The organism is Xanthobacter autotrophicus ATCC 700552 (assembly GCF_043194565.1).
GTDB lineage: Bacteria > Pseudomonadota > Alphaproteobacteria > Rhizobiales > Xanthobacteraceae > Xanthobacter > Xanthobacter autotrophicus_F.
In genome coordinates this window covers 1-57,194 of the sequence record NZ_JBAFVS010000025.1, presented here as the reverse complement: position 1 = coordinate 57,194, position 57,194 = coordinate 1, and the positions used below count along the sequence as shown (strand labels likewise).

Genomic DNA, 57,194 nt, shown 5'->3' with positions numbered 1-57,194 from the left:
ATCTGCAGCCAGAGCCCCTCGATCATCTGGAACAGGGTGGGCAGGTGGGCGGCGCGATAGAGGGCGAAGTGCAGGTCCTTGTTGTGGCGCATGGCGGCGGCGCCGTCCGGCTCCGGCTTGTCCCGCTCGGCGGCGAACAGGCGCTCGAAGCGCTCCACTTCCACGATCTCGGCTTCGCTCGCCTCGCGGACGGCGGTCTCGGTGGCGAGGCCTTCGAGGCTGCAGCGAATGAGGCGCAATTCCTTGAAGCGGGCGCGCGGCATCAGCGGCACGCGCACCGCCCGGTTGGGCAGCACTTCCAGAGCATTCTCGGCGACGAGGCGCGACACCGCCTCGCGCACCGGCATGGCGCTGGTGCCGATGGCACTCGCGAGGCCGCGCAAGGTGAAGCGCTCGCCCGGGGCGGCGCGGCCGGCCAGCAGGATCTCCTTGAGGTCGCCATAGACCTGGTCCGCCAGCGTGTGGCGCACGATGCGGCCCACGCGGGCGTCGAGGCCGGGGGGCGGTCCCTCCGTCCCGGTTTCCATATCCTCGTCCGCAGATGCCGTCTTGTGTTCCATGTTTCTCGTCTGCTATGTGTGATCACAGATAACAGATAGCCGAGCCTATCGGCAATCACCCGGTGCGGGTTGGACAGGGAAAATCCCGCCTCCGCAACACGCCGGTTCAAAAGGGAGGAGACCCACGCCGTGAAAGACACGTTACATCCCGCCTCTATTGCGTCCGTCCCGGTTGCCCGCCGCACCCTGCTGAAGGGCGTCGGCGCGGCTGCGCTGCTCGGCGGCGTCGGCATGCCCGCCATCGTGCGGGCGCAGGCCGACACCATCACGTTCGGCCATCTCACTCCGCTCACCGGCTTCCTCGGCCCGCTCGGCGCCTATGGGCAGATGGGCGTGCAACTCGCGGTGGAGGAGCTGAACGCCGCCGGTGGCATCAACGGCCGCAAGATCAACCTGGTGATGGAAGACAGCGTGAACCCGGCCACCGCCTCCTCCAAGGCGGAGCGCTACATCGAGCGCGACAAGGTTCCGGTGATCATCGGCGAGATTTCCTCCGCCTCGGCGCTGGCCATCTCCCAGGTGGCGGCGCGCAACAAGGTGGTATTCGTGAACACTGGCGGCAATTCGGACGCCCTGCGCGGCAAGGATTGCAACCGCTTCATGTTCCATGTGGAAGGCGCTAACACCCAATATGTGAAGGCGGTGGGCGCGGCCATGGTCCGCGACGGGCTGGTGAAGGGCAAGAAGCTGTTCTTCCTCACCGCCGACTACGCCTTCGGCCATGATCTTTCGCGCGTGGCCAAGCGCTACATCGCGGCCAATGGCGGCGAGGTGGTGGCCGACGAACTGGTGCCCACCGATGCCACCGATTTCTCGCCCTATCTGCTGAAGGTGCGGCAGGTGCGCCCGGACGTGGTGATCTCCAACCTCGCCGGAAACCAGATCACCAACTTCATCAAGCAGTATTCGGAATTTGGCCTCAAGTATCCGTTCGGCGGATTCGGCTTCGACACGGCGGTGGCCTGGGGCGCCGGCAAGGGCACCTTCGGCGGCCTCTGGCCCATGATCTGGCACCATGACGTCCCCACGCCCCAGTCCAAGGCCTTCGTCGCCGCCTTCGTGAAGAAGTTCGGCAAGCCGCCGGAGAACCAGGCCTGGGGCGATTATGTCGCCACCAAGTGCGTGGCCCGCGCCATGATCGAGACCAAGAGCACCACGGCGGCCGACCTCATCGGCTTCTTCGAGAAGGAGCCGGAGCTGGACATCCTGAAGGGGCGCAAGGGCTATTTCCGCGCCTGGGACCACCAGCTCATCCAGGAGATGTACACCGTCACCGCCCGGCCCGTGGCCGAGGTGAAGGACCAGTGGGACCTCATGATCCTCGGCCCGGCCGTGCCCGGCCCCGAGACCGCGCTCTCGGCCATCGCCCCGACCCCGGAAGAGAACGCCTGCACCTTCCCCGCCTGAGGGAAGCTGTCCCCTCCGCGGTGCCCGTCAGTTCCCTCCTCTCCCGTCCGAGGCCGGATGTTTCCGGCCTCGGTTCGTGGGAACCGAACTCGGTAACAGCCGAGTTCGCGCGGCCGGATGTTTCCGGCCTCGGTTCGTGGGAACCGAACTCGGTAACAGCCGAGTTCGCGCGGCCGGATATTTCCGGCCTCGGTTCGTGGGAACCGAACTCGGCAACAGCCGAGTTCGCGCGGCCGGATGTTTCCGGCCTCGGTTCGTGGGAACCGAACTCGGCAACAGCCGAGTTCAGGCGGGGGAGGGCCGGGGTGGGGGCCGCGTGCAGCGCGGACTGGCGCCGCCGCCATTCCGAACGTCGCGCGAGGCCATACGCCGCCCCCTCCCAACCCTCCCCCGCACGCGGGAGAGGGCCGTCTCCGGTCGTTGAAAATGCACCGTCCGCCTTAGGTGGAGTAAAGGCCCCATGCCCCTCGAACTCGTCTTCCTGATCGAGCAATTGCTCAACGGGCTGCTGGTGGGCGTCGCCTACCTGCTGATCGCCCTCGGCCTCTCGCTCATCTTCTCGCTGGGCGGCATCGTGAACCTCGCCCATGGCGGCTTCTATGCCATCGGCGCCTATATCGGCGTGGAGATCGGCAACCGCTTTGGCTTTCCCGCCGCCTTCGTGGCGGCGCCGCTGTCGGTGGCGGTCATCGGCATGGTCATCGAGCGCCTGCTGTTCTCGCGCTTCTACCGGGCCGATCCGATCCTGTCGCTGCTGCTCACCTTCGGCCTCGCCATGGTGATCGAGCAGGCATTGCGCATGACCTTCGGGGCGACGCCCATCCCCTTCGCCATCCCGGACTTCCTGAAGGGCCAGATCTTCGTCGGCGATTTCATCTATTCGCGCTATCGCCTCGCCATCCTCGCCGTCGCCGCCGCCGCCGTGCTGGGCCTGTGGCTGCTGCTCCAGCGCACCGCCTTCGGACGCGTGGTGCGGGCCGGCGTGCAGAACCCGGACATGGTGGGCGCGCTCGGCATCTCGCTGCGGCCCTATCTGACTGCCGTGGCGGCCATCGGCATCGGCCTTGCGGGGCTCGCCGGCATCATGCTGGCGCCCATCTCCGGCGTGCATCCGGCCATGGGTGCGGAAATCCTCACCGCCGCCTTCGTGGTGGTGGTCATCGGCGGGCTCGGCTCGTTCTGGGGCGTGGTGCTGGCGGGGCTGCTGGTGGGGCTGGTGCGCGGGCTCACCGTTTATTTCGTGCCACCGGCGGCCGAGGCCTCCATGTATCTGCTGATGCTGATGGTGCTGCTGCTGAGGCCGCGCGGCCTCTTCGGCGAGCGCATCCTGCGGTTCGAGTGAGGCGGCCATGCTCCAGCCCCCCACCTCCACCCTTCGCCCCGATCTGTCCGCCCATACGGGCAAAGGAGGCGCCATGCTCGCGCGCAACGCCAATCTGCTCGTCGCCGCGGCAAGCCTCATCGCGCTGCCGTCGGTACTGTCCGCCCTGGGCCTGACGCTGACCTCCGCCAGCGACGTGGTGCTCCTCGCCATGGCCTGCATGGCGCTGAACCTGCTCGTCGGCTACACCGGCCTCGTGTCCTTCGGCCATGGCGCGTGGTTCGGCCTCGGCGCCTATGCGGCGGCCCTGCTCCAGCATCACCTTCTGCCGGGATGGGGCGTGGTACTGGCACTGCCGGCGGCGCTGCTGGTGGCGCTGGCCGCCATTCCCATCGGCTTCGTGGTGCTGCGGCGGCGCGGCGTCTATTTCTCGCTGCTGACGCTGGCCTTCACCGCGCTATTGTTTTCCATCGCCTTCCGCTGGACCGACGTGACCGGCGGTGAGAACGGCATCGGCGGGGTGCGGCGGGGCACGCTGTTCGGCTTCGACCTGGAGACGGGGCCGGCCTTCTACGTGGTCGTCGCGGTGGTGATGTTCGTCGTGGTGTTCAAGCTGCAGCGCTTCGTGCGCTCGCCCATGGGCTCGGTGCTGGTGGCGATCCGCGAGAACGAACAGCGCGCGCGCTTCATCGGCTACGACACGCGGGCCTACAAGATCGCCTGCTTCACCCTCTCGGCGGCAGTCGCGGCGCTGGCCGGCGCGCTCATGACCTTCAACCATCGCTTCGCCTCGGCGGACCCCATCGCGGTGGCATTCTCCGGCGAGCTTCTGGCCATGGTGGTCATCGGCGGCATGCGCAGCTTCCTTGGGCCGGCGCTCGGGGCGCTGTTCTTCGTGCTGTTCCGCGAATTCCTCTCCATGTGGACGCCCAACTGGCTGTTTTACTTCGGCCTGCTGTTCATGGCCTTCATCGTGTTCTCGCCCACTGGCCTCGTGGGGGTGGCGGGTCGCCTGGTCGCGCCCCTGCGCCGGAAGCGCGTGGAGGACGCCGCCATGGGCCAGCGCACAGGGGCGCAGGTGCGCGCCCTGCCGGCCGGCCTCACCGCCCGCCCGCGCTGGGACCGGCCGGAGCCGGTGCTGGAGGCCAAGGGCCTCGTGCGCAGCTTCGGCGGCATCAAGGCGGTGCGCGAGGGCGCGGTGGCGGTGAAGGACCGCACGCTCCACGCCCTCATCGGGCCGAACGGCGCGGGCAAGACCACGGCCTTCAATCTCATCTCCGGCATGTTCGCCCCGCAGGCGGGGGAGATCCGCCTCGCCGGCGAGCGCATCGACGGGCTGCCGCCCAACGCCGTGTGCATGAAGGGCCTGTCGCGCTCGTTCCAGATCACCAATCTCTTCCCCACGCTGAGTGTGGAGGAAAACCTGCGCCTCGGCGTGCAGGCCACCCACAAGAGCCGGCTCGATCCCTGGCGGGATGCCGCCGCCATTCCCGAGATTGCCGCCGAGACCCGGGAGATGATGGACTTTCTCGGCGTCGCCGGCATGGAGAAGGCGGAGGCCGGCGCGCTCTCCTATGGCGGACAGCGGCTGCTCGACATGGGGCTCGCCCTCACCTCCCGCCCGCGGGTTCTGCTGCTGGACGAGCCTTTGGCCGGCCTTGCCGCCGCCGAACGCACGCGGGTGTCCAACCTCATCAAGCAGATCTCCGCGCAAGTGCCGGTGCTGCTGGTGGAGCACGACATCGACCGGGTGTTCGAGCTGGCCGATGCCGTCACCGTCATGGCCGATGGCGCCGTGCTGGTGGACGGCACGGTGGAGGACGCCCGGTCCAACAAAAAGGTGCAGGAGGTCTATATCGGCTCGGGCTCGGCGGCGCTGGCGGCGCGGGACCTGCAGTCGGCGGCCACCGACACCCCCATGCTGACGCTCTCCAAGGTGGATGCCTTCTACGGCAAGAGCCGCATCCTCACCGACGTGTCGCTGGAGGCCAAGGAGGGCGAGATCCTGGCCCTGCTCGGCCGCAACGGCGCCGGCAAGTCCACCTTGCTGAAGACCATCACCGGCATCGTGAAGCCGGCCTCGGGCTCCATCGTTCTGGCGGGGGATGAGTTGGCCGGGCTGTCCTCGGCCACCATCGCGCGGCGCGGCGTCGGCTACGTGCCGCAGGGCCGCGCCCTGTTCCACGGCATGAGCGTGCGCCACAATCTGGAACTCGGCCGGCTGAAGCGCATCACCGGGGCGGGCAAGCACTTTTCCGAAGACGAGGTGCTGGAGCTTTTCCCCCGCCTCAAGGTGCGCCTCGATACGGCGGCGGACCTGCTCTCCGGCGGCGAGCAGCAGATGGTGGCGGTGGCCCGCGCCCTCATGGGCGACACCCGTGTGCTGCTGCTGGACGAGCCGTTCGAGGGCCTGTCACCGGCGGTGACGGAAGAACTGTTCGACGCCTTCGACCGGCTGCGCCAATCGCTGACCCTCGTCATCGTGGACCACCATCTCGACGTGGTGCTGAACCTCGCCGACCGGGCGGTGGTGCTGGAGCGCGGGCAGGTGATGCACGAAGGCCCCGCCCGTCCGCTGGCCCGCGACCTCGATTTGAGGCGGCAGGTGCTGTGGCTGTGAGGGGCGGGCATATCGTGCACCGGCCGACTGCAGCGTCAGCGGAAGGAGAGCCGGGGCCCAGCGCAGGACTCCGCCGGAGGCGGCTCCTGCGCAAACGGCGGCAGATCACGCCGGCTTCGCCTTCCTTTTCCCCTGGGTCCCGGATCGGCGCTCCACCTGCGGTGTCGCTGGTCCGGGGCACGGGCTCTTTCGACCTGAAGAGGCTTCCATGACCAAGATCGCCATCATCGGCTCCGGCTTCATCGGCCGCGCCTGGGCCATCACCTTTGCCCGCGCCGGGTTCGACGTGGCGCTGGCCGACCACGCGCAGGGCGCGCCCGAGGCGGCCCTCGCCTATATCGAGGGCGTGCTGCCGGACCTTGCCGACAACGACCTGCTCAACGGCGCATCCCCGCAGGCCGTGCGCGCGCGGCTGTCGGCCGCCGCGTCCTACGCGCAGGCGCTGGATGGCGCCGCCCATGCGCAGGAGAACGCGCCGGAAGACCTCGCCATCAAGAAGTACCTCTATGAGGAACTCGATGCCCTCGCCGGCCCCGAAACGGTGCTTGCCTCCTCAACCTCGGCGCTCCTGCCGTCTTTGTTCTCGAAGCACCTGAAGGGCCGGGAGCGGGTGTGCGTGTGCCATCCCATCAACCCGCCCTATCTCATCCCCGCGGTGGAGGTGGTGCCGGCCCCCTGGACCAGCGCCGACACCATGACCCGCGCGGCGGACCTCATGCGTGCGGCGGGCCAGTCGCCCATCGTGATGAGACAAGAACTGGACGGCTTCGTCATGAACCGCATGCAGGGCGCGCTGCTGGAGGAGGCCTTCCGCCTCGTCGCGGACGGCTATGCCAGCGTGGAGGACGTGGACATCGGCATCCGCGAGGGCCTGGCGCTGCGCTGGTCCTTCATGGGGCCGTTCGAGACCATCGACCTCAATGCGCCGGGCGGCGTCGCCGACTATGTGGCGCGCTACCAGCAGATCTACGAGCGCATCTCACCGGACCAGTGGCGCCGCGTGGACTGGGCCGGGCCGGTGCTGGAAACCGTGCTCGCCGAGCGCCGCGCCCGCCTTCCCGAAGATGGGCTCGCCGAGCGCCAGGTGTGGCGCGACCGGCGGCTGATGGCGCTCGCCGCCCACAAGCGCAAGGCCGCCAAGGACATCGGCGCCTGACCGGCGCTCCCCTTTTCCCTATTTCCACAGAGGCTTGAACACCATGGCCGAGACCACGCCCGCCCCCAAGGCCCCCTCCACCGCGTCCCGCAAGGTGGTGATCACCTGCGCCATCACGGGGGCGATCCACACCCCCACCATGTCGCCCCATCTGCCCATCACCCCGGACGAGATCGTGACCGAGGCCCTTGCGGCGGCGGAGGCCGGCGCGGCCATCCTGCACCTGCACGCCCGCAACCCGGAGACCGGCCAGCCGGACCAGACGCCGGAAGGCTTCGCCCGCTTCCTGCCGCGCATCAAGCAGGCGACCAGCGCGGTCATCAACATCACGTCCGGCGGCAGCCCCTACATGAAGGTGGAAGAGCGCGTTCTGCCCGCCGCCACCTTCAAGCCGGAGGTGGCCTCCCTCAACATGGGCTCCATGAATTTCGGCCTGTTCCACCTCGCCGACAAGTACAAGGAGTTCAAGCACCCGTGGGAGAAGGCGCATCTGGAGAACACGCGCGACCTCGTCTTCCGCAACACCTTCAAGGATATCGAATACATCCTCTCCACCTGCTACGATAACGGCACCCGCTTTGAATTCGAATGCTACGACATCGGGCACCTCTACAATCTCGCCCATTTCCTCGACCGTGGGCTGGTGAAGCCGCCTCTGTTCGTGCAGTCGGTGTTCGGCCTTCTGGGCGGCATCGGCCCCCATCCGGAGGATGTGATGCACATGAAGCGCACCTGCGACCGGCTGTTCGGCGACAAGTATCGCTGGTCCGTGCTGGGGGCGGGGCGTAACCAGCTGCCCATCGCCGCCATGGCCGCTTCCATGGGCGGCAACATCCGCGTGGGGCTGGAAGATTCCCTGTGGGCCGGACGCGGCAAGCTGGCCACCTCCAACGCCGACCAGGTGAGACTGGCGGTGAAGATCATCGAGGGCCTGGGGCTTCAGGTCGCCTCCCCCGACGAGGCGCGGCAGATTCTGGAGCTGAAGGGCGCCGACAAGACCAGCATCTGACCTATACCAACGGCCCCGGTCTTTAACCGGTGCCGAGAGGGTTATCGCTCAGCGCCGCGCGGGCTTCTCCCTACGACCCATGAGCCAAGCTTATGGGTCGTAGGTGTTACCCCGGTGCCGGTCTCGACCGGCACCGGGCCGGCAGGCCGTGCCCGGCCGTCAAAGGCGCCGGATGGGACGCGGAACGCGAGCTTGGCCTCTTGATTGAAGGCCCATTTCCTGCCTCAATCCGGCCGCCCGCCGACCACCAGCCCGTCTCCAGCCCGTCTCCATGCCATCTCCGCGCGGCGGCGCCGCGCGCCAACATCGGGAACACCTCGATGAACGTCGCCACGGCCCCGATTCCGCTTGCCGTCGTCACCCAGCGCATCTGGCTGGAATGCAAGCGGGCGCCGGACAGCTCGGCTTATTTCGTGCCGTTCGTCTATCGCCTGAACCCCGATGTGGACCCCGACCGGCTGGAGCAGGCGCTGCGCGCGACCATCGCCGCGCATCCCGCCCTGCGCTCGGTGATCCGCGAGGTGGACGGCAAGCCCTATCAGGTGGTGCTGGACACTCCGGCGCGGGTGCTGGAGCGCTCCGACAGCTGGGACTGGGCCATCACCAGGCCGTTCGACGTGGAGAACGGGCCGCTGTTCCGGTTCGTGCTGTGCGGCGACATCTTCGTCCTCAACGGCAGCCACATGGTGCTCGACGGCGGCTCCATCATGCTGCTGATGGAGGAAGTCGGCGCCCGCTATCACGGCCAGGAGGTGCTTGAACCCGGCCCCGGCCCCGCGGCCTGGGACGCCCACGAGCGCGCCTATCTGGACAGCCCCGACCACGCGGCGGACCGGGCCTATTGGGTAGAGGCGCTGGCCCAGTCCGATTTCCACGCCGGCCTGCCGACGCGGCGCGAGAGCTATCAGGGCGAGAAGGACGGCAACCTTTATTTCTCGCTGCGCCTGCCGCAGATGAATGTGAGCCCGTTCATCACCACGCTGGCGCTGATCCAGGCGCTGATCCACCGCTACACCGAGCAGGAAATGGTGGCGGTGCTCTATCCCACGGACCTGCGCGGCAAGCCGTTCGCGCGCTCCATGGGCTCCTTCGTCAACACGCTGATCGCCACCGCGAGCTTCACGCCGGAGCTGACCTTCGCCCAATTGGTGCAACAGGTGCAGGAGCAGCGCCGCGCCACCCGCGAGCACGACCGCCTGTCGTTCCAGGAGGTCATCGCCGGCCTGCGCAAGGCGCGCCCGTCCGACGGCATCCAGTTGCCCAACGTCTCCGTCTCCTGGGCCAAGCCCCTGTGGCCGTTCGCGCTGGGCACGCCGCTGCCGCTGGAAACGGTGGATTGCCAGAACGACCTCCTGTTCCTCGCCTTCGCCGAGGGCGAGCGGCTGGACGTGCGGCTGCAATACCAGGCCGCCCAGTTCACCCGCCGCTTCGCCGAGGAACTGGCCGCCCACCTCTCGCTGCTGGCCGATGCGGTGAGCGCCCAGCCGGACGCGCCTTTGTCCAAGCTCAAGCTCGCCACCGAGGCGGAGGTGCAGCGGATCGAGACCGAGTGGACGCCGCCGCCCGCGCCCCGCACCGACCTGCAATTGCTGCACGACGCCTTCTCCGACTGGGCCGAGCGCCAGCCCGAGGCTCCCGCGCTGCTGATGCGCGAGCGGGTGGTGACCTATGGCGAGATGGAGCGCCTGACCAACCGCATCGCCCACGGGCTGCGCCGGCGGGGGGTGAAGCCCAACACCCTGGTGGCGGTGATGATGGAGAAGGGCTGGGAGCAGGCGGTGGCCTGCATGGCCATCCTGAAGGCCGGTGCCGGCTATCTGCCCATCAATGCCGCCTGGCCGCCCGAGCGCATGGACGCCGTGAACGCCCAGGGCGAGGTGGAGATCGTGCTGAGCCAGCAGCGGGTGCTGGACCGCCTCGGCCGCCCCGGCCTCGCGGTGGATGACGACGCCCTGTGGGCGGACGAGCCGGACAGCCGGCCGGCTTCCGTCAACGATATCGGCGACATCTGCTACGTGCTGTTCACCTCCGGCTCTACCGGCAAGCCGAAGGGCGTGACGCTGACCCATTTCAGCGTCATGAACAGCCTGCGCAACGCCAATGCGGAGCACGGCGTCGGGCCGGGCGACCGGTCGCTGCAGCTTTCGGACTTCAGCTTCGACCTCTCGGTCTACGACATCTTCGGCATGCTCTCGGCCGGCGCCGGCGTGGTGATCCCGGACGAGGACCGGCATCTGGAGCCGCCGCACTGGGTGGAGCTGGTGCGCCAGCATGAGGCCACCATCTGGCTCAGCGTGCCCATGTATGTGGACATGTGGGTGCAGTCGGGCGAGGCGCTGGCGTCCATCCGCGTGTTCATGATGGGCGGCGACAAGATCCCCACCGACCTGCCGGACCGCATGCGCCCGCTGGCCCCCGACGCGGTGATCTGGAGCATCGGCGGCCCCACCGAGACCTCCATCTTCTCCAACTGGTATCGCATCGGCGCGGTGGACCCGATCTGGACCACCATCCCCTACGGCCGGGCCATGCCCAACCAGAAGATGCTGGTGCTCGATCCCGGGCTCAACCCTTGCCCGCCCTTCATGCCGGGGCGGATCTTCATGGGCGGCGTCTGCCTCGCGCGCGGCTACTGGCACGACGGAGAGAAGACCGACGCGGCCTTCATCACCTATCCCGCCACCGGCGAGCGCATCTATTACACCGGCGACCTCGGTCGCTGGCTCCCCGACGGGCAGGTGGAGTTTCTGGGCCGGGCCGACTTCCAGGTGAAGGTCAACGGCTTCCGGGTGGAGCTGGGCGAGATCGAGGGCGCCATCGAGGCCCTGCCCGGCGTGAAGGCCGCCATCGTGGACGGGCAGGACCAGCCCAACCGCAAGGGCAAGTTCCTGGTGGCCTATGTGGTCTCGGAAGGCGCGCTGGATGCCGCCGAAATGCGGGCCGCCCTGCAGGACAAGCTGCCCTATTACATGATCCCGCGGGTGTTCGTGCCGCTGGAGCGCATCCCGCTCTCGGCCAACGGCAAGGTGGACCGCAAGGCGCTGCCCCGCCCCGACGTGGCGCAGATGCCGGGCGAATTACCCTATGTGCCGCCGCGCACCGAGACCGAGGCGGCGCTGGTGGATATCTGGCAGGCGGTGCTGAAGCACGAGCCCATCGGCATCCACGACAATTTCTACGCGCTGGGCGGCGATTCGCTGCTGGCGGTGCAACTGGGGATCAAGGCGCGGGAGGTGGGGCTGCCGCTCGATCCCACCGCGCTCCAGCGTACCCCCACCATCGCCGAACTGGTGCAGGGCCTTGCGCCGGTGCGGGCGGTGGAGGCGGGCGAGGCCACCGGCGACGAGCCGCTGTCGCCCATGCAGCGCTATTATTTCACCTGGGCGACGGAGCGGCCGCAGCAGTTCAACGTCTCCGCCGTGTTCCGCTGCGCGCTGGAGCCGGAGCGGCTGCGCGATGCCCTCAAGAAGCTGGTGGCCCACCACGACGCGCTGCGCCTCAGGTTCCATGACGGACGCCAATATTACGTGGAGACCGGCATCGAGGTGCCGCTGGAGTGCGCCGACATCCCGCTGGCCGATGTGGCCGCGCGGGCCGCGCAGATGCAGGAGACCATCGATATCGCGCAGGGCCCGATCATGCGCGCCGGCCTGTTCAGCACCGAAGAGGGCCAGCGCCTGGTGCTGATCTGCCACCATCTGGTCACCGACGGCCTCTCCTGGGGCGCGGTGGTGACGGACCTGCAGCGGGCCTATCTGGGCCAGCCGCTGGCACCGTCGGGCGGCACCTACAAGGCGTGGGTGGAAGGCCTCATAAGCTATGCCGCCACCCCCGAGGCCGAGGCGCAGCTGCCCTACTGGCTCGAACAGCAGGGCCCGACCTTCACGCCCGACAGCGACCAGCCCGGCGCCCGGCAGCGGGACATCGTGACCTTCCAGAGCGTGATGCTGGAGGAAACGCCGCACAATCCTTACGAGCGCGTCGCCGCCGCCCTGGTGGAGGCTTCCGGCCAGGATCGCCTGATGCTGCACGTGGTGGGCCACGGGCGCGAACATGTGGTGGAGGGGGTCGATCCCACCCGCATCTGCGGCTGGTTCACCACCCATACGCCCATCGTGCTCTCGGGCGGCCTTAAGGACGTGGCCGGGCAGCTGCATGCCATGCCCCGGCACGGCATCGCCCACGGCGCGCTGCGCGCCTATCATCCGCGCGGGGCGGAGCTGGCTGTGCAGGACCAGGTGAAGATCCTGTACAATTTCTTCGGCGAGACCTGGGATGCCAGCTTCCACGGCGCGGTGTTCGAGAAGCCGGAAGACGATCTGCTGTATCTCAAGAACCACGCCTTCGCCGACAACCCTGCGGACTTCTGGCTGTATCTGGTGGCCGTCATCCATGAGGGCAAGCTGCTGGTCCGGTTTCAGTATTCGTCCGTCAACTACAGGGAAGAGACGATCCGCGGCTTGGCCGACCGGATGCGGGAGAGCCTGAAGGCCCACCTCGAAGAACCTGTCGCCGCCCCGGTCGCCGCCCCGGCATGATTGCGCTTTATCTGCTGATCCTGGTGGATTCCATCAGCGCGACGGTCATCATCCCGCTGCTCGGCCCGCTGCTGATCGATCCGGCGACGCTGGTGTTTTTGCCGGATGCCTCGCTGCCCCTGCGCAATTTCGTCAGCGGGCTGCTGGTCGCGGCCTATGTCTTCCTGATGCTGTATATGGCGCCGGTGCTGGGGCGGCTGTCGGACCAGTGGGGTCGGCGGCCGGTGCTGCTGCTGTGCGGGGGCGGCGTGCTGCTGGGCAATCTTCTGGCCGGCCTCGCCATCGACCTGCACCTGCTGCCGCTGCTGTTCCTCGGCCGGCTCATCGGCGGCGCCACCGCCGCGGCCCAGCCCACGGCGCAGGCGGCGCTGGTGGATATGGGCACCAACAAGGCCCGGCTGCTGAGCTACAGCATGCTGTTCTCATCGCTCGGCTTCGTGCTCGGCCCGGTGGTGGCGTCCAGCCTGTCGACCATATCGTTCTCCGCGCCGGTGCACCTGTGCACGGCGCTGACGCTGGTCGCCCTGGTGCTGCTGTGGACCGGCTACCGGGAAGAGGACAAGCCCGGGCGCAAGGTCGACTGGTCCACCATCTCCATCTTCGAAGGCGTGCGCTGCTTCCGGGAGGCGGCGGGCGACAGGGCGGTGCGCGGCATCCTGGGCGGCTTCCTGCTGATGCAGGTGGCGTGGGGCAGCTTCTTCGTCTTCGTCTCGGTCTATCTGATGGAGGCGCCAAGGCTCGACATGAGCCTGCACCAGGTGGGCGCCTTCATGTCCATCATGGGAATCGGGTTCTGCATCTCCAACGCTCTGGTGCAGCCGGCCCTGTCCGAACGCTTCGGGATGCGCAGCCTGGCCGTGGCCGGGCTCGCCCTGAATGCGGTGACCATGGTGGCGTGCCTGATGCTGGGCTCGGCCTACCAGGCCTACGCGGCGGCGCTGATTGCCGGCATCACGGTCAACATCGCCTATCCTTCCATCGTCACCATGCTGTCGGATCGCGTGCCGGCGGACCGGCAGGGCTGGATCCTGGGCATGGTCGGTTCGGCGGCGGCCATGGGATGGGGGATTTCGTCGGTGATCTCGGGCGCCCTGGGCGGGCTGGGGCAGGCCCTGCCGGTGATGTTGGCGGCGGCGCTGATGGCGGGCGCCGCGCTGGCGATGACCGTGGCCGGCTCGGGCGGGACGCCAGCCGGATCGCCCGACTGAACGCGGCGGGGCGTGCTTTAATGCTTGTTGTTCGAGAGCTTGTCGGACCAGGCGAGGACGAGGCTCGACCCCACGAACACCACATGGATGATGACGAGCCACATCAGCGTGTTCTCGTTCATCCCCTTGTCAATGTTCATGAACGCCTTCAGCAACTGGATCGCGGAAATGGCGACGATGGAGGCGAGCAGCTTTTGCTTGAGGCCGGTGAAATCCACCCGCGTCATCCATTCCGGCCAGTCGGGGTGGCCTTCCGGGTCGATCTTGGAGACGAAGTTCTCGTAGCCGGAGAAGATGACGATCAGCACCAGATTGCCGGTCAGCGTCAGGTCCACCAAAGCGAGGATGCCGAGGATGGTATCGCTCTCGGTGGCGCCGGTGGCATGTAGCACGAAATGCAGCAGCTCGTTGCCGAACTTGAACAGCAGCACCAGCAGCGAGACGACGAGGCCGAGATAGAACGGCGCCATGATCCAGCGGCTGCGGAAAAGCACCGACTCGATCGCACGTTCCAGCATCGTCCCATCCCCTCCGTCCTGCCCTCAGGGGACCTCGACCCGAGGCCCCCCGCGGTGCCGCGTTGCAGCAAGTCCTAAAAGGGGTGCCACGGTCGCGGTCGAAGGGCAAGCGGGCAAAGCTTCGCAGGGGCGGCTTTGCCGACCGGGGGGACCCGCCGATGCCGACGTGGCCGGGGTCCCCCGCGGTGACGGGGTCCTATTCCTTCACCGCTCCGGTCATGGACGACACGTAGTAGTCCACGAAGAAGGAGTAGAGGATCACCACCGGCAGCGAGCCCAGCAGGGCGCCGGCCATCAGCGAACCCCATTCATACACGTCCGAGCGCACCAGCTCGGTGAGCACGCCCACCGGCACGGTCTTGTTCTCCGACGATTGGATGAAGGTGAGGGCGTAGATGAACTCGTTCCACGACAGGGTGAAGGAGAAGATGCCCGCCGAGATCAGCCCCGGCACCGAGAGCGGCAGCAGCACCTTGATGAGGATCTGCCAGCGCGAGGCCCCGTCCACCAGGGCGCATTCCTCCAGCTCGAACGGGATGGAGCGGAAATAGCCCATCAGCAGCCAGGTGGAGAACGGCACCAGGAAGGTGGGGTAGGTGAGGATCAGGGCGAGCTTGGTGTCGTAGATCCCCAGCCCGAAGATCATGATGGCGAGCGGGATGAACAGGATGGAGGGCGGCACCAGATAGGCGAGGAAGATGCCGAGCCCGACCCAGCGCGATCCGTTGAACCGCAGCCGCTCGATGGCATAGGCGGCGAACACCGAAGTCACCAGCGAGATGATGGTGGCCGCCACCGAGATGTAGATGGTGTTCCACAGCCAGCTTGGATAGGAGGTCTCGAACAGCAGATACTTGATGTGCTCCAGCGTCGGCTCCACCACCCAGAGCGGAGAGTAATTGTTGTAGTCGGTGAGCTGGTAGTTCGGTTTGATGGCCGTGATCGCCATCCAGTAGAACGGGAACAGCAGCACGAAGACGAACACGAGCAGCGGCAGGATGACCGTGACCAGCCGCCGGGGGAGGCTGTCGAGATAGCTCATGCCCGTGGAATTGTCGGTCATCTGTTCGGAAGCTTGGGTCATGGCTTAGGTCCTCGAAGCGCGGGCGGCGGCGGGACGGGCCAGCCGGGCGTCGTGAAGGCGGGCGGCATCCAAGCTGCCGTCATGGCCGCGGGTGAGCGCGGGGGATGCGGGCGTCGCCATCAGTCGGCTCCGCCCTGCTGCCACTTGCGGCGTTGCAGGCCGAAATAGCTGAACAGGATGGCGCCCAGCAGGAACGGGATCATCGCCACCGCGATGGCCGCGCCCTCGCCCAGCGAGCCGCCGGGAATGGCGCGCTGGAAGGAGAGGGTCGCCATCAGATGGGTGGAGTTCAGCGGCCCGCCGCGGGTCAGCACGTAGATCAGCTGGAAGTCGGTGAAGGTGAACAGCACCGAGAAGGTCATCACCACCGCGATGATCGGCGAGAGCATGGGCAGCGTGATGTAGCGGAAGCGCTGCCAGTTGGTGGCGCCATCCAGCGTCGCCGCCTCGTGGAGCGAGGGCGAGATGGTCTGCAGGCCGGCGAGCAGCGAGATGGCGACGAAGGGGATGCCGCGCCACACGTTGGCGGCGATCACCGAGGCGCGGGCGTTGCCCACGTCGCCGAGGAAGTTGATGGGTGTGGAGATCAGCCCCATCTTGATGAGCGCCCAGGAGATGATCGAGTACTGGCTGTCGAAGATCCACCAGAAGGCGATGGCCGAGAGCACGGTGGGCACCACCCACGGCAGCAGCACCACGGCGCGGAAGAAGGCCTTGAACGGCATGTTCTCGTTCAACAGCAGCGCCAGCCAGAGGCCGAGCGCGAACTTCAGGATCGAGGCCGCCACCGTGTAGAGAATGGTGTTGAACACCACCAGCCAGAACAGGCTGTCGCCCATGAGCGACGTGTAGTTCTCCAGGCCGATGAAGACGCCGGCGCTGCCGATCCGCGTGTCGGTGAAGCCGAGCCAGACGCCGAGCCCCAGCGGATAGGTGAGGAAGAACAGCAGGAACACGGCGGCCGGCAGCATGAAGAGGACGCCGATCACATGCCGGCCCTGGCCGATGCCGGCCCAGAAGGACCGCGATGGGGACGGCTCGGTCGCAGTGACGTTGGCCATGGAAGGGATCTCCGGATGGTCTTTGCTTCTGGCCGCTCCCCTTCGCGGGAAGGGGGACAGCGGCGCGGCTTTTGGCCAGCCGCCTCAGCGTTTCGGGGAAAGCCCTCTCCCGCTTGCGGGGGAGGGGTGGGAGGGGGCGAAACGGGACGCCCGCTCCCGCCTTGCCGCGTTTGCTCCCGGGGAACCGAAGCCGGAAAGATCCGGCTTCGGGCGGAAGACGCAGGCCGCCGAGGCGAATGGCCCCTCACATCAGCGGTAGATGCGCTCCGCGCGCTGCTGGGCGCGCTTGGCGGCTTCTTCCGGGGTGCGCTGGCCGGTGGAGGCTTCCGCCACCATGTCCACCACGATCCAGTCCGCCATGGCCGCCGCCGACTTCGGCCCGAGCGGACCGGCATAGCCGTTGGGCTGCAGGGTGTCGGAGGCCCTGGAATAGGCGGCGTGGATGGGCTTGGAGGTCCACACCGGGTTGCTGGCGAAGGACTTCAGCGTCTGGCAGCAATAGGCGCTCGCGCCGGTGAGCCAGGCGTTGTACTGCGGCGCGTCGAACATGAAGGACAAGTAGGCCTGCGCCGCCTTGGGATATTTGGTGTACTTGAAGATGCAGGCCTGCGTGGTCTGGTGCAGTTCCACCGATTTGCCCACCGGCCCGATGGGGAAGTTGGTGGACCGCATGTCCGCCGCCATGTCGGCGAGCTTGGGATCGTTGGCCGCCGCGTAATAGACCGACACGCCGTTCGCCGTCACCCCGAGGTCGCCGGCGATGAAGGCGCGGTTGTTGTTCACGTCGAGCCAGCTTTCGGTGCCGGGAATGAAGGTCTTGTACAGCTCTGCGGCGTAGCGCAGGCCGGCCACGGTCTCCGGCGAGTTGAGCACCACCTTGCCGGCCTCATTGACCATCTTGCCGCCATGGCTCCACAGGATCCAGTGGCAGTAATTGTTGCCGTCGCCGACCCCGTGGCCCAGCGTGAAGCCCATGGGGTGGTTGATGGCCTTGAGGGCCTTGCCCAGCTCCAGCAGGCCCTTGGTATCCTTCGGGAATTCGCTGAAGCCCGCCTGCTTCACCCAGCTGTCGCGATAGACCACCGCGTTGCCGATGGTGGCCAGCGGCAGGGCGACGAAGCGCTTGTTGACCTGGGCATAGACCTCGTTGCCCGGATAATAGCCGCCGTACTTCGCGGCAAGGCCCTGGGCCAGGTCGGTCACGTCGAGGAGCTTGTCGGGATATTGCTGGGCGTCGTCGAACCAGACCCAGACCATGTCGGGGCCGGAGCCCACGTTCGCGGCCACGGCGGCTTTCGGACGGATGTCCTCCCAGCTCTCCTTGTCGATGCGCACCTCGATGCCGGTGGCTTCGGTGAACTTCTTGGTGTTGGCGATCCAGGCGTCTTCCTCGCCCTTCACGAAGGGCGCCCAGCGCAGCAGGCGCAGGGAGGCGCCGGGTTCCGGCTCGAACTTGGGCATGGACTGGCCGAAGGCCTGCGTGCCGCCCAGAAAGGGCAGGGCCATGCTGCCGGCAGCGAGACCGGCACCGCCCATGAGCACGTCGCGTCTGGAAAGGGTCATGTGTCTTCCTCCCGTGAAGATCCGTTTGTTTTGGCGTGCGGCTGTTCTGATGCGGCCCTGGCGTTGTGAATTGGCGTCGCCGGGCCGTCTGTCCTGCACTCTGGAGTGTGTCAGAGGCGCTGGCCCGTGGCCTCGTCAAAAAGATGTGTGAGGCCGGGTTGCGGCGCGATGTGGATCACTTCGCCGGGGGCGAAGGACAGGCGTTCGCGGAACAGGCAGGTGATTTCCTGTCCGCGCTGGCCGGCCTCGCCGAGGCGGGCGACCACGAGGATTTCCGAGCCGGTGGGCTCGGTCACCACTACCGTCGCCGGCACGCCCTGGGGATCGAGCCGGATATGCTCGGGCCGCAGGCCGTAGACCACGCCCTGGCCGTCGGTCAGGCCGGGCGCGGCGGGCAGGGGCATCTCGATGCCGCTGTCCGTCACCAGCCGCGGGTCGGCGCCGAGGCGCACCTTGCCCTTGACGAAGTTCATGGAGGGCGAGCCGATGAAGCCGGCCACGAACTGGTTGGCGGGCTTGTCGTAGAGGTCGAGCGGGGCGCCGATCTGCTCCACGATGCCGTCATGCATCACCACGATCTTGTCGGCCATGGTCATGGCCTCGATCTGGTCGTGGGTGACGTAGACCGTGGTGGTCTTCAGCCGCTGGTGCAGCTCCTTGATCTCGGTGCGCATCTGCACGCGCAGCTGGGCGTCGAGGTTGGAGAGCGGCTCGTCGAACAGGAACACCTGCGGATCGCGCACGATGGCGCGGCCCATGGCGACGCGCTGGCGCTGGCCGCCGGAGAGCTGGCGGGGGTAGCGGTCGAGCAGCTTGGTCAGGTTGAGGATTTCCGCCGCGCGCTGGACCCGCGAATCGATCTCCGCCTGGGGCGCTTTGCGCAGCTTGAGGGAGAAGCCCATGTTGGCCCCCACGGTCATGTGGGGATAGAGCGCGTAGTTCTGGAACACCATTGCGATGTCCCGTTCCTTCGGCGGCATTTCGTTGATGACGCGGTTGCCGATGAGGATCTGGCCGCCGGTGATGTTCTCGAGTCCCGCGATCATCCGCAGGAGGGTGGACTTCCCGCAGCCGGAAGGCCCCACGAGCACCACGAATTCGCCGTCGCGAATGCTGACATCCACCCCATGGATGACCGCCGTCGCGCCATAGGCCTTCTTCACACCGCGAATGTCCACGGTCGCCATGCAGCGTCCTCTCCCTCGTGTTCGTCAGCGCGTCGGGCGGATATCGGTCCGCTTCAACGGCGCGCGTGATCTTCATTCTGTTTCTTGGGTCCCTTGGGGAACCTTACGCCCCTATCGTGGCGCGGCGCGATCATGGTGAAAGGCGAAGCCGGGATCAAGAGGGAATTTAAAACGATTGAACTTTCATTGAACACCCCCGTGGGATGGGGCTAAACAGGGATTGCTCCCGGCTGGCGCCGGGATACCTTGCGCGCGTTTCCTGAGGCCCCGGGCTTTGGTCCCGGGCCGGATTTGCCAGTGGGAACAGAGAGCCTGCCATGCCCGATCAAGCCCGCCCCGCCGTCCTCCTGACCGGCCCCGTGATGGAAGAGGTGGTGGAGCGCCAGCTCTCCGCCCGCTTCGACCTTCTACCCCTGGAGGCCCTGTCCGACGCGACGGCCGGCGCGGTGCGCGCCATTGCCACGCGCGGCAAGGGGCGGGTGGACGAGGCGCTGATGGCGCGCCTGCCCAATCTCAAGATCGTGGGCAATTTCGGCGTCGGCTACGATACGGTGGATGCCGTCGCCGCCGCCCGGCGCGGCGTGATCGTCACCAACACGCCGGATGTGCTGAACGAGGAGGTGGCCGATCTCACCCTCGGCCTGCTGCTCGCCACGGTGCGGCAGATTCCGCAGGCCGACCGCTTCGTGCGCGACGGCCGCTGGCTGAAGGGGGCCTATCCCCTTGGGCCGACCTTGCGCGGGCGCACCGTGGGTATCCTTGGCATGGGCCGCATCGGCAAGGCCATCGCCCGGCGGCTGGACGCTTTTGGGGTGCCGGTGGTCTATCACAGCCGGCGCCAGCAGCCGGATGTGGACCGGCCCTATTACGCGAGCCTGCTCGACATGGCTCGGGACGTGAGCGTGCTGGTGGTCATCGTGCCCGGCGGGGCCGCCACCCGCCATCTGGTGGATGCGGCCGTGCTCGCCGCGCTGGGGCCGGACGGCATCCTCATCAACGTCGCCCGCGGCACCGTGGTGGACGAGGCGGCGCTTCTCGCCGCGCTGCAATCCGGCACCCTCCTGGCCGCCGGCCTCGATGTGTTCGCGCAGGAGCCCCATGTGCCGGAGGCCTTCTTCGGCCTCGACAACGCGGTGCTGCTGCCGCACGTGGGCTCGTCGACGCACCATACCCGCGCCGCCATGGGCCAGCTGGTGGTGGACAACATCCTTGCCGTCCTGGACGGCAAGGATCCGCTGACCCCGGTGGCAGAGACCCCCTGGCCGAAAGCGTGAAGTGCGTTTCGGCCGTCCGTCCTGGCGCGGGACGGCGTTTGGCCTTTCAGCGGCACGGTTCACCGGACCACAATCGAGCGGCCACGACGCACGACCACGCCGCACGACCACGACGCGCGACCACGACGCACGACCGCGCCGGGAATGAAGCCGGGGGTGAACCGGCACCCGGAAGGTGGTAACGTTCGAGCCCGTGTTCGGCTTCGAGGGCAGGATGGCTCCACGGCATATGGGTCTGGCGGCGGTGCTGGTGCTCGGCGCGCAGATGGGCGCCACGCAGATTAGCGCGACGCAGATTAGCGCCACGCAGATTAGCGCCACGCAGGTGCGCGCCGACGCGACCATGGGCCTGGTCCCGACCGGTCCGCTTCTGGCCGGCCCGCTTCCGGCGGGGGCCTTGGCGGGTGCCCGGCTGGCGCAGCGGGGCGATGCGCCGTCCGGCCCCACGGCGCCCACCGCGGCGCCGCGTCCGCCGGCACCCCCGCGGCTCGATCCCGCCGTGCGGGAAGCCGGCGCGCGGCTGGCTGCGCCGTTCCGGCTGACCAACGCCGACGGCGCGCGGTCCTGCTCCTTTGCGCTGAAGGCGGAGCCGGCCGGACCGGGGCTTGCGGTGGAGTTCGACCGGCAGGCCTGCGCCATCATCGGCTTTTCCGCGCAGGTGGTGGCCTGGCTGCCCGACCCCTCCGGCTCCCTGCGGCTGCTGAATGTTCAGGGCCGTACCGTGGCCGAGTTCACCGAAGCCACCAACGGCAGCTATGAGGCGCTCCGGGAAGGCGATGGGGTGTATTTCCTCGCCAATCCGGCGGCGGCCGACGAAGACACCGGGATCAAGGTGGAAGAGGTCGTGGGCGAGTGGGACCTCGCCCGGCAGGCGGGCACGCCGGTGTGCCGCTGGACCCTGCTGGACCAGCCCGCGACCAACGGCAACGGCAAGGCGCTCGCCATCGCGTCGGGCTGCGATGCCGCCCTGCTGCGCTTCGGCCCCGTGGCGTGGGACATCGAGGGCGGCAATATCCTGGTGCGGGGCGACACCGACACCGCCGTGATCCGCTTCGCACGGCAGGAAGACGGCGGCTGGGCACGGACCCCGGAGCGCGGCCGCCCACTGCTCATGAACCGGCCCTGATACCGGCAGACCTCATTTCGCCCGTCGGACTTCGGCATGGCTCAGGCCTGGCATCGGCCTCGGTCGAGGACGACAGGCCGATGGCATGAGATGCCCGCCTGCAGCGAGTCGCTGTGGCGTGGACGCGTCACCGACCCCGGATGCGCGTATTAAATTACCTCTACACGGGTCTCCAAACTCCTCCACCGTCATATGTTTTTCGTGTCAGGAACCGGTGCTGTCACCGTTTCGACAGAGTGCGTTGCATCTTCGCAACACAGAAATCCAGCATCCATGCGGGTTTGCCCAATTGGGTAGCAACTGCTGCCTGAATTTTCCCATTGGACATGAGGCGGAGACCTGATTTTTATCAGTCTAAATCGCTGCGGGGTACCGTTATGAAGAAGTTTGCAGTCGTTGCCGCCTCTCTGCTCCTGGCCGGAGCCGCATCCGCGGCCGACCTCAGCTCGCCGATGCCGGCGAAGGCTGTTCCGGCTCCCGTGGCTCCCCTGTGGGATATCGCCTTCGGCGTCACCGGTACGTCGGACTATCTCTTCCGCGGTATCAGCCAGACCAACAACAACCCCGCCATCCAGGGCTTCGTCGAACTGCAGCTGTTCGATTGGGTGTATTTCAATGTGTGGGCGTCCAACCAGAATTGGGTGAACACCACCATCGACGGCCTTGGCTACACCGACGGCAACAGCTCGCTGGAAGTCGACTTCTCGGGCGGCCTGCGCCACACTTGGGGCAACTTCGCCCTCGACGTGGGCGCGGTCTACTACACCTATCCCGGCAGCGGCTCCAGCACTGACCCGTACACCGGCCTGAACACCGGGCCCGGCTCCAGCGATTTCAACTACTGGGAAATCTATGCCAAGCCGACCTACACCGTCGCGCCCTGGCTGACCGTCGGCCTGAACCTCTACTGGACCAGCGACTTCGCCTCCACCGGCACGGATGGCACCGCCCTCTCGGGCACCGTGAAGGTTCCGCTCCCCGCGTTCGGTCCCGGCGAAGCGTTCGGCTGGTATGCGTCTGGCGAATTCGGCCATCAGTGGCTGTCCACCAGCGTCTACAATTATGAGGTCAGCTACCTCTTCACCGACCTGAGCTACATCCAGACCATCCCGGGCTACAACTGGTGGAACGTGGGCGTCGCCTTCACCTACAAGGCCGCAACCCTCGACCTGCGCTATTCCGGCACCGATCTCAGCGATGCCGATTGCGGCTTCATGATCAGCAACATCAACTCCTGCGGCAACAAGTTCCTCGCGACCCTGTCGTTCGCGACGTCGCTGAACGCCCTGAAGTGATCTGATCCCGCGTCCCTGACGCTCGAAGGCGCCGCGCGAATCGCGCGGCGCCTTTTTTGTTGTCGCCCCCGCCGTGGCAGGGCGGCCCGTCGAGGGGATGGTCCCCATCGCCTGGACACAGCGTGACGTGGCCGATGGGCCGCAGGTGTCGGGCTCCGCCGGTGCACAAGGCGTTTCGCTGCACAAGGCGTTTCGGTGCTTGAGTGGGTGCGGAGGCGGAGCGGCAACGGCGAACGCGGGCGTTCCAGTCGGCCTCGCGATTGCGAGGGCCCAATCCCTCGGCCGGCGCCCGGCGGAACCTGCTGAGGCGCCGTGCGGGCTTGGGCCGACGGCCGATGGTCCGAGCGCTGAACCTGCGGGCCTATTTCCGCGCCTTGCCTGTGGGCACCACCGCGGCCGCGGTGAGGGTGGCGGCCAGCTCGGCCGCGTTGCCGGCAATACGGAACGTCTTCACCCGGGCTGTGGCGCCGGAGGTGAGCCTGACCTGGGATGCGGCGACCCCCGCCGCCTGCGCCAGCACACGGGTGACGGCCGCCGTCGCCGCGCCGTCCTCCGGCGCGACCTTGACCCTTATCTTAAGGACAGCGCGGCCATCGGACAGTTCCGCGACGCCGTCGAGGGCATCGCGGCCGCCACGCGGGGTGGCGCGCACGCTCACCTCCAGGCCATCGGGCAGGAGCTTCAGGAACGACAAGAGGGCCGGCCCGCCCGTCAGAACGCGATGGGGTAGATGTAGTAGGCGATGACCCGCTCGATGAAGAAAATGATCAGGATCAGCACCATGGGCGACAGGTCGAGGCCGCCGAGGTTGGGCAGGACGGAGCGGATGGGCGCGAGTACCGGCTCGGTGATCCGGTACAGGAACTCGCCCAGGCCGCGGACGAACGAATTGTGGGCGTTCACCACGTTGAACGCCACCAGCCAGGACAGCACCGCTGAGGCGATGAGCAGCCAGACATAAAGCTGAAGAACGAGAAGGATGACGTCGAGCAGCGCGCGCATCGCAGGAAAGGTCCCCGGGGGTTTGCGCGTCAGCAATAGCCCCCCGAGGCGGTTCTGAACAAGGCCGCAAGCCGTCGCCGCGGCCCGGATGGAGGTTTCCCGCCGGACCTGCGTCAGCCCGTCGCGTCCCCGTCCCGCGATCGGCCCGGCTCCGAAAGGGCGCCGGCGCCGGGGGTGCGCTCGGGATCCATCAGGTGAGGCCGGGCGTGGGGACCGGCGGCGGGAAAGTCGTAGTCCGGTGGTGGCGCCGCAGGGGCGGGACCGCGGGAAACCGGCGCGCGGCCGGGCTTTGCGGCCTTGGGCGCGCTCTGCCTTGGAAGGGTGCGTTTGTGGGCGGCCATGGCTGCCTCCATGATGTGACCATGATTGGAGACCAACGCTCTTGTCGCCCCTTGCGTTGCAGCGCCCGCTGCGAAAGGGGCGGCATGGCCTTCACGTTTAGGAGGGGTCACGTTTTAAAGCGGTCTTGCCGGGGCAGGGGCTGACCGCCGCGACCCCGGAGCCTCCGCTCCAGCAGTGACGACCCAGGCGCGCCCGGCTTGCGCGCCGCGCTCGACGCGACAGCCTTGAGTTGCCGGCCTTGAGTTGGCGCCCCTGACTTGGCGCCCTTGACTTGCCGACCCGGCGCGGGCAGCTTCCGGCCCCGTGGGCGGCACCGGCAAGGGGCCTCCTCGAACCATTACGGACCCTCATGCGCAGCTATCTGGACTTCGAGAAGCCGGTCGCCGAACTCGAGGCCAAGGTGGAAGAGCTGCGTGCGCTCGCTTCCGCCGGCGATGGCGTCGCCATCACCGACGAGGTGCAGCGGCTCGAAACCAAGGCCCGCGAGGCGCTCCTGGCCCTCTACGCCACCCTCACCCCCTGGCAGAAGACGCTGGTCGCGCGGCATCCGCAGCGGCCCCATTTCGCCGATTTCGCCAAGGGCCTGTTCGAGGATTTCACGCCGCTCGCCGGCGATCGCAAGTTTGGCGAGGACGAGGCCATCATCGGTGGCTTTGCCCGTTTCCGTGGCGAGGCGGTGTGCGTGCTGGGTCACGAGAAGGGCTCCACCACGGAAACCCGCATCCGGCACAATTTCGGCATGGCGCGCCCCGAGGGCTACCGCAAGGCGGCGCGCATCATGGAACTGGCCGACCGCTTCGCCATCCCGCTGATCTCGCTGGTGGACACCGCCGGTGCCTACCCCGGCATCGGCGCCGAGGAGCGCGGGCAGGCCGAGGCCATCGCCCGCTCCACCGATGCCTGTCTTGCGCTGGGCGCGCCCAATGTGGCGCTGATCATCGGCGAGGGCGGTTCGGGCGGGGCCATCGCCATCGCCACCGCCAACAGGGTGCTGATGATGGAGCACGCCATCTACAGCGTAATCTCGCCGGAAGGCGCGGCCTCCATCCTGTGGCGCGACACCGCGAAGGCGCAGGATGCCGCTACCAACATGAAGATCACGGCGCAGGACCTGCTGAAGTTCGGCATCATCGATTCCATCGTGAAGGAACCGCCCGGCGGCGCCCATCGCGATCCGGAGGCCACCATCGGCGCGGCCGGGGATGCCATCGCCGAAGCGCTGTCGCAGCTCGCCGGCCTCGATGCCCCCGCCGTGCGCAAGGCGCGGCGTGACAAATTTCTCGCAATCGGCCGATCGCTTTAACCATGAACACACGGCCGGTGGCCAATGCCGGCCCGCATCTCATCTTGGCCGTATTTGCCTTATTTTCTCTAGGTCTGTCCAGGCGGCGGCGGCATCGCCCCGCAGGGATCGCGAGGGTGCTAACGCATCGTCAAGGTGGAGGGGCTAACCCTGTCGGTCCATGTGACCGGTACGGACCCAGGAGTTGCGCGGTGAACCGTTTCGCGTCGAACCGTCCGTGGACGGCGTTGTCGTCCCGCATCCGCATGGTGGCCCTGGCCGCCACTGCAGCGCTCGCGCTCGCCGCCTGCAACCAGACCGACGAAGCGGCGCGCAAGGCCAACAAGCCACTCACGCCGGAAATGGTATCCCTGATCGCGAAGAAGGACATGTCGCCGGCGAGCCCGATGCTGGTGCGCATCTTCAAGCAGGAAGCCGAGCTCGAAGTGTGGAAGGCCACCTCCGACGGCTCCTATGCCCTGCTGAAGACCTACCCCATCTGCCGCTGGTCGGGCGAACTTGGACCCAAGGTGCGCGTGGGCGACCGGCAGGCGCCGGAGGGCTTCTACACCATCACGCCCGGGCAGATGAACCCGAATTCCAATTACTACCTGTCGTTCAATCTCGGCTTCCCCAACGCCTTTGACCGCTCCTACGGGCGGACGGGCGAGTTCCTGATGGTGCACGGCGACTGCTCGTCGGCCGGCTGCTACGCCATGACGGACGAGCAGATTTCCGAGATTTTCTCACTGGCGCGGGAGAGCTTTGCCGGCGGCCAGCGCGCGTTCCAGGTGCAGGCCTATCCCTTCCGCATGACGCCGAAGAACATCGCCCGCCACCGCAACAACCCGAACATGGCCTTCTGGCGCAACCTGAAGCAGGGCTACGACCACTTCGAGGTGACCAAGCAGGAGCCGAAGGTGAATGTCTGCGGGCGCGCCTATGTGTTCGACGCCGAGGCCGTGCCCGGCCGCAGCTTCGATGCCAATGCGTCCTGCCCGCCCTATCAGGTTCCGCCCCAGGTTGCGTCTGCCGTGGCCGAGAAGCAGCGCAGCGACGAGGCCCAGGTGGCGGCGCTCGCGCCGTCGGCGCCGCTCGCCCCTGTGCGCACCAATGCGGACGGCGGCATGCACCCGGTGTTTCTCGCCAAGCTCAAGGAACGCGAGAGCGGGCAGATGTCGTTCGCCGAGGCGCCCGGTACGCTGCCCGAGCATGTCAACCCGCCCAAGATGACGCCTGAAAAGGTGGCCCTCGACAGCGATCTGGCGGTGCCCGCCGCTGCTGCGGCCGGCGCCGTGCCTTCTGCCACCACGGCCCCGACCCAGACCACGGGTGCCCCCGTGCCGCCGGTCCGGCCCGCCACCCAGCCGTCCGAGGCGGCGGTACCGGTCCGTTCGGACACGTCCGCCGCGGTGGCACGCAAGCCGGCAACACTTGCCTCCGCTACCAGCATAACGCCGTCCGGCACGCTTCCCGGCGCAGCGTCCAGCATGCCTACGAGCCGTTTTTCCCCATAGGACGGCCGGCGCGCCCGCGTCGGTTTTCGACGGAGGCCGCCTTGACCAATCCATACATTTGCCAGTTGCGCGCTTTGCTGGTGCCCGAGCGGCTGACCGCCGTGGTGGATGTGGGGGCAAACCCCATCGACGGCGAACCGCCCTACAAGGTCATGCTTGAACAGGGGCTATGCCACGTGGTCGGCTTCGAGCCGCAGCCGGACGCCCTTGCCCGGCTCAACGCGGCGAAGGGCGCGCTCGAGACCTATCTGCCCTATGCCATCGGCGCCGGTGGATGGCAGGTGCTCCATGTCTGCCAGTCCCAGGGCATGACCAGCCTCTACGAGCCGGACCCGCGCGCTCTCGCCGCTTTTCCCGGCTTGGCGGACTGGGGGCTGGTCATCAGCCGGGTGGCGTTGGAGACGCGTCCCCTGGCCGCGGTGGCGGAGATTGCCGACCTCGATTTCCTGAAGATGGATCTCCAGGGCGGTGAGCTCGCCGTGATCGAAACCGCCGGGGCGCTGCTCGACCAGGCGGTGTGCGTGCAGGCGGAGGTCTCCTTGATCCCGCTCTACAAGGGCCAGCCCGCCTTCGGAGCAGTCGACCTCGCCCTGAGGGCGCGGGGCTTCGTCCCGCACATGCTGGCAGCCATGAGCCGGCGCATGATCCTGCCGCTGCAACGGCCGGACCGGTTTGCGGCCATCAACCAGATCGTCGAGGCGGATGCAGTCTATGTGCGGAATTTCATGGCGCCTGACGCCATGAGCGCCGAGCAGCTGAAGCAGCTGGCCCTCGTCGCCCACCACATCTACCGCTCATACGACCTGGCGCTCAATTGCGTGGACCATCTGGCCGCCCGCGGCGCGGTCCCGGCCGATGCGGCCACGCGCTATCTTGCGATGATACCGGCGGGCTAGAGCACGCGCCGATCAGATTGAATCAATCCGATCGGATAACGCGTTCTCGCATCTTAGAGCTGGAGCACGCACCGCGGCGCCGGCACGCTGGGCGGCGCCGCAGACGAACCATCAGCCGAAGCGGCCGTGGCAGTGCTTGTATTTCTTGCCGGAGCCGCAGGGACAAGCCTCGTTGCGGCCCACCTTGCCCCAGCTCTCGGGATCGTTGGGATCGCGCTCGGCCACGGCAAGGTCGCCGGACAGGAGCGGTTCCGGCCGGCTGCCCAGTGCCGCGCCGGAGAACGTCATCTCGTCTTCCCCGGTGAAGGGGTCGGCGTGGTGGGCCTCCATCGGCGGAAGCTCTTCCGGCATGGGCTGCTGAGTCACGATCTCCACCCGCATGAGCTGGGCGGTGACCACCTCCCGCAGCCGGTTCAGCAGCGCGGAGAACAGGTTGAAGGCTTCCGACTTGTATTCGTTGAGCGGATCGCGCTGGGCATAGCCGCGCAGGCCAACCACCTGCCGCAGGTGGTCCAGCATGCCGATATGCTCGCGCCAGAGGTGGTCAAGAGTCTGGAGAAGGATGGACTTCTCCACATAGCGCATGATGTCCGGCCCGTATTGGGCGGTCTTGGCGGCCATCAGCTCGTCGGCGCGGCGGATGATGCGCTCGGTGACCTCGGGGCCGGCGATGCCCTCTTCCGTGGCCCAGTCCTTCACCGGAAGGTCGAGGGCGAGGAGTTCCTTCAGCGCGGCGTCGAGGCCGTCCACGTCCCACTGCTCGGGATAGGCGTTCTCGGGGATGAACTTGGCCACGGTCTCGGTGATGAGAGCATGGCGCATGTCCTCCACCGTCTCGGCCACGTCCTCGTCGTTCATCAGCTCCACGCGCTGCTCGAACACCACCTTGCGCTGGTCGTTGAGCACGTCGTCATACTTGAGGACGTTCTTGCGCATGTCGTAGTTGCGCGCCTCGACCTTCTGCTGCGCCTTCTCCAGGGCCTTGTTGATCCACGGATGGATGATGGCCTCACCCTCCTTGAGACCGAGGCGCTGCAGCATGCCGTCGAGCCGGTCCGACCCGAAGATGCGCATGAGGTCGTCGTCCAGCGACAGGAAGAACCTGGAATGGCCGGGGTCGCCCTGGCGGCCGGAGCGGCCGCGCAGCTGGTTGTCGATGCGCCGGCTTTCATGGCGCTCGGTGCCGAGCACGTAGAGGCCGCCGGCCTCCAGCGCCTTCTGCTTCAGCTCTTCCACCTCGGCGCGGATCTTGGATTCCGCCGCGGCGCGCTCGGCGCCGTCCGGCAGGTCCTTCAGCTCGATCTCGATGCGCATGTCGGCCGAGCCGCCGAGTTTGATGTCGGTACCGCGGCCGGCCATGTTGGTGGCGATGGTGATCGCTCCCGGCACGCCCGCCTGGGAGACGATATAGGCCTCCTGCTCATGGTACCGCGCGTTCAGCACCGCGAACGACTTGCCGGAGCGGTCGTTGATGAGAAGTTCGCGGCCGCTGAAGGCGGTCGGGTCGGAAAAGTCCTTCTGCCGGAAGCCGGCCTGCTTCAGCAGCTCGGCCAGAAGCTCCGACTTCTCGATGGAGGTGGTGCCCACCAGCACCGGCTGGCTGCGCTCCGCGCACTCCTTGATCAGCTCGATGATGGCCGCGTACTTCTCGCCGGCGCTGCGGTAGACCTCGTCATCGTCGTCGATGCGGGAAATCTGCACGTTGGTGGGAATCTCCACCACCTCGAGCTTGTAGATGTCGGCAAATTCCGCCGCCTCGGTGTTGGCGGTGCCGGTCATGCCGGACAGCTTCTCGTAGAGGCGGAAATAATTCTGGAAGGTGATGGAGGCCAGCGTCTGGTTCTCGGGCTGGACCTGGACGTGCTCCTTGGCCTCCAGTGCCTGGTGCAGGCCTTCGGAATAGCGCCGGCCCGGCATCATGCGGCCGGTGAACTCGTCGATGATCACCACTTCGTCGTTGCGGACGATGTAGTCCTTGTCGCGCTGGAACAGGGTGTGGGCGCGCAGGGCCTGGTTCACATGGTGGACCACCGAGACATTCTCGATGTCGTAGAGGGAGTCCGACTTCAGCACCCCGGCGGCGCTGAGCATCTGCTCCATCTTCTCCATGCCGGCTTCGGTCATGGAGACGGAGCGCTGCTTCTCGTCCACCTCGTAGTCTTCCTTGGCGAGGCGCGGGATGTAGATGTCGATGGTGTTGTAGAAGTCGGAGCGGTCGTCGAGCGGACCGGAGATGATGAGGGGCGTGCGCGCCTCGTCGATGAGGATGGAATCCACCTCGTCCACGATGGCGTAGAAGTGCGAGCGCTGGACCATCTGGCCGCGTTCGTACTTCATGTTGTCGCGCAGATAGTCGAAGCCCAGCTCGTTGTTGGTGGCGTAGGTGACGTCGCTGGCATAGGCCACGCGCCGCTCGTCGTCGTCCAGGCCATGGACGATGATACCGGTGGAGAGGCCGAGGAAGCGGTAGAGCCGCCCCATCCATTCGGCATCGCGCTTGGCGAGGTAGTCATTCACCGTCACCACATGCACGCCCTTGCCGGCGAGGGCGTTGAGATAGACCGGAAGGGTGGCGACGAGGGTCTTGCCTTCGCCGGTCTTCATCTCGGCGATGCCGCCTTCGTGCAGCACCATGCCGCCGATGAGCTGCACATCGAACGGGCGCATGCCAAGCGCGCGCTTGGCGCCTTCGCGCACGGTGGCGAAGGCGGGCACCAGCAGGTCGTCGAGGGTCTTGCCCTCGGCCAGCTGGCGGCGGAAATCAACGGTGCGCGCCCGGAGCGCCTCGTCGGAGAGGGCTTCCAGCTCCTGTTCCAGCGCATTGATGGCCTGAACGCGGGGACGGTATCCCTTCACCCGGCGATCGTTCGCGGAGCCGAAGAGCTTGCGGGCAAGTCCACCTAACATGAGTTGTGTCTCTGTTCCGATCCGTCAGGTCACAAGGAGGGCGGAGACGAGCCGCCGGACCCTCCGGTAAATGATGCGCCGTTGGACACCTTCAATGCGGCGTCAGCAAGTCCGAAGGGGCGGGGCCGGGCGCAGCGGCAATGCGCGCAGCCCAATCCCGTTCCTCAAGTCCCGCTTCCGTTGATCGGGCAGCGTGCCACGCGGACACTTATGAACGGGTCAGGGCAATGTCAATGCGAGCGGCGATCGCCGCGGCGCTGCCGGAGCGTCTTCAGGTCGTGGGCGCGGTTCGGCCCATTCCTCTCATGGACACGTCATGACCCGGTGCTTAGTATCCGCGCGACTGCGAATATGGGGGAATGCGGTATGGTGGGGGGGATCGGGCTGTCCGGCGGGCTGCGCCACGGCATAGTGGCGCTTGGCGCGGCTTTTCTGCTCTCGGCCTGTGAGGAGAAGAACACCTACGTACCGCCGCCGCCTGCTGCCGTCACCGTTGCCCCCGTTCTGGAAAAGCCGGTCACCCGCTTCCTCGAGCTGACCGGCAACACCGCCGCCATCAATTCGGTGGACCTGGAAGCCCGTGTCCAGGGCTTCCTCACCCAGATCAATTACAAGGACGGCGCCCTCGCCAAGAAGGGCAGCGTCCTGTTCGTGATCGAGCAGGACCAGTACAAGGCCCAGGTGGACCAGGCCAAGGCGCAACTCGCCGCCAACCAGGCCTCGCAGGTGCAGGCCGAGGCCGAATATAATCGCCAGGCCCAGCTCGCCAAGCAGGACTTCGCCTCCCAGGCGACCCTCGACCAGGCCCGCGCCAAGCGCGATTCGGCGGTGGCCGAGGTGGCGAACGCCCAGGCCTCCCTGGTGCTGGCCCAGATCAATCTCAGCTATACCCAGATCACGGCGCCCTTCGACGGCGCGGTCACCGCCCACCTGCAGGACGTGGGCGCTCTGGTGGGCTACAGCGGCCCCACCAAGCTTGCCACCGTGGTCCAGCTCAACCCCATCTGGGTCTGGTTCACCCTGAGCGAGCAGGAGGTGCTGCGCATCAAGGAGCACCTCGCCCGGCGGGGCCTTTCGCTGATCTCCCTCACCCGCGACGTGCCGGACCTCGACATCGAGATCGGCCTCCAGACCGAGACCGGCTATCCCCATCAGGGCAAGATCGATTATGTGGCGCCACAGGTCGACCCCAACCTCGGCACGCTGAGCGTGCGCGGCATTTTCCGGAACGACGATTTCGCGCTGCTGCCGGGCCTGTTCGCACGGGTGCGGGTGCCGCTGGGCGCGGCGCAGACCACCGTGCTGGTGCCCGATGCGGCCCTCAACGCCAATCAGCTCGGGCCCTATGTCCTGACCGTGAACACCGACAATGTGGTCGCCCAGACCCAGGTGACCCTCGGCCAGCTCCAGGCCGATGGGCTGCGCGCCATCCAGACCGGCCTGAAGGCCGGCGACCGCATCATCATCAATGGCATCCAGCGCGCGGTGCCGGGCTCCAAGGTGAAGGTGGAGGCGGGCACGATCGCCGGCATCGCGGCGCCCGCCGTCGACCAGGGGGACAAGCCGCTGGCCAAGCCCGCGGGCGTGGCGCCCGCCGATGCCCCGGCCGTGGCCGCTCCCTCGGTGGCGCCGTCCGTGGCGCCGTCGCCTGCGACACCGAAGAACTGACCCGCTCTCGAAGCAAGAGGCTGCGCCCATGATATCGCGCTTTTTCATCGAGCGGCCGGTCCTCTCGAACGTCCTTGCACTTGTCTTCGTGCTGATCGGCCTGGTCTCGCTCACACGGCTGCCGGTGTCGCAGTATCCGAACATCGTGCCGCCCACGGTGTCGGTCTCGACCTCCTATCCCGGCGCCTCCGCCAAGACCATGATCGACACCGTCGCCCTGCCCATCGAGCAGCAGGTGAACGGCGTCGAGGGCATGTTGTACATGCAGTCGTGGTCGGCCTCCGACGGCACCTACACGCTGATCGTCACCTTCGAAATCGGCGCCGATCCCAACATGGCGCAGGTGCTGGTGCAGAACCGCGTCAACATCGCCCTCGCCTCGCTGCCCACGGCGGTGCAGGCGCAGGGCGTCACCATCCTGCAGAAGGGCACCTCGATCCTCGAGTTCGTGACCCTGATCTCGCCGGACGGGCGCTATGACGGGCTGTTCCTGAACAATTACGCCATCATCAACATCCAGAACGAGCTGGAGCGTGTGGACGGCGTCGCCAATGTGGGCATCTTCGGCACCGGCACCTATGCCCTGCGCATCTGGATGGACCCGGACCGCATGCAGGCCTTCGGCCTGACGCCCCAGGATATTTCCAACGCCATCCAGAAGCAGAGCCAGATCGTCACCCCCGGCCAGCTCGGCATTCCGCCGGCGCCGGACAATGCCTCCTTCCAGTATACGGTGAACATCGCCGGCCGCCTCGACGACGCCAAGGATTACGAGAACATCATCGTCAAGGTGGACAATTCGGACGGCGGCCGCATCGTCCGCATCCGCGATATCGGCCGGGTGGAGCTGGGCGCGCAGAGCTATTCCAAGGATTTCATGCAGGATAATAAGCCTGCTGCCGGTATCGGCGTCTTCCAGCTGCCCGCCGCCAACGCCCTCGACGTGGCGGCGCGCGTGGCCAAGAAGATGGAAGAACTGAAGAAGGATTTTCCCGAGGGCCTCGAATACAGCATCCCCTTCAACACCACCCTGTTCGTGACCGCCTCCATCGACGAGGTCTGGAAGACCCTGTTCGAGGCGGCGCTCCTGGTGCTGGTGGTGATCCTGCTGTTCCTTCAGGACTGGCGGGCCACGCTGGTGCCGGCCACCACCGTTCCGGTGACCATCATCGGTGCGTTCGCGGCCATGGACGCCATGGGCTTCACCATCAATCTGTCCACGCTGTTCGCCATCATCCTGGCCATCGGCATCGTGGTGGACGACGCCATCGTCATCGTGGAGGGCGTGGCGCGCCACATCGAGGAGGGCATGGCGGGGCAGCCGGCCGCCGAGAAGGCCATGGACGAGCTGTTCGGCCCGGTGGTGGGCATCACGCTGGTGCTCATGTCCGTGTTCCTGCCGGCCTCGTTCATTCCGGGCCTGACCGGGCAGATGTTCAAGCAGTTCGCGCTTGTGATCGCCGCCACGGCCTTCATCTCGGCCATCAACGCCGCGACGCTGAAGCCCACCCAATGCGCCCTGTGGCTGCGCAAGCCGGTGCCGCCGGAAAAGCGCAACTTCATCTTTCGCGGCTTCAACAAGATCTACGCCAAGGCGGAGCATGGGTATGCGGGCCTCATCTCCCGCATGGTGCACCACTCCAAGCTCATGGTGATCATCGCCCTGGGGCTCATGGGCGTGGCCGCCTACGGGCTGACCCGCGTGCCCACCTCCTTCCTCCCCATCGAGGACCAGGGCTACTTCCTCGCCCACGTGCAACTGCCGGATGCCTCGAACCTCAACCGCACCAAGAAGGTGATGGCGGAGGTCAGCGATCGCATCGGCAAGGTGCCGGGCGTCGAGACCGTGCTCGCCATCTCCGGCATCTCGGTGCTGGACAATTCGTCCACGCTGTCCAATGCGGGCGTGACCTACATCACCCTGAAGCCATGGTCGGAGCGCTATGCCACCACCGGCCAGGATCTGCTCTCGCTCTACGAGAACCTCAACAAGGCGGTGGCGGACGTGGTGCAGGCGGAGGTGCTGATCCTCGTGCCGCCGGCCATCCAGGGCATCGGCAACGCCGCCGGCTTCACCATGCAGCCGCAGCTTCGCAACGGCAATTTCGACTACCGGCTGCTGGAGCAGATCACCACATCGATGGTGGACAAGGCGCAGGCCCAGTCCGCCCTCGCGCACGTCTCCTCCTCGTTCCGCGCCGGGGCGCCGCAGCTTGAGGTGGAGGTCAACCGGGTCAAGGCGGAGACGCTCGGGGTCACGGTGGGGCAGGTGTTCGACACCATCTCGTCCTATCTGGGCTCAACCTACGTCAACCAGATCAACAAGTTCGGCAACGTGTTCCAGGTCTATGTGCAGGCCGAATCCGGCTATCGCGTCACCCCGACCGACCTTGCCAACCTGAAGGTGCGTACGCCGAAGGGGCAGATGATCCCGCTTGGCACCCTTGTCACCGTGAAGATGGTGCAGGGCCCGCCGCTCATCTCCCTCTACAACCTGTATCCCAGTTCCACCGTGGTGGGCGGCACCGCCCAGGGCTTCTCCTCGGGTCAGGCGCTCTCGCTCATGGAGCAGATCGCCACCGCGACCCTGCCGCCGGGCACGGGCTTCGAGTGGACCGCCATGTCCTACCAGGAGAAGGCGGTCGGCAATCAGATCTACTACGTGTTCGGCCTCGCCATCCTGCTGGTCTACTTCGTGCTGGCCGGCCAGTATGAGAGCTGGATCCAGCCCATGGCGGTGATCCTGGCGGTGCCTTTGGCGCTGCTCGGCACGGTGGGCGCGCTGGTGGGCCTCGGCATCTCCAACAACCTCTACACCCAGATCGGCCTGGTGCTTTTGATCGCCCTTGCCTCCAAGAACGCCATCCTGATCGTGGAGTATGCGCGCGAGAAACGGGCAGAAGGCATGGAGATCGCGGATGCGGCGGTGGAGGCCTCGCGCCTCCGGTTCCGCCCCATCCTCATGACGTCATTCGCCTTCATCCTGGGCGTGCTGCCGCTGGTGTTCGCCACCGGCGCCGGTGCCAATTCCCGCAAGTCCATCGGCATCGCCGTGGTCTCGGGCATGCTGGCGTCCACCTGCCTCGCGGTGCTGTTCGTGCCGTCTTTCTATACGGTGCTGCAGCGGTTCGAGGAGAAGATGAAGGGCAAGAAGAAGTCCGCGGGGAGCGCGCCGCCCGAGCCGCCCGAAACCCCCGCGACCGATGTCAGCGTGCCACCCGCGCCCGCATCTGCCTGATCGGGGCGCGACGTTCCTGCCGAAGCGCGTGACATCTGCCCGTTATGTGGGCAGATGTCGCCGCAAAGTCGCGCTTTCTCCCTATAACGGCCTTGTCTAACCTTGGCCGGAAACCGCCCGCCCCATCCCTTGGGCTGCCCCTAGGGCCAATGCCCGCAGGACCAGGTGCCATATATGTCGATCCTCGCGAGCCTGCATCACGTTACGAGCTACACGTACGAGCGCCCGGTCACCATGGGACCGCAGACCATCCGGCTGCGTCCGGCGCCGCATAGCCGTACTGAGATACCCGCCTATTCGCTCAAGATTTCACCAGCCGAACATTTCATCAACTGGCAGCAGGACCCGTTCGGCAATTGGCTCGCGCGCATCGTGTTCCCGGAGAAGGTGGAGGAGTTCAAGGTCGAGGTGGACCTCCTCGCCAAGCTCGACGTGCTCAATCCGTTCGACTTTTTCGTCGAGGACTATGCCGAGAATTTCCCCTTCACCTACACCCCCGAGCTGAAGGCGGAGCTTGCCCCCTATCTCGAGCTGGAGAACGAGGGCGCCCCCTTCGACGCCTTCGTCGCCGGCGTCTCGCTCGAGCCGCGCCGCATCGTCGATTTCCTGGTGGAGATCAACCAGCTCCTGCAGAAGGAGATCGGCTACGTCATTCGCATGGAGCCGGGCGTCCAGACCCCGGACGAGACCCTCACCAAGAAGCTCGGCTCCTGCCGCGACACCGGCTGGCTGCTGGTTCAGGTGCTGCGCCATCTGGGCCTCGCCGCGCGATTCGTCTCCGGCTACCTGATCCAGCTGAAGCCGGACGTGGCGGCCCTCGACGGCCCCTCCGGCACCGACGTGGACTTCACCGACCTGCACGCCTGGTGCGAGGTCTATGTGCCGGGCGCCGGCTGGATCGGCCTTGACCCCACCTCGGGCCTGCTCTGCGGCGAGGGCCACATCCCGCTCGCCGCCACCCCGCACTACCGGTCCGCCGCCCCCATCACCGGCTATCTGATGGAGAAGACCGAGACCGAATTCGGCTTCGAGATGAGCGTCGCCCGCGTGGCCGAGGCGCCGCGCGTCACGCTGCCGTTCTCGGACGAGACCTGGGCCGCCCTCGACGAACTGGGCCAGACGGTGGATGTGGACCTCAAGGCCGGCGATGTGCGCCTGACCATGGGCGGCGAGCCCACCTTCGTCTCCATCGACGATTATGAATCGCCGGAGTGGAACACGGAGGCCCTCGGCCCGCAGAAGCGGGTGCGCGCGGATGACCTCATCCGCCGCCTGCGCAAGCGCTTCTCCACCGAGGGCGTGCTGCATTACGGCCAGGGCAAGTGGTATCCCGGCGAGACGCTGCCGCGCTGGTCGTTCGACCTGTTCTGGCGCAAGGATGGCCAGCCCATCTGGACCCGCGAGGACCTGATCGCCGACGAAACGGTGGATTATGGCGTCACCGCCGCCGATGCCGAGCGCTTCTGCAAGGCCGTGGCCGAGAAGCTCGGCGTGGGCGAGCAGTTCGTGCACCAGGCGTTCGAGGACAACATCTATTTCATGTGGAAGGAGCAGTGCCTTCCCGAGAACATCGCCCCCGGCGACGAGCGCATGGCCGACGAGGTGCAGCGCCGCATGCTGGCACGCACCTTCAACCAGGGCCTCGCCAACGCCACCGGCTCGGTGCTGCCGCTGGCGCGGGTGCGGACGCCGCAGGGGTCGGTCTGGCGCTCGGAAGCCTGGACCTTCCGCCGCGAATTCCTGTTCCTCATCCCCGGCGAAAGCCCGATCGGATACCGGCTGCCGCTGGAATCCATGCTGTATCTGGCGCCCACGCGCTATCCCTACATCGTGCCCGCCGATCCGTTCGAGCCGCGCGATCCGCTGCCCGACGCCGACGCCTTCACCGGCCGCTACCGCGGCGCGCCGGCAAGCGATGGGGTTGGTGAGCCGGCAAGCGATGTGCGCGAACGCTACCGCATCGCGCCCCGCACCGACGCCCGCGGCGAGGCCTACGGCACCGGCGAGCGCGCGCAGGAGCTGGTGCGCCAGTATCTCGCCAAGAACTCCACCCAGGTCTTCACCGAGGACACCCGCACCGCGCTCTGCGTGGAGCCGCGCGGCGGGCGCCTGTGCGTGTTCCTGCCGCCGGTGGAGGTGCTGGAAGACTATCTGGACCTCATCGCCGCCATCGAGCAGGTGGCCATCGAACTGAACACGCCCATTCATTTCGAAGGCTATCCGCCGCCGTTCGACTACCGCCTCCACGTGATCCGCCTGTCGCCGGATCCCGGCGTGCTGGAAGTCAACGTCCATCCGTCGGACACCTGGGACGGCTGCGTCGAGATCACCCGCATCCTCTATGAGGAGGCCCGCCAGGCGCGTCTGGGCACCGAGAAGTTCATGGTGGACGGCCGCCACACCGGCACCGGCGGCGGCAACCATGTGGTGGTGGGTGGCGCCACGCCGGCCGACAGCCCGTTCCTGCGCCGTCCGGACCTGCTGAAGAGCCTGCTGCTGTTCTGGCAGCGCCATCCTTCGCTCTCCTACATGTTCTCGGGCCTCTTCATCGGCCCCACCTCGCAGCATCCGCGGGTGGACGAGGCGCGGCACGACAGCCTCTACGAGCTGGAAATCGCGCTCTCCAAGATCGGCCTGCCCGGTGCGGCCGAAGGGCCGACGCCGCCGTGGCTGGTGGACCGCCTGCTACGCAACATCCTGGTGGATGTCACCGGCAACACCCACCGCACGGAAATCTCCATCGACAAGCTCTATTCCCCGGACGGCCCCACCGGCCGCCTGGGCCTGGTGGAGTTCCGCTGCTTCGAGATGCCGCCGGACTGGCGCATGAGCCTGGCCCAGCAGCTGCTGCTGCGCGCGCTCATCGCCCGGCTGTGGCACAAGCCGGTCACCGGCAAGTGCGCGCGCTGGGGCACCATCCTCAACGACCGCTTCATGCTGCCCCACTATGTGTGGGCCGACTTCGTGGACGTGCTGGAGGACCTTTCGGACGCCGGCTACAGCTTCGATCCGGAGTGGTTCCGCGCCCAGTTCGAGTTCCGCTTCCCCCATTACGGCAAGGTGCAGCGGGGCGGCGTGGACGTGGAGATCCGCCAGGCGCTGGAATGCTGGCACGTGCTGGGTGAAGAAGGCGTGGTCGGCGGCACCGCGCGTTACGTGGACTCTTCGGTGGAGCGCCTGCAGGTGAAGGTGGAGGGCTTCAATCCCGCCCGCCACATCGTCACCTGCAACGGGCGGCGGCTGCCGCTGGCACCCACGGGCCGCAACGGCACCTTCGTCGCGGGCGTGCGCTACAAGGCGTGGCAGCCCTGGTCGGGCCTGCATCCCACCATCCCGGTCCAGGCGCCGCTCACCTTCGACGTGGTGGACACCTGGAGCGAGCGGTCGCGCGGCGGCTGCCGCTATAACGTGTCGCACCCGGGTGGACGCAGCTACGAGACGTTCCCGGTCAATTCCTATGAAGCCGAGGCGCGCCGCCTCGCCCGCTTCCAGGATTACGGCCACACGCCCGGCACCACCCCTGTGCCGGAGGAGAACGCGCCGGACGAGTTCCCCACCACCCTCGACCTGCGCCGCCCGATCGGCGCGTAAGGCATCGCCGAACCCGGCCTTGGCCCCCGCCTCCTCCCCGTCGGGAGGGGGCGGGGCGAGGGCGATCCGATGGGGCCGCTTTCGGGCTGGGTGAATCTCGTTTGAAATCAAACGTCTGGTGCAGGGTCGCCGGTTGGGCCGGTTGGCCTTGGCGCCCGCTCACCGGGCGGCAGACCGGCCTCCTTCCTTCCGTGGAAGGCCGGGCAAGGGCGGCGCCGGCCGAGGTGCTCCACAGCGGGGCGTCCTCGACCTCTTCCAAAGAAGAGTGCATCCGGCGCCGGGCCGGTCATAATGGGGCGTTCGGGAACGCCGGGCACCTTGCGGGCGTTGCCGTCGGATTGCGCTGCGATTTGATTGGTCGAACGCTCTCTCTCTTAGGCTTAGAGGCGGATTGAGATTTTGGACGGGATCGCTGCGGACATGCCGCCCAAAACGCATCCGGCCGTGGAAGGGGCGATCGTGCCGGGGGCCGAGCAGCGGAGCGAGGTGTTCGAACGGGCGGCGGCGGAAAGCCTCATCGGAGGCTACCGGACCCTGCCGGGCATCCGCGACGAGATGATGGATCAGGACGGCCAGCCGCGCCGCCACTGGATGCCCTTCCTCGCTGCCCTCGCGGAACTCGGCTCCGACGAACTGCGCCGGCGCTTCTCCGCCGCCGATCGCTATCTGCGTGATTCGGGCGTCTTCTACCGCGTCTATGACGATACCGGCGGCGGCGAGCGGCCCTGGTCGCTCAGCCACATGCCCCTGCTCATCGAGGATGCGGACTGGCAGGTGCTGTCCGCCGGCCTCATCGAGCGCGCCGAACTACTGGAAGTGGTGCTTCAGGACCTCTACGGCGCCGGCCATCTGGTCGCCGATGGCGACCTGCCCGCCGCCGCCGTGGCCGGCAGCCCCGAATTCCTGCGGCCGCTGGTGGGCATCAAGCCCGAGGGCGGGCGATTCCTGCGGGTCTACGCCGCGGATGTGGGGCGCGGGCCGGACGGCCGCTGGTGGGTGCTCGCAGATCGCACCCAGGCGCCCTCGGGTGCCGGCTATGCGCTGGAAAACCGTCTCGCCTCCACCCGCGCCCTGCCGGATGTGTCGCGCAACCTCAACATGCAGCGGGTCGCCTCCTTCTTCCAGGCGCTGCGCACCTCGCTGATGAAGCTCGACCGGACCGGGGAGGGGCGCATCGGCCTGCTCAGCCCGGGCCCGCTCAACGAAACCTATTTCGAGCACGCGCTGCTGGCGCGCTATCTCGGCTTCCTGCTGGTGGAGGGCGAGGACCTGACCGTGCGCGGCGATACGCTCCACGTGCGCACGGTGGCGGGGCTGCGGCGCATCGACGTGCTGCTGCGCCGGCTCGATGCCGACTTCGCCGATCCGCTGGAGCTGAATGCCAGATCGCGGCTCGGCGTGCCGGGCCTGGTGCAGGCGGTGCGCATGGGCGGGGTGTCGCTGGCCAATGCGCTGGGCACCGGCATCATCGAGGCGCCAGCCCTGCTCGCCTTCCTGCCGCGCATTGCCACCCGCGTGTTCGGGCGGCCCCTGAAGCTGCCCCATGTGGCCACCTGGTGGTGCGGCCAGCCTGCGGAACGGGCGCAGGTGATGGAGCATCTCGACGAGCTGGTCATCTCCTCGGCCTTCGGCCGCGCCCTGCCGGGCCTGCCGGATGGCGGCTCGGTGCTGGGCGCCGACCTGACCGCCGTCGATCGGCGACGCCTGTCCACCCTGCTCGCCCGGCGCGGCGGCGACGTGGTGGGCCAGGATATCGCGCGCCTGTCCACCACCCCGGTGTGGACCGGCGAGAAGCTGACGCCCCGCCCCTTCATGCTGCGCGTCTTCCTCGCCGCCACCGACAAGGGCTGGACGGTGATGCCCGGCGGCTTCTGCCGCATCTCCTCCGCCCCCGATGCCCGCGCCGTCTCCATGCAGAAGGGCGACCGCTCGGCGGACGTGTGGGTGCTGGCCGACGAGGCGGTGTCGGACACCACGCTTTTGCCAAACTCCGCCAACGTGAAGGTGCGCCGTTCCTCCGGCACGCTGCCGAGCCGGGCGGCGGACAATCTGTTCTGGCTCGGGCGCTATGTGGAGCGCGCCGAGGCCACCCTGCGGCTGTCGCGGGTGCTGGTGGGCCGGCTCGCCGAGAGCGGGGACAGCGGCACCAGCCCGCTGGTCACCCGCCTGCTCGGCCTTCTGGGCGCCTGGGGCGCCATGCCGCGCGATCTCGCCCGGGCAACTCCTGCCCGCTATGCGGTGGCGGTGCTCACCCGCCGCGACGTGCCCGGCGCCCTGCCGCAACTGGTGCAGGCGGCCCGGGCCTCGGCGTCGGTGATCCGCGACCGCTTCTCACCCGACGCCTGGCGGGCGCTGGTGGACCTTGAGGCCTGCGTCGATGCGCCCATTCCCAGCGCGCCGTCCGAAGCGGATGCGGCGGAGCGGGCGGATGCCGCCCTGCGCATCATCGCCGCCTTCTACGGCCTCGCCTCGGAGAATATGAACCGGCTGACCGGCTGGCGGTTTCTGGAGCTGGGCCGGCGCACCGAGCGGGCCATCGGCACCCTGCGCTTCGCCCGCACCTTCGGCGAGCTGGGCGCGCCGCTCGGCTCCCTCGATGCGCTGCTGCAAGTGGCGGACAGCCTCATCACCTACCGCACCCGCTACGTGATGATGGAGGCGCGCGGGCCGGTGCTGGACCTGGTGCTGCTTGATCCGGACAATCCGCGCTCGGTGGCGTTCCAGGTGCACCGCATGGCCAACCACCTGAAGGTGCTGCCGGGCCGCGACCAGGATGCGCCGCCGCCGCTCTGGGAGCGCCTGGTCGCCCGCATGCAGGCGGAGCTGGCCGCGAGCACGGCGGAGAGCTTCGAACCGGCCTGGTTCGACGCCATGGAGAAGATGCTGATGGAGCTTTCCGACGAGATCGCCGCCCATTATTTCCTCCAGGGCCATGCACCGGAGATGACGCACTCGCTGTCCATGTGACATCTCCATGTGACTGCTCCATGTGACTGCTCCGTGTGAGCCCTCCGTGTGAGCGTTCCGTCTGCGCGCAGATCGCGCAGCGGCTGATCGAAAGGGATCCCGGATGTGTTGCATCCGAGGCATCCGCGAGGAAGGGACCGATGCTCTACGACATCCGCCAGACCACCACCTACAGCTATCAGGTGCCCGTGCGGGTGGTGCGGCAGGTGCTGCGCATGACGCCGGTGGACCGCATCGGCCACCAGCACGTCATCGCCCACATCCTCGACATCGATCCTGATCCGGCGGAGCTGGAACACGGCATCGACTTCTTCGGCAACGGCCTCACCTGGCTCACCCTCGATCAGCCCCACGACCATCTCTCGCTCACCACCCGCAGCCGCGTGGACGTGACCTCCACCGCCCTGCCGGATCCGGCCGAGACGCTGCTGGTGGACGATGTGCGCGCCGCGGCGCTGGAGGAGGCGGACCTGGGTCCGGACGCTGCGGCCCACGGCCTGTTTCCCAGCCGCGCCGTGCCGCTCGACGCCGATATCACCGAGTGGACCGCCACCAGCTTCCGCGGCGACCGCCCGGTGCTGGAGGCGGGGCTGGAGCTGATGCACCGGGTCTATGAGGATTTCACCTATGAGCCCGGCGCCACCCATGTGGCCACCCGGCCCCATGAGGCTTTCGCCGCGAGGGCCGGGGTGTGCCAGGACTTCGCCCAGGTGATGATTGCCGGGCTGCGCGGCCTCGGCCTGCCGGCGCGCTACGTTTCCGGCTATCTGCGCACCATCCCGCCGGAAGGCCAGCCGCGCCTTGAAGGGGCGGACGCGACCCATGCCTGGGTCGAGATCTGGTGCGGACCGGAGACCGGCTGGATCGGCCTTGATCCCACCAATGCCATTCCTGTGGGGGACGACCACATCATCCTCGCGGTCGGCCGCGACTATGCCGATGTGGCGCCGGTGGACGGGGTCATCGTCACCTCCGGCGACCATCTCCTGTCCGTGGGCGTGGACGTGGCCCCCGTGGTGCGGTGAAAGGACCTTATACCATCGGCCTCGGTCTTCGACCGATGCCAAGTGGGTGACGCTCAAATGCCGCGCGGGCTTGACCCATGCTCATGAGACGAGCTCATGGGCATGGGTATCACGCCACGCTGCGATAGATGTCCTTGTAGGTGTCGCGCAGCACGTTCTTCTGCACCTTGCCCATGGTGTTGCGCGGCAGCTCCGGCACGAAGAACACGCGCTTGGGTTGCTTGAACTTCGCGAGGCGGTCCTCCAGCGCGGCATGGATGTCCGCCTCGGTCAGGCTGGCGCCTCCTGCGGGCACCACCACGGCGGTGACCCCCTCGCCGAAATCGGGATGGGGCACGCCGATCACCGCGCTTTCGGCCACGCCGGCAATGGCGTCGATCTCGCCTTCCACCTCCTTGGGATAGACATTGAAGCCGCCGGTGATGACGAGGTCCTTGCCCCGGCCGACGATGTGCACGTAGCCCCTGACGTCGATCTTGCCGAGATCGCCGGTGATGAAGAAGCCGTCGCGGAACTCCGCTGCCGTCTTCTCCGGCATGCGCCAGTAGCCCTTGAAGACGTTGGGACCCTTCACCTCGATCATGCCGATCTCGTCGGTGGGCAGCACCCGCCCGGTCTCCGGATCGGTGACGCGCAGGCAAATGCCGGGCAAGGGGAAGCCCACCGTGCCGGCGAGGCGATCGCCGTCATAGGGGTTGGAGGTGTTCATGTTGGTCTCGGTCATGCCGTAGCGTTCGAGAATGGCGTGGCCGGTGCGCTCGAAGAAGGCGCGATGGGTCTCCGCCAAAAGCGGCGCCGAGCCGGAGACGAACAGGCGCATCTTCGCCGTGGCCTCATGCGTGAGGCCCGGCTGGTCGAGGAGGCGGGTGTAGAAGGTGGGCACGCCCATCAGGCTCGTGACCTTGCCCGCCGCCATCAGCTCCAGCGCCTCGCGCGGATCGAACTTCGCCCGGAAGACCATGGAGGCACCGGCCAGAAGCACGATGTTGGACGCCACGAACAGCCCGTGGGTGTGGAAGATGGGCAGGGCGTGGAGCAGCACGTCGTTCGACGTGAACCGCCATTCGTCCTTCAGCGTCAGGGCGTTGGACAAGAGGTTGTCGTGGCTCAGCATGGCGCCCTTGGCGCGTCCGGTGGTGCCGGAGGTGTAGAGGATGCCGCCGAGGTCTTCCGGCCCGCGCGGCACGTCAGCAAAATCCGCCGGCAACTGCGCCGCCCCGTCCATCAGCGAGCCGGTGCCGTCGGCGCCCAGGGTCTCGATGGAGGGCACGCCGAGGCGTGTCGCCAAGGCGCGGGCGTCGTTCTCGATCTGCGGCGAGCAGACGAAGAGCGTGGGTTCGGCATCCGAGAGGAAATACGCCACCTCGTTCAGGGTGTAGGCGGTGTTGAGCGGCAGGTAGACGCCACCGGCGCGCACCGTGGCGAGGTAGAGCGCGAGGGCCGGCCAGGATTTCTCCACCTGCACCGCCACCCGGTCGCCGGGCTTCACCCCCACCGCCACCAGCAGATGGGCAAGGCGGGCGGAGAGCGCGAGCAGGGCACCATAGGTCTCCACCCGCCCATCGGCGAGGCTGGCGAGGGGCGTGTCGAGGGCGGGCATGGCGGCGCGGATGGCGCCGAAGAGGTGGTTTTCGCTCATCGTGTCTCTCGTGCCATCGGCCCGGTTGTCCGGGAACCGATCCATTCTGGTCGATCCGCCTCAGGAGGTGGGGACGAGGGCGCGGCTGGCGGCCTCGGCCTTCAGCAGCTTCTTCACAGGCCCGCTCGCCACCACCTCGCCCTTGCCGAGGAAGGCTTCGTGATTCTTCTCGATGTCCGCCAGCACGTAGCGGTAGTTTACCATCAGCCCGGCGGCCTGGGCGATGCCCTTGGGGGAGAGGTCGCCCATGGGGTTGATGCGTTCCAGCCGCGCCCCGTTGCCCAGGTGGAAGCGCGCCACCGGGTCCACCGGCTTGCCCTTGGCGGTGCGCGCGACCATGAAATAATAGGCCGCCGCCGCCGAGAGCACCGGTGCGAGGGCCTCGCGCGTCTCCGCCGTCTCGGCCCAGTCCGGTGTATCGAGCACGGCCAGCGCCTCGCGGTCGGCGGGGGTGAGGGCAGGGGAGTTCTCCGCCTTGCGCTCGGCGTCCAGCCACGCGCGGAAGCCGGGCACTGGCGAAAGGGTGACGAAGGTGGAGAGCGAGGGAATCTCGCGGGAAATCTCCTCCACCACCTGCTTGATCAGGAAGTTGCCGAAGGAGACGCCGCCGAGCCCGCGCTGGCAGTTGGAGATGGAATAGAACACCGCGGTGGTGGCCTTTTCCGGCTCCAGATGCGCGCGCGACTGGTCCAGCACCGGGGCGATGGCGCCCGGAATGTCCTTGGTGAGCGCCACTTCCACGAAGATCAGCGGCTCATCCACGAGGGCGGGGTGAAAGAAGGCGTAGCAGCGCCGGTCCGGCGTATCCACGCGGGCGCGCAGATCGTTCCAGTCGCGGATGGCGTGCACCGCCTCGTAGCGGATGATCTTTTCCAGCACGTTGGCGGGCGTCGCCCAGTCGATGCGGCGCAGCACGAGAAACCCCCGGTTGAACCAGGATGAGAAGAGGTGGCCGAAATCCCGGTCCACGGCGGCCAGATCCCGGCGATGGACGAGGGCGTCCATGAGATTCTCGCGCATGCGCACCAGGGAGAGTGTGGCGCCGGGGCCGAGGTTGAACCGGCGGAACAGCTCCTGCCGGCGCGGCTCGCTGGCCAGATGGAGTTCGGCGGCCGCCGCGTCGGAGCCGGTGCGGCCGTAGCTCTCGATGGCCTTTTCGAGCCGGGCGCGATCCGGCCCGAAGGTCTCCGCCAAGGCTTCGAAGAAGGCGATGCGCTCGCCCGTCTTCATGCGGGCGTAGCGGTCGAGGATGTCGGAGGCCAGGGCCACGCCGGAGGCCTCGCCCCGGCCGGAGAGCAACTGCTCGCACCGCTCCACCAGGGTGGCCGCCTTGGTGGCGCCGGACACCCGGCTCGACCGGTCGAGCAGCGAGCGCCCGCGCTCCGCGATGGAGGTGAGGAGGTCGCCGAAGAAGGAAGTGTTGGAACTCATCGCATCGCCCCGCCGTGATCCCAGAGCCCGCTGCCGAAGCGCCTATGGGAAAGCGGGAAGCCGGCGATGGCAAGGCGCGCGTGCGCCGCACGCTCCATCTCTTTCGGCTGAGAGCGTCCGGGTGATGCAGCCCTGTCGTCGGCTCGCCTCCATCTGGTGCGCCGCATAAAGGCGTCCTTCGCTGCGCATGAGGCCATCCTGGCGGGGCTTTCCGCCGGAGACGGCGTCGCGGCGGCGGAATGGGCGCGCGCCCAAGTTCTGGTCCAAAGCGAACGTTTCATGGCCTTGCTCGCCGTGTTGCAGGCGGAGGCCGAGGCTTTGGCACCTGTTGCCGCCCGCGCCGGCTTCCAGTATGAAGACCCAAGCAGCGTCCGCAACGCGCACCCGTGGCTCAGCCGGATAGAGCGCCGGGCGCGTGTTAAGCCGGTCGATGCGAAGAGTGCGAAGAAAAGCGTTTTTGATTTCAAAGACTTGCGAGCGTTGGGCCGAGGGCTTCACTTTCGCAGGGAATCCGCGTAAGCACTGCGTCAGCAGCAGGCACCCGTAGCTCAGCTGGATAGAGCGCCGCCCTCCGAAGGCGGAGGCCACACGTTCGAATCGTGTCGGGTGCGCCACTTGCAACTAAGGGTTGTTTTGGCCTTTTGCGTCACAGCCGCCCGTTTGTCCTGCGCTGGAAGCTGATTGGCCGTCTTGGCAGGGTCGTGACGCGACCCCTACCTGCATCCGAATCCCGTCTTCTCCAAAATTCGACAGGGTATGAGACGCGCGGCTTGGGCGCCCCTGGCTCACGGTCTCTTGCGTGCCGCGAGGTCGGTAGATCCCCTATGCCTCGCCGCGGTGATCAGGTCTTCCTTTACAAGCACCGGGACAGCTTCCGTCTTTCATCCCGCCGCCCAGCTCTCGCCTCCACTTCTCGCTCCTTGGTCGCTGATCTGAACACTCTCTGTGACGGATGCGTCGTGCACCGGCTGGAAGGTCCCGGGCGTGCTCGATTGGTCACCCCGGCACCTTCCAGCGGGTGTCGCCGGTGCGGGGATCTTTCCCCCTGGCGCGCTTACGGGCTGTGACCCGTTGCGGCCCTTTGGAACGCCTGCTTTGGGGGCACGAACTGAACCAGCAAGGCCTTAGCCATTACGCAACGTCATGGCGGTGCACAGCTTCTTTGCTGGAGATGGTGCCGGGCTGCTCCCGACTTCCGAAAACTCTCCGCTTGCTGTTGGTAGTAAGCTTGCCTACCATTGGACAAAAGGAGAACGGTCTCATGGCCAATGTCGAGAAGGTGAGTGTCGCCCTCACCCCTGAAATGGCGGCGATGATGCGTGAGGTGGTCGAGACCGGCGAGTATGCGTCGGCGAGCGAGGTCATGCGGGAGGCCCTGCGCGACTGGAAGCACCGGAGGACGCTGCGTGCCAAGGCCGTCGAAGAGCTGGGGCAGTTGTGGGATGCCGGCATGAGCAGCGGCCCCGCTGTCGATGGTGATGAAGCCTTCGCCCGGATCAGGCAGAAGCTCGATGCCAAGATTGCCGGACGTGGGGGAGAATGAGCGACCGGCTTCGACCACAGGCCGAGGCGGACATCGAAGCCATCGCCCTTTACATTGCCGAGGACAATCCTTCAGCGGCCCGACACTGGTACGAAGATATTTACCGCCGTTGCCAGCGGATCGGGGAGATGCCAGGCATCGGCGTTGCGAGGCCGGAGGTACGGCCTGAGCTGAGAAGCCTCCCAGCCGGCAACTACCTGATTTTGTACCGCCAGATCGACGAGGGAGCGGAGATCGTCCGTGTCGTGCACGGCGCACGACAATGGGAAGATCTGCTCTAGATCGCGCCCGCGGATGGCTGCCAGGCAGGGCTGGAGATGATCCTTTGTGGATTTAGGAAACGTCTGCTTGTGGTTACCCAACAGAGCATGACCGCCGAAAGGGTATGCCGATCGCCGTGCGCATCGGCGCGCAGATGACCACGCCTCGTTTCGTCATGGACTTGGCCTTTCATGGATCACGACTGATCGCATGCGCGCTGGCGGGGCCGGCGCGCTGATGACGCTCACCCCTTCCTTCGGATGGTCCCGTCCAATCGGGTTGCTTCCGCCACGGTGTTCGAAATCGTGCCGTACTTGCGGACGTTGGTGTGGAGCAAAGCCAGGCGCTGCTCCGTCTCGTCCGTATCGACGATCAATTCGTAATCCACCGAGATGATCTTCGGCGGCGCGTCCTGCCGAACGGCGTGGAGCGCGACCTCCACCCCGCGCAGCTCGAAATTCAGCATCGGGGTCACCCGCTCGATGCCCTTGATCATGCAGGCCGCGATGGCGGCGAGAAACAGTTCCGCCGGGTTGAACGCATCGGCGCGTCCGCCGACGTCGGTGTCGAGGGTGATCTCGGCCTCTTTGGTGCGGGCGAGGCTGCCGTGTGCGTCGATGCGCGCCGCGCGAACCTTGTATTCCAGCATGGCAGCGTTCAGGCCGCGAGCCAGCGGGCGACGTCGTCCGGCTTGGGCAGACCGCCCGCATGCACCACCTTGCCGTCGATGACGATGCCGGGGGTCGAGGCGATGCCGTAGCCGGCGATCACCGCATAGTCCGTCACCTTCTCCACGCTCACGTCGAGCCCGAGCTTGGCCGCCTCGTCCCGCACCATCTGCGCCGTTGCCTCGCAGCGGGAGCAGCCGGGGCCGAGCACCTTCACGTCTTTCATGGTTTTTGCCTTTCTTGGCCTTCGCCTTTCTTGTTTTAAGAGAACAGCGCGTTGAACAGGAAGCCCACGGCGAGGATGCCGGCGCCGACCACGCCCACGAACACGGCGATCAGCTTCAGGCTCAGCACTTTGCGCAGGATGATCATTTCCGGCAGCGACAGGGCGATCACCGCCATCATGAAGGCGAGCACGGTGCCCAGCGCCGCCCCCTTGGCCAGCAGGGCCTCCACCACCGGGATGATGCCCGCGGCATTGGAATACATGGGAATGCCCAGCAGGACCGCGGCGGGAACCGACCACCACGCATCCCGCCCCATGATGGAGGCGAGGAGGTCCGCCGGCACGAAGCCGTGGATGAAGGCGCCCGCCGCGATGCCGGCGATGATCCACATCCACACCTTGCCGACGATGTCGCGCACCGCGTCGAGGCCGGCTTTGATGCGATCCACCAGCGTCATGCCGTTCGGCGGCAGCTCGACCGGAGCGGCGCGCACGTTGCGCACCCAGTCTTCCAGCCAGCTCTCCAGGTGCAGCCGCCCGATGACCCAGCCGGCGACGATGGCCACCGCCAGGCCGAAGGCCAGATAGGTGAGCGCCACCTTCCAGCCCACGAGCGCGAACAGCAGGCCCAGCGCCACCTCATTGACCATGGGCGCAGCGATGAGGAAGGAGAAGGTGACGCCAAGGGGGACCCCGGCGGAGACGAAACCGACGAACAGCGGCACCGCCGAGCAGGAGCAGAAAGGCGTGACGATGCCGAGGCCGGCGGCCGCGATATTGCCGAGCCCCTCGCGCTTTCCGGCGAGCAGCGCACGGGTGCGCTCGGCGGAGAAGAAGCTGCGCACCACGCCCATGGCGAACACCACCAGCGTCAGCAGCATCAGCACCTTGGGCGTGTCGTAGATGAAGAACGTGACCGCATCGGCAAGATGGCTGCCGGGCTCCACCGGCAGGCGGGCCACCAGCCATTGGGAGAAGGGCGCGAGCTGGGCATAGACCACGAACCAGAGGGCGATCGCCGCTATCGTTGCCGCGGCCCAGGCCAGAGGCGATGCATCCCGCGGCGGCTTGCGCCCGGTCAATGACAGGTCGGCGCTCATGCGGCTCTCCTGTTCGATGACGCGTCCAGGCTGATGAGGACGGCATCAATGATGGCGGCCTGCTCGGCCGGCAATTCGGGATTGCGGCGGTAGCGCACCCATTGGGCGTCCCGCCGGTCCACCACGACGCCCGCCTGCTTGAGCACCGCCATATGGCGCGACATGCGGGACTGGGTGACACCGAGGACGCGCACGAGTTCGCAGACGCAATGCTCGCGCCCGTCCCATAGGAGGCGCATCGCCGCGAGGCGGGTGGGTTCGGCCAGGGCCGACAGAAGGGTGAGGGCGGACTGCATGGGATCTATTTACGCTCATGCGCATATGCGTGCAAACGCATTTTTGATCGAGGTCTATCGCCGGTAGCGCGGTGATGCCGGCCATCGGTAACGACAGTTTCGGGTGTGCCCGCCCGCTGCTGTGGGTCGCGCGACAGGACCGCGAAAGCCGTCCGCCATGCCTCACGATTGGGGCATTGCGCGTGGATCGATGCGGCAGGAGGCGCAGGCGCGGCGTAAAATGTTCGGGCTCAACCCCGGCGCAGGTCGGAGGGGCGGACGTGTCCGCCCGCAGGAAGGGAGAGCGTCATGAAGATCAAGTCTTTTTCCGTCACGGGCGTCGCAGCGTTCGCGCTGGTCGCGGCGGCATTGTCCGCCGTGCCGGCGAGCGCCCAGATGGGCGGTGGGCCCGGCTATGGTCCGGGCATGATGGGTCAGGGTCCGGGATATATGGGTCCCGGCCAGGGGGGCTGGGGTCCCGGGTTCCATCGCTCGGCCCGGGGCATGATGGGCGGCTGCGGTGGCTGGATGACGGGTGATGCCGACGGCCAGCTCCCCGCCTTCATTGAGGGGCGAGTTGCCTTCCTGAAGGCCGAGCTCGGCGTCACCGATGCGCAGACCAAGGCATGGGACGCCTATGTGGTGGCGATGAAGAACAATTTCGTCAGCATGCAGGGCCTGCACCAGTCCATGCGCGCCAGCTTTGACGCCGATACGCCGATGGAGCGCCTTGAGTCCCGCGTCGCGGTGATGGAAGCCCGCGTCGCCGCTCTCAAGGGCATGAAGCAGCCGCTAAGCGACCTCTACACCGCGCTCAGCGATGGCCAGAAGAAGAAGGCCAACGAGCTGCTCACCGGCATGGGATGCATGATGTGAGCGTGACGGGGCGGGCCTCGCCGCCGTGGGGGGCGGAGGCCCCCCCTCTGTCGTACTTTGTCGCGACCGGCCTGTCTCATCGGGTTTGCTCCGCCAGGCGGATGTTGCCGGGATTGTCGTCCGCCGCGCGCATTGAGCCTGCCGAGGATCGCCCGGGGTCCGAGCAATGCGCCGCGTCCGAAATGATGCTGATATCGGCCTCACCCGGATGTCGGTGCGACGCGGTGGAGACTTCTGGGAGGAGGTGAAAGTGTCGGACGGACAAGACGGGGCGCAGCCGCCCATGCCTTCCTCATCCGCGGGCGCCGCCGAAAGGCGCCCCAGAGGACGGATGCTCAGGACGATGGCCCTGTCCGCCGCGGCGGTCGCCATGCTTGTGGCGGGGGTCTTGTTCGTCGGCAGCAGGCCCATTGCCGTCAACGTCGCCTCTCCCGAGCAAAACGTGCCGGTGCGGGTGTTCGGCCTGGGCACCGTCGAGGCCCAGGTGTTGTCCAAGATCGGCTTCGAGGTCGGTGCGACCCTCACCGAGCTTCTGGCCGATCATGGGGACCGCGTGTCCCAGGGGCAGCTGCTCGCGCGCCTCGACGCGGGGGAGCAGGAGGCCAAGGTCGCCAAGGCGGTGGCTGCAGTGGAGATCGCCGAGGTCAACATCCGTCGCGCCGAGGCGAACCTCCAGAAGGCGAAGGCCGTCTTCGCCCAGAAGCAGGTGGCCAACCGGCGCAAGCAAACCCTGGCGGGACGCGATATCGTCTCCCAGCAAGTCGCCGAGGAGACGCTGCTCGACGAGGCTGTCGCCAATGCGGATGCGCTTGTGGCGGAAAGCGAGCTTGCAAGCTCCAAGGCCCAGCTCGCCGATGCGCGCGCCCAGCTGCAGTTTGAGCAGACCATGCTGCGCCATCGCACGCTGGTCGCGCCCTACGACGCCATCGTCATCGCGCGCCACAAGGAGGCCGGCAGCGTCGTCAATCCGGGGGAGCCCATCTTTTCCCTCGTGGCGGTCGGCACCTATTGGGGGCTGGCCTATGTGGACGAGGCGCGTGCCGGCTTCATCGAGGAGGGCCAGCGTGTCGACGCCCGCAGGCGCTCAAGCCCGCAGCAAACCTTCACCGGGCGCGTGACGCGCATCGGCCTTGAAAGCGACCGTGTCACGGAGGAGCGGCGCATCTATGTGAAGGGAGACAATCCTCCGCCCCGCATCTTCCTCGGCGAGCAAGTCGAGTTCTGGATCTCCGTCGCCACGCTCGACAAGGCCCTGCTCGTTCCGGAAGCCGCCGTGCAAGGCTATGACGGGCGGGAAGGCAAGGTCTGGACCGTGGAGCAGGGACGCCTCAAGCGCCGTCTCGTCGCCTTTCGCCACCGCACCGAGGATGGGCGGCTCGAAATCGTCGGCGGCCTGCCCGAGGGAGCGCTTGTCGTCACCCAGGTCGATCCGGCCTTCAAGGAGGACCGGGCCGCGCGCGCCATCGAGGCAGGCGCCCCATGAACCTTGCCTATCGCGACATTTGCCACAACCTCGGGCGCTTCTTGCTGACCTGCCTGGGGCTCGCCCTTTTGCTCGGGGTAGTCATGGCGATGATCGGAATTTATCGCGGCATCGTCGTTGACGCCTTGACGATCTCCCGTGCGCCGGCAGTCAATCTCTGGGTCGTGGAAGCCAACTCGCGCGGCCCGTTCGCCGAAGCGTCCCGCATTCCAGGCGACGTTCGCGAAGCGGTGGCGCGCATTGCCGGCGTGACCGCGGCAGGCGGCATCACCTACCAGACCGTCGAGGCAGATCATCAAGGCCGCAAGCTCCGCCTCTATGTCATCGGCTACGAGCTCACGAGGCCAGGGGGGCCGCCGGAGATCGTCGAAGGACGCGCCATCGCGCGCAGCCATTTCGAGATGGTCGCCGATCAGGCGACCGGACTTGTTCTCGGCGACAGGATCAAGCTCGGGCGCAACACGTTCGCGGTCGTCGGCCTCACCCGGCACCAGGTCAATTCCGGCGGCGACCCGGCTGTCTACATCACGTTGGGGGACGCGCAGAAGCTGCAGTTCGATCTTGGTCCTCCCGCGGCCCGCGTCCAGATCGCACGCGGAACCGCGGGGGCCGGTCGCGACACGGTCAATGCCGTCATCGCACGCCTTCAACCCAATGCGTCAGTGGATGCCGTGGCGGAGACGGTTCGTCGGTGGAAACACTTTTCGGCCATCACGCAGGCGGAGCAGGAGGATATCCTGTCCCGGTCGCTGGTCGATCGCGCCCGACGCCAGATCGGGCTGTTCACGACAATCCTGCTCTTTGTGTCCGCGGTGATCATCGCCCTCATCATCTATACGATGACCATGGAAAAGCTGAAGCAGATCGCGACGCTCAAGCTGATCGGCGCCCCCGATCGCACGATCGTCCTGATGATCGTGCAGCAGGCGCTGGCGCTCGGCCTGATCGGGTTCACGCTCGGCACGGCCATGATCTTCGCCATTAAGGATCATTTCCCGCGTCGGGTGGTCCTCGATGCGGACAATGTCGCCGGGCTCGGCCTGATCGTGCTTGCGGTTTGCATCGCGTCGAGCGGCCTGGGTGTTCGCGCGGCCTTGCGGGTTGATCCCGCCACAGCGCTCGGAGGGTAGGCGACATGCCATTGGCCGGTGATCCCCTGGTTCGCCTCGATCACATCTCCAAGCATTTCGGCACGGGAGCAACGCGTGTCGATGCCCTGCGCGACGTCTCGCTGACGGTCTACCCGCGCCAGGTGGTGGCTCTGCTGGGTCCGTCGGGCTCCGGCAAGACGACACTGCTGAACGTGATCGGCTGCATCCTCGCGGCCTCGTCGGGATCGATGGCGCTCGATGGCGAGCGCGTGATCGAGGATGGGCGCTGGCTGAGGTCGGATCTCAGGCGTCTGCGGCTGGACAAGATCGGCTTCATTTTCCAGTTCCACAACCTGATCCCCTTTCTCGACGCAACCGACAATGTGGCCCTCGTCCTGCGCCTGGCCGGCAAGGATGCCGAGACGGCCCGAGCACGGGCGGCCGAGCTCCTCGACTATCTGGAGGTCGGCAATCGACGCTCGGCGATGCCGGCCAAGCTTTCGGGCGGGGAGGCGCAGCGTGTCGCGATCGCCCGCGCGCTGGCCAATCGCCCGCGCATCATCCTGGCTGACGAGCCCACCGCGGCCCTCGACTCCAAGCGCGCCGGGATCGTCATGGACCTCTTGCGCCAGGTCGCCATCGATCAGGATGCCGCGATCATCGCCGTCACCCACGATGAGAAGATCTTTGATCGCTTCGACCACATCTTCGCCCTTCGCGATGGCCGGCTGGAAGCCGAAGCGGTTTCACCCGCCTGAGGTTCCGCGACGCCCCCGCCCTCAGGCGCCGGGACGTACCATGCGCCGCATGACGCTGGTCTTCAGCACGCTCTGGTGAAAGATCACGGCGAGGACGTGCAGAACGATCAGCGCCAGCAGAACCACCTTCAGCACGTTGTGGGCGCCGGCCGCGGGCCGGACATCGGCGAACCAAGCGAGGGCGCCGGAGACCGAAAGGGCGATCAGCACCCCATAGAAAGCGAGATGCGTCGCCCGCGCCAGCACGGCGAGCGCCGGGGGCTCGCGCTCGGGCAGCGGCGGCGTGCCGCGCGTCGCGCGCAGGGCGATGCGCCACAGGACCAGCGCGAGGATGAGGACGCCGCCCGCCACATGGGCAGGGACCAGCGGGTCGAACCCGAGGGCCGCCGTGCCCTTCACATAGGCGCTCCAGGCCTCGGCGATGGCGTCGTTGAAGAGATATTGGGCGGCCACGAGAGCCGCGACCGCCCAATGCAGGGCGATCTGGGTGCGAGAGTATCCGGCGGCGACGGGGACGGTCATGACTTTGCCTTTCCGTGTCGGGGGATGGGGCGGCCCCGGCGCGGGACCGCCCCCGGCTCCGGATCAGTTCCCCGGCTTGGTGCCGGGCGCGGCCTGCTGGCCGTGCCACGCCTGCATCCGCGCCATCATCTGGGCGGGAAAGCGCATCTCCTCGGCGCTCAGCTGGCCGTCGCCATTGGCGTCGAGCATGGCGAAGGGGCGGTCGGCCATGTTCTTCGTCACCTCGGCGAAGAGCTTGCCGAACTCCTCGCGGGACAAGGTGCCGTTGCCGTCGCCATCATGGCTCGCCCGCAGCTTCTCGATGCCGGCTTCCGCCTCGGCGACGGTCACGGTGCCGTTCCCATCGGCGTCGAAGGTCATGAAGACCTGCGCGGCGGCGAAGCGGCCCATGGGCCCATGCATGCCGCCGCCCATGGGGCCGCCCATGCCACCGCCCATGCGCCCACCCATTGGGCCGTTCATGGGGCCACCCATGCCCTGCCAGCCCGGGCCGCCATGGCCGCCCATCATGCCGAAGCCGGGACCGCCGCCCCAGCAGCCACCCGGGCCGCCGGCAATGGCGGGGATCGACACCGCCCCCACTACGGCAACGGCGGCGACGGCGCCCAGGATCGCGAGCGTCTTGCGTTTCATGTCCTCACCTCATCGGTTGTGCATTTCGATGGGGGGAGGATGGGCGGGCTGCGTCGCAGCAGGATATCGGCGGAAGGGGCGAAGTGTATCGCTCTGTCGCAAGCCCCGCCTTCGCGACCGGACGCGACAATTGGTTTTCCGGGTCGCCCAAGGAGGCGCTAAACCTGCCCCATGCCAGAGCACCCTCACATTCCTCACATCCTGGTCGTGGACGATCACCGCGAGATCAGGGATGCGGTCGGCCGGTACCTGGAGAAGAACGGGCTGAGGGCGACCACCGCGAAGTCGGCGGCTGAGATGGACGAGCATCTGCGGGGCGGACGCTTCGATCTCGTGATCCTCGACGTGATGATGCCGGGCGAGGACGGGCTTTCGGCGGCGCGTCGCCTGAGCGCGGCGGGCGGCCCGCCCATCCTCATGCTCAGCGCGCTGGCGGAGGAGACCGACCGGGTGGTCGGCCTTGAGATCGGCGCGGACGACTATCTGGTGAAGCCCTTCAGCCCCCGCGAGCTGCTGGCGCGGGTGAAGGCCATCCTGCGTCGCAGCGAGCGCCCCGAACTGTTGGCGGGCGCCCTCGGCGGGCGCAAGCTGGCCTTTGCCGGCTGGGTACTTGATACCGACAGCCGCCAGCTCGTGCATGCGGCGGATGGACGGGAGGTCGCCCTCACCACCGCCGAATTCAAGCTGCTGGTGGCCTTTCTGGAGCGGCCCCGCTTTGTGCTCTCCCGCGACCAGCTGATGGACCTGACCAGCGGCCGCAGCGCCGACGCCTTCGACCGCACCATCGACAACCAGGTCAGCCGTCTGCGCCGCAAGATCGAGGCGAACCCGGCTGAGCCGAAGATCATCACCACCATCCGGGCAGGCGGCTACAGCCTCGCCGCCGATGTGCGGGAGGCGAGATGAGGCGTCTTCTGCCCACCAGCCTGCTGGCCCAGGTGGCCCTGCTTTCGGTGGCAGCCATGATCCTCGGCCAGATCGCCAGCTTCTGGCTGTTCACGGCGGAGCGGGGCGCGATCATCCGGGCGGATCAGCGCGCCATGGCCGTCGAGCACGCGACGCGGCTCGCAAGGCTGGTCGACGGGGCGCCCGCGCCCGAGCGCGGCGAGCTGGTGGAGGCTGCCACCTCCCGTGCCCTGCGCTTCGCGCTCTCCCCCGATCCGGCGGTGCCCGAGGGCCGTTCGGACATTGCGGTGGACTGGCCCGGCGCCCGCGCGCAGGAGGGTTGGGACACCTTCCATCGCGGCCATGGGCCACCCGCTCCCATGCGATGGCTCAGGGACTACGGCATCGCCCCGGCCGAGCTGCGCCTTTCGCTGCCGCTCG

The 57,194-nt window shown here is 67.4% G+C and carries 45 protein-coding genes, 1 tRNA gene and 1 pseudogene (1 of these 47 running past the window's edge); 28 read left to right on the top strand and 19 right to left on the bottom strand.

Annotation, left to right across the window (positions count from 1 at the left end; all coding sequences use genetic code 11):
* Positions 1–560: the 5' portion of a GntR family transcriptional regulator gene (locus V5F48_RS20550; protein ID WP_394260171.1), read on the bottom strand. 190 nt of this gene lie to the left of the window's left edge; the window shows 560 of its 750 coding nt (coding positions 1–560); the start codon lies at positions 558–560; its stop codon lies off the left edge, out of view.
* A 129-nt stretch (positions 561–689) separates the two neighbouring features.
* Between V5F48_RS20550 and V5F48_RS20545 the strand changes: the two genes are divergently transcribed.
* The 7 genes from V5F48_RS20545 (at position 690) to V5F48_RS20515 (ending at position 13,819) form a co-directional block, all read left to right on the top strand.
* Positions 690–1,967 carry an ABC transporter substrate-binding protein gene (locus V5F48_RS20545; protein ID WP_394109718.1) on the top strand — a complete coding sequence of 426 codons (1,278 nt, stop codon included), beginning with the start codon at positions 690–692 and terminating at the stop codon, positions 1,965–1,967.
* Positions 1,968–2,427: 460 nt separating this feature from the next.
* Complete coding sequence (locus V5F48_RS20540; protein ID WP_394109719.1) at positions 2,428–3,309, top strand: branched-chain amino acid ABC transporter permease; 882 nt, start codon at positions 2,428–2,430, stop codon at positions 3,307–3,309.
* Between the two features lie 7 nt (positions 3,310–3,316).
* Positions 3,317–5,908 carry a branched-chain amino acid ABC transporter ATP-binding protein/permease gene (locus V5F48_RS20535; RefSeq protein ID WP_394260170.1) on the top strand — a complete coding sequence of 864 codons (2,592 nt, stop codon included), beginning with the start codon at positions 3,317–3,319 and terminating at the stop codon, positions 5,906–5,908.
* A 208-nt stretch (positions 5,909–6,116) separates the two neighbouring features.
* Complete coding sequence (locus V5F48_RS20530) at positions 6,117–7,064, top strand: 3-hydroxyacyl-CoA dehydrogenase (protein ID WP_394260169.1); 948 nt, start codon at positions 6,117–6,119, stop codon at positions 7,062–7,064.
* A 43-nt stretch (positions 7,065–7,107) separates the two neighbouring features.
* Positions 7,108–8,073 (top strand): 3,5-dioxohexanoate:acetyl-CoA acetone transferase, encoded by a 966-nt coding sequence (kce, locus tag V5F48_RS20525; protein ID WP_394260168.1) that lies wholly within the window; start codon positions 7,108–7,110, stop codon positions 8,071–8,073.
* 320 nt (positions 8,074–8,393) lie between these two features.
* A complete protein-coding gene (locus V5F48_RS20520) occupies positions 8,394–12,611 on the top strand; it encodes an amino acid adenylation domain-containing protein (protein ID WP_394260167.1) in 4,218 nt (1,405 codons plus the stop codon).
* Positions 12,608–13,819: an MFS transporter gene (locus V5F48_RS20515; RefSeq protein ID WP_394260166.1), complete on the top strand. Its 1,212-nt coding sequence runs from the start codon at positions 12,608–12,610 to the stop codon at positions 13,817–13,819. Before V5F48_RS20520 ends, V5F48_RS20515 begins: the two co-directional genes overlap by 4 nt.
* Positions 13,820–13,836: 17 nt before the next feature.
* Here V5F48_RS20515 and V5F48_RS20510 read toward each other — a convergent pair whose 3' ends face one another.
* From V5F48_RS20510 to V5F48_RS20490, 5 genes are all read right to left on the bottom strand, one after another.
* A complete protein-coding gene (locus V5F48_RS20510; RefSeq protein ID WP_394260165.1) occupies positions 13,837–14,337 on the bottom strand; it encodes a TIGR00645 family protein in 501 nt (166 codons plus the stop codon).
* Positions 14,338–14,533: 196 nt separating this feature from the next.
* On the bottom strand, positions 14,534–15,421 hold the full coding sequence (locus V5F48_RS20505) for a carbohydrate ABC transporter permease (protein WP_394260164.1): 888 nt from the start codon (positions 15,419–15,421) through the stop codon (positions 14,534–14,536).
* A gap of 119 nt (positions 15,422–15,540) precedes the next feature.
* Complete coding sequence (locus V5F48_RS20500) at positions 15,541–16,392, bottom strand: carbohydrate ABC transporter permease (protein ID WP_394109741.1); 852 nt, start codon at positions 16,390–16,392, stop codon at positions 15,541–15,543.
* 339 nt (positions 16,393–16,731) lie between these two features.
* Entirely contained in the window at positions 16,732–18,045 is a 1,314-nt protein-coding gene (locus tag V5F48_RS20495; RefSeq protein ID WP_394260163.1) for an ABC transporter substrate-binding protein, read from the bottom strand.
* Positions 18,046–18,155: 110 nt separating this feature from the next.
* Positions 18,156–19,232 carry an ABC transporter ATP-binding protein gene (locus V5F48_RS20490; RefSeq protein ID WP_394109726.1) on the bottom strand — a complete coding sequence of 359 codons (1,077 nt, stop codon included), beginning with the start codon at positions 19,230–19,232 and terminating at the stop codon, positions 18,156–18,158.
* A gap of 317 nt (positions 19,233–19,549) precedes the next feature.
* Between V5F48_RS20490 and V5F48_RS20485 the strand changes: the two genes are divergently transcribed.
* Positions 19,550–20,506 carry a 2-hydroxyacid dehydrogenase gene (locus tag V5F48_RS20485; protein ID WP_394260162.1) on the top strand — a complete coding sequence of 319 codons (957 nt, stop codon included), beginning with the start codon at positions 19,550–19,552 and terminating at the stop codon, positions 20,504–20,506.
* A 46-nt stretch (positions 20,507–20,552) separates the two neighbouring features.
* Here the strand turns inward: V5F48_RS20485 and V5F48_RS20480 are convergent, their stop codons facing one another.
* Positions 20,553–20,816, bottom strand: coding sequence for a hypothetical protein (locus tag V5F48_RS20480; RefSeq protein WP_394260184.1), 264 nt, complete (start codon positions 20,814–20,816; stop codon positions 20,553–20,555).
* Here V5F48_RS20480 and V5F48_RS20475 point away from each other — a divergent pair.
* Positions 20,721–21,632: a protease inhibitor Inh/omp19 family protein gene (locus V5F48_RS20475; RefSeq protein ID WP_394260161.1), complete on the top strand. Its 912-nt coding sequence runs from the start codon at positions 20,721–20,723 to the stop codon at positions 21,630–21,632. The genes V5F48_RS20480 and V5F48_RS20475 overlap by 96 nt on opposite strands.
* Positions 21,633–22,009: 377 nt before the next feature.
* Positions 22,010–22,927: a TorF family putative porin gene (locus V5F48_RS20470; RefSeq protein WP_394109729.1), complete on the top strand. Its 918-nt coding sequence runs from the start codon at positions 22,010–22,012 to the stop codon at positions 22,925–22,927.
* Between the two features lie 361 nt (positions 22,928–23,288).
* Here V5F48_RS20470 and V5F48_RS20465 read toward each other — a convergent pair whose 3' ends face one another.
* The 3 genes from V5F48_RS20465 to V5F48_RS20455 form a co-directional block, all read right to left on the bottom strand.
* Positions 23,289–23,621 (bottom strand): DUF167 family protein, encoded by a 333-nt coding sequence (locus tag V5F48_RS20465; RefSeq protein ID WP_394109730.1) that lies wholly within the window; start codon positions 23,619–23,621, stop codon positions 23,289–23,291.
* 17 nt (positions 23,622–23,638) lie between these two features.
* The gene (locus V5F48_RS20460; RefSeq protein ID WP_282639054.1) at positions 23,639–23,929 is read right to left on the bottom strand and encodes a YggT family protein; all 291 of its coding nucleotides are present in this window, start codon (positions 23,927–23,929) and stop codon (positions 23,639–23,641) included.
* Positions 23,930–24,042: 113 nt separating this feature from the next.
* Complete coding sequence (locus tag V5F48_RS20455) at positions 24,043–24,270, bottom strand: hypothetical protein (RefSeq protein WP_394260160.1); 228 nt, start codon at positions 24,268–24,270, stop codon at positions 24,043–24,045.
* A gap of 350 nt (positions 24,271–24,620) precedes the next feature.
* Here V5F48_RS20455 and V5F48_RS20450 point away from each other — a divergent pair, with 350 nt between their 5' ends.
* The 3 genes from V5F48_RS20450 to V5F48_RS20440 all read left to right on the top strand — a co-directional run bounded on the left by V5F48_RS20450 (position 24,621) and on the right by V5F48_RS20440 (position 27,966).
* Positions 24,621–25,574 (top strand): acetyl-CoA carboxylase carboxyltransferase subunit alpha, encoded by a 954-nt coding sequence (locus V5F48_RS20450; protein ID WP_394109733.1) that lies wholly within the window; start codon positions 24,621–24,623, stop codon positions 25,572–25,574.
* Positions 25,575–25,819: 245 nt separating this feature from the next.
* On the top strand, positions 25,820–27,070 hold the full coding sequence (locus V5F48_RS20445; protein WP_463596235.1) for a L,D-transpeptidase family protein: 1,251 nt from the start codon (positions 25,820–25,822) through the stop codon (positions 27,068–27,070).
* Between the two features lie 41 nt (positions 27,071–27,111).
* Positions 27,112–27,966, top strand: coding sequence for an FkbM family methyltransferase (locus V5F48_RS20440; protein ID WP_394260158.1), 855 nt, complete (start codon positions 27,112–27,114; stop codon positions 27,964–27,966).
* Between the two features lie 111 nt (positions 27,967–28,077).
* On the opposite strand, the gene secA is transcribed toward V5F48_RS20440, so the two are convergent.
* On the bottom strand, positions 28,078–30,873 hold the full coding sequence (gene secA / locus V5F48_RS20435; protein WP_394260157.1) for a preprotein translocase subunit SecA: 2,796 nt from the start codon (positions 30,871–30,873) through the stop codon (positions 28,078–28,080).
* A gap of 366 nt (positions 30,874–31,239) precedes the next feature.
* Between secA and V5F48_RS20430 the strand changes: the two genes are divergently transcribed.
* The 5 genes from V5F48_RS20430 to V5F48_RS20410 all read left to right on the top strand — a co-directional run bounded on the left by V5F48_RS20430 (position 31,240) and on the right by V5F48_RS20410 (position 43,362).
* Positions 31,240–32,541 carry an efflux RND transporter periplasmic adaptor subunit gene (locus V5F48_RS20430; RefSeq protein ID WP_394260156.1) on the top strand — a complete coding sequence of 434 codons (1,302 nt, stop codon included), beginning with the start codon at positions 31,240–31,242 and terminating at the stop codon, positions 32,539–32,541.
* Positions 32,542–32,569: 28 nt separating this feature from the next.
* A complete protein-coding gene (locus V5F48_RS20425) occupies positions 32,570–35,779 on the top strand; it encodes an efflux RND transporter permease subunit (RefSeq protein ID WP_394260155.1) in 3,210 nt (1,069 codons plus the stop codon).
* 174 nt (positions 35,780–35,953) lie between these two features.
* A complete protein-coding gene (locus tag V5F48_RS20420; RefSeq protein WP_394260154.1) occupies positions 35,954–39,370 on the top strand; it encodes a transglutaminase family protein in 3,417 nt (1,138 codons plus the stop codon).
* 420 nt (positions 39,371–39,790) lie between these two features.
* Entirely contained in the window at positions 39,791–42,337 is a 2,547-nt protein-coding gene (locus V5F48_RS20415; protein WP_394260153.1) for a circularly permuted type 2 ATP-grasp protein, read from the top strand.
* Positions 42,338–42,477: 140 nt separating this feature from the next.
* A complete protein-coding gene (locus V5F48_RS20410) occupies positions 42,478–43,362 on the top strand; it encodes a transglutaminase family protein (RefSeq protein ID WP_394260152.1) in 885 nt (294 codons plus the stop codon).
* A 109-nt stretch (positions 43,363–43,471) separates the two neighbouring features.
* On the opposite strand, the gene V5F48_RS20405 is transcribed toward V5F48_RS20410, so the two are convergent.
* A complete protein-coding gene (locus tag V5F48_RS20405; protein ID WP_394260151.1) occupies positions 43,472–45,001 on the bottom strand; it encodes a malonate--CoA ligase in 1,530 nt (509 codons plus the stop codon).
* Between the two features lie 60 nt (positions 45,002–45,061).
* Positions 45,062–46,432 carry a malonyl-CoA decarboxylase gene (locus V5F48_RS20400; RefSeq protein ID WP_394260150.1) on the bottom strand — a complete coding sequence of 457 codons (1,371 nt, stop codon included), beginning with the start codon at positions 46,430–46,432 and terminating at the stop codon, positions 45,062–45,064.
* A 156-nt stretch (positions 46,433–46,588) separates the two neighbouring features.
* On the opposite strand from V5F48_RS20400, the gene V5F48_RS20395 reads away from it, so the two are divergent.
* The 4 genes from V5F48_RS20395 to V5F48_RS20380 all read left to right on the top strand — a co-directional run bounded on the left by V5F48_RS20395 (position 46,589) and on the right by V5F48_RS20380 (position 48,256).
* A complete protein-coding gene (locus V5F48_RS20395) occupies positions 46,589–46,951 on the top strand; it encodes a hypothetical protein (protein WP_394260149.1) in 363 nt (120 codons plus the stop codon).
* Positions 46,952–46,969: 18 nt separating this feature from the next.
* Positions 46,970–47,046, top strand: a tRNA-Arg gene (locus tag V5F48_RS20390).
* A gap of 647 nt (positions 47,047–47,693) precedes the next feature.
* Positions 47,694–47,975, top strand: coding sequence for a ribbon-helix-helix domain-containing protein (locus tag V5F48_RS20385; protein WP_394260148.1), 282 nt, complete (start codon positions 47,694–47,696; stop codon positions 47,973–47,975).
* On the top strand, positions 47,972–48,256 hold the full coding sequence (locus tag V5F48_RS20380; RefSeq protein WP_394260147.1) for a type II toxin-antitoxin system RelE/ParE family toxin: 285 nt from the start codon (positions 47,972–47,974) through the stop codon (positions 48,254–48,256). The genes V5F48_RS20385 and V5F48_RS20380 overlap by 4 nt, the downstream gene beginning before the upstream one ends.
* Positions 48,257–48,480: 224 nt before the next feature.
* Here the strand turns inward: V5F48_RS20380 and V5F48_RS20375 are convergent, their stop codons facing one another.
* The 4 genes from V5F48_RS20375 to V5F48_RS20360 are packed head-to-tail and all read right to left on the bottom strand — an operon-like array spanning position 48,481 to position 50,526.
* On the bottom strand, positions 48,481–48,885 hold the full coding sequence (locus V5F48_RS20375; protein ID WP_394260146.1) for an OsmC family protein: 405 nt from the start codon (positions 48,883–48,885) through the stop codon (positions 48,481–48,483).
* 8 nt (positions 48,886–48,893) lie between these two features.
* Positions 48,894–49,130 carry a thioredoxin family protein gene (locus V5F48_RS20370; protein ID WP_237347777.1) on the bottom strand — a complete coding sequence of 79 codons (237 nt, stop codon included), beginning with the start codon at positions 49,128–49,130 and terminating at the stop codon, positions 48,894–48,896.
* A gap of 35 nt (positions 49,131–49,165) precedes the next feature.
* Positions 49,166–50,230, bottom strand: coding sequence for a permease (locus tag V5F48_RS20365; RefSeq protein ID WP_394260145.1), 1,065 nt, complete (start codon positions 50,228–50,230; stop codon positions 49,166–49,168).
* Positions 50,227–50,526, bottom strand: coding sequence for an ArsR/SmtB family transcription factor (locus tag V5F48_RS20360; protein WP_394260144.1), 300 nt, complete (start codon positions 50,524–50,526; stop codon positions 50,227–50,229). Before V5F48_RS20360 ends, V5F48_RS20365 begins: the two co-directional genes overlap by 4 nt.
* A 288-nt stretch (positions 50,527–50,814) precedes the next feature.
* Between V5F48_RS20360 and V5F48_RS20355 the strand changes: the two genes are divergently transcribed.
* The 4 genes from V5F48_RS20355 (at position 50,815) to V5F48_RS20340 (ending at position 54,713) form a co-directional block, all read left to right on the top strand.
* On the top strand, positions 50,815–51,381 hold the full coding sequence (locus tag V5F48_RS20355) for a Spy/CpxP family protein refolding chaperone (protein WP_394260143.1): 567 nt from the start codon (positions 50,815–50,817) through the stop codon (positions 51,379–51,381).
* A 343-nt stretch (positions 51,382–51,724) separates the two neighbouring features.
* Positions 51,725–52,864 carry an efflux RND transporter periplasmic adaptor subunit gene (locus V5F48_RS20350; protein ID WP_394260142.1) on the top strand — a complete coding sequence of 380 codons (1,140 nt, stop codon included), beginning with the start codon at positions 51,725–51,727 and terminating at the stop codon, positions 52,862–52,864.
* Complete coding sequence (locus V5F48_RS20345) at positions 52,861–53,994, top strand: ABC transporter permease (protein ID WP_394260141.1); 1,134 nt, start codon at positions 52,861–52,863, stop codon at positions 53,992–53,994. Before V5F48_RS20350 ends, V5F48_RS20345 begins: the two co-directional genes overlap by 4 nt.
* Before the next feature lie 5 nt (positions 53,995–53,999).
* Positions 54,000–54,713 carry an ABC transporter ATP-binding protein gene (locus V5F48_RS20340; protein ID WP_394260140.1) on the top strand — a complete coding sequence of 238 codons (714 nt, stop codon included), beginning with the start codon at positions 54,000–54,002 and terminating at the stop codon, positions 54,711–54,713.
* 21 nt (positions 54,714–54,734) lie between these two features.
* On the opposite strand, the gene V5F48_RS20335 is transcribed toward V5F48_RS20340, so the two are convergent.
* Complete coding sequence (locus V5F48_RS20335; protein ID WP_394260139.1) at positions 54,735–55,235, bottom strand: cytochrome b; 501 nt, start codon at positions 55,233–55,235, stop codon at positions 54,735–54,737.
* A 63-nt stretch (positions 55,236–55,298) separates the two neighbouring features.
* Complete coding sequence (locus V5F48_RS20330) at positions 55,299–55,868, bottom strand: EF-hand domain-containing protein (protein WP_394260138.1); 570 nt, start codon at positions 55,866–55,868, stop codon at positions 55,299–55,301.
* 171 nt (positions 55,869–56,039) lie between these two features.
* Here V5F48_RS20330 and V5F48_RS20325 point away from each other — a divergent pair, with 171 nt between their 5' ends.
* Both V5F48_RS20325 and V5F48_RS20320 read left to right on the top strand, forming a co-directional pair.
* Complete coding sequence (locus tag V5F48_RS20325) at positions 56,040–56,774, top strand: response regulator (RefSeq protein WP_394260137.1); 735 nt, start codon at positions 56,040–56,042, stop codon at positions 56,772–56,774.
* Positions 56,771–57,194: pseudogene (locus tag V5F48_RS20320) on the top strand (ATP-binding protein); the annotation flags it as partial. The gene V5F48_RS20325 and the pseudogene V5F48_RS20320, both read left to right, overlap by 4 nt.

Excerpts from the sequence above, each read along its gene's own strand:
- V5F48_RS20515 (WP_394260166.1), top strand. The coding sequence starts at position 12,608 with ATGATTGCGCTTTATCTGCTGATCCTGGTGGATTCCATCAGCGCGACG.
- V5F48_RS20445 (WP_463596235.1), top strand. The coding sequence starts at position 25,820 with ATGGTGGCCCTGGCCGCCACTGCAGCGCTCGCGCTCGCCGCCTGCAAC.
- V5F48_RS20425 (WP_394260155.1), top strand. The coding sequence starts at position 32,570 with ATGATATCGCGCTTTTTCATCGAGCGGCCGGTCCTCTCGAACGTCCTT.
- V5F48_RS20400 (WP_394260150.1), bottom strand. The coding sequence starts at position 46,432 with ATGAGTTCCAACACTTCCTTCTTCGGCGACCTCCTCACCTCCATCGCG.
- V5F48_RS20380 (WP_394260147.1), top strand. The coding sequence starts at position 47,972 with ATGAGCGACCGGCTTCGACCACAGGCCGAGGCGGACATCGAAGCCATC.
- V5F48_RS20370 (WP_237347777.1), bottom strand. The coding sequence starts at position 49,130 with ATGAAAGACGTGAAGGTGCTCGGCCCCGGCTGCTCCCGCTGCGAGGCA.
- V5F48_RS20540 (WP_394109719.1), top strand. The coding sequence starts at position 2,428 with ATGCCCCTCGAACTCGTCTTCCTGATCGAGCAATTGCTCAACGGGCTG.
- V5F48_RS20385 (WP_394260148.1), top strand. The coding sequence starts at position 47,694 with ATGGCCAATGTCGAGAAGGTGAGTGTCGCCCTCACCCCTGAAATGGCG.
- V5F48_RS20365 (WP_394260145.1), bottom strand. The coding sequence starts at position 50,230 with ATGAGCGCCGACCTGTCATTGACCGGGCGCAAGCCGCCGCGGGATGCA.
- V5F48_RS20405 (WP_394260151.1), bottom strand. The coding sequence starts at position 45,001 with ATGAGCGAAAACCACCTCTTCGGCGCCATCCGCGCCGCCATGCCCGCC.
- V5F48_RS20530 (WP_394260169.1), top strand. The coding sequence starts at position 6,117 with ATGACCAAGATCGCCATCATCGGCTCCGGCTTCATCGGCCGCGCCTGG.
- secA (WP_394260157.1), bottom strand. The coding sequence starts at position 30,873 with ATGTTAGGTGGACTTGCCCGCAAGCTCTTCGGCTCCGCGAACGATCGC.
- V5F48_RS20375 (WP_394260146.1), bottom strand. The coding sequence starts at position 48,885 with ATGCTGGAATACAAGGTTCGCGCGGCGCGCATCGACGCACACGGCAGC.
- V5F48_RS20360 (WP_394260144.1), bottom strand. The coding sequence starts at position 50,526 with ATGCAGTCCGCCCTCACCCTTCTGTCGGCCCTGGCCGAACCCACCCGC.
- V5F48_RS20430 (WP_394260156.1), top strand. The coding sequence starts at position 31,240 with ATGGTGGGGGGGATCGGGCTGTCCGGCGGGCTGCGCCACGGCATAGTG.
- V5F48_RS20470 (WP_394109729.1), top strand. The coding sequence starts at position 22,010 with ATGAAGAAGTTTGCAGTCGTTGCCGCCTCTCTGCTCCTGGCCGGAGCC.
- V5F48_RS20475 (WP_394260161.1), top strand. The coding sequence starts at position 20,721 with ATGGCTCCACGGCATATGGGTCTGGCGGCGGTGCTGGTGCTCGGCGCG.
- V5F48_RS20495 (WP_394260163.1), bottom strand. The coding sequence starts at position 18,045 with ATGACCCTTTCCAGACGCGACGTGCTCATGGGCGGTGCCGGTCTCGCT.
- kce (WP_394260168.1), top strand. The coding sequence starts at position 7,108 with ATGGCCGAGACCACGCCCGCCCCCAAGGCCCCCTCCACCGCGTCCCGC.
- V5F48_RS20345 (WP_394260141.1), top strand. The coding sequence starts at position 52,861 with ATGAACCTTGCCTATCGCGACATTTGCCACAACCTCGGGCGCTTCTTG.
- V5F48_RS20455 (WP_394260160.1), bottom strand. The coding sequence starts at position 24,270 with ATGGCCGCCCACAAACGCACCCTTCCAAGGCAGAGCGCGCCCAAGGCC.
- V5F48_RS20520 (WP_394260167.1), top strand. The coding sequence starts at position 8,394 with ATGAACGTCGCCACGGCCCCGATTCCGCTTGCCGTCGTCACCCAGCGC.
- V5F48_RS20505 (WP_394260164.1), bottom strand. The coding sequence starts at position 15,421 with ATGACCCAAGCTTCCGAACAGATGACCGACAATTCCACGGGCATGAGC.
- V5F48_RS20500 (WP_394109741.1), bottom strand. The coding sequence starts at position 16,392 with ATGCTGCCGGCCGCCGTGTTCCTGCTGTTCTTCCTCACCTATCCGCTG.
- V5F48_RS20330 (WP_394260138.1), bottom strand. The coding sequence starts at position 55,868 with ATGAAACGCAAGACGCTCGCGATCCTGGGCGCCGTCGCCGCCGTTGCC.
- V5F48_RS20335 (WP_394260139.1), bottom strand. The coding sequence starts at position 55,235 with ATGACCGTCCCCGTCGCCGCCGGATACTCTCGCACCCAGATCGCCCTG.
- V5F48_RS20340 (WP_394260140.1), top strand. The coding sequence starts at position 54,000 with ATGCCATTGGCCGGTGATCCCCTGGTTCGCCTCGATCACATCTCCAAG.
- V5F48_RS20325 (WP_394260137.1), top strand. The coding sequence starts at position 56,040 with ATGCCAGAGCACCCTCACATTCCTCACATCCTGGTCGTGGACGATCAC.
- V5F48_RS20490 (WP_394109726.1), bottom strand. The coding sequence starts at position 19,232 with ATGGCGACCGTGGACATTCGCGGTGTGAAGAAGGCCTATGGCGCGACG.
- V5F48_RS20415 (WP_394260153.1), top strand. The coding sequence starts at position 39,791 with ATGCCGCCCAAAACGCATCCGGCCGTGGAAGGGGCGATCGTGCCGGGG.
- V5F48_RS20410 (WP_394260152.1), top strand. The coding sequence starts at position 42,478 with ATGCTCTACGACATCCGCCAGACCACCACCTACAGCTATCAGGTGCCC.
- V5F48_RS20510 (WP_394260165.1), bottom strand. The coding sequence starts at position 14,337 with ATGCTGGAACGTGCGATCGAGTCGGTGCTTTTCCGCAGCCGCTGGATC.
- V5F48_RS20485 (WP_394260162.1), top strand. The coding sequence starts at position 19,550 with ATGCCCGATCAAGCCCGCCCCGCCGTCCTCCTGACCGGCCCCGTGATG.
- V5F48_RS20450 (WP_394109733.1), top strand. The coding sequence starts at position 24,621 with ATGCGCAGCTATCTGGACTTCGAGAAGCCGGTCGCCGAACTCGAGGCC.
- V5F48_RS20350 (WP_394260142.1), top strand. The coding sequence starts at position 51,725 with ATGGCCCTGTCCGCCGCGGCGGTCGCCATGCTTGTGGCGGGGGTCTTG.
- V5F48_RS20460 (WP_282639054.1), bottom strand. The coding sequence starts at position 23,929 with ATGCGCGCGCTGCTCGACGTCATCCTTCTCGTTCTTCAGCTTTATGTC.
- V5F48_RS20420 (WP_394260154.1), top strand. The coding sequence starts at position 35,954 with ATGTCGATCCTCGCGAGCCTGCATCACGTTACGAGCTACACGTACGAG.
- V5F48_RS20535 (WP_394260170.1), top strand. The coding sequence starts at position 3,317 with ATGCTCCAGCCCCCCACCTCCACCCTTCGCCCCGATCTGTCCGCCCAT.
- V5F48_RS20355 (WP_394260143.1), top strand. The coding sequence starts at position 50,815 with ATGAAGATCAAGTCTTTTTCCGTCACGGGCGTCGCAGCGTTCGCGCTG.